At 63.1% G+C, this 55182-nt stretch carries 52 protein-coding genes, 2 tRNA genes and 3 pseudogenes (2 of these 57 running past the window's edge); 34 read left to right on the forward strand and 23 right to left on the reverse strand.

All coding sequences use genetic code 11. The features are described 5' to 3' along the window. Positions 1–890, forward strand: the 3' portion of a protein-coding gene (gene putA / locus NKH63_RS03360) for a bifunctional proline dehydrogenase/L-glutamate gamma-semialdehyde dehydrogenase PutA (RefSeq protein WP_352917636.1). The gene continues 2722 nt to the left of window position 1, outside the view; 890 of the gene's 3612 nt are visible here — the last part of the coding sequence; its start codon lies beyond the left edge, outside the window; it ends in the stop codon at positions 888–890. A gap of 61 nt (positions 891–951) precedes the next feature. Here the strand turns inward: putA and NKH63_RS03365 are convergent, their stop codons facing one another. Genes NKH63_RS03365 through NKH63_RS03375 form a run of 3 tightly spaced genes read right to left on the reverse strand, consistent with a single transcriptional unit; the run spans position 952 to position 4678 of the window. Further along, positions 952–2238 carry an energy transducer TonB family protein gene (locus NKH63_RS03365; protein WP_352484211.1) on the reverse strand — a complete coding sequence of 429 codons (1287 nt, stop codon included), beginning with the start codon at positions 2236–2238 and terminating at the stop codon, positions 952–954. Positions 2239–2285: 47 nt separating this feature from the next. Further along, positions 2286–2720 carry a hypothetical protein gene (locus tag NKH63_RS03370; RefSeq protein WP_031194295.1) on the reverse strand — a complete coding sequence of 145 codons (435 nt, stop codon included), beginning with the start codon at positions 2718–2720 and terminating at the stop codon, positions 2286–2288. 2 nt (positions 2721–2722) lie between these two features. Further along, positions 2723–4678, reverse strand: a complete 1956-nt coding sequence (locus tag NKH63_RS03375) for a TonB-dependent receptor domain-containing protein (RefSeq protein WP_502896290.1) — start codon at positions 4676–4678, stop codon at positions 2723–2725. Between the two features lie 201 nt (positions 4679–4879). On the opposite strand from NKH63_RS03375, the gene hemP reads away from it, so the two are divergent. The 5 genes and pseudogenes from hemP (at position 4880) to NKH63_RS03400 (ending at position 8982) form a co-directional block, all read left to right on the forward strand. Next, positions 4880–5086, forward strand: a complete 207-nt coding sequence (gene hemP / locus NKH63_RS03380) for a hemin uptake protein HemP (protein WP_023720005.1) — start codon at positions 4880–4882, stop codon at positions 5084–5086. A gap of 9 nt (positions 5087–5095) precedes the next feature. After that, a pseudogene (locus tag NKH63_RS03385) lies at positions 5096–6155 on the forward strand (hemin-degrading factor). A 10-nt stretch (positions 6156–6165) separates the two neighbouring features. Next, positions 6166–7074: a heme/hemin ABC transporter substrate-binding protein gene (locus NKH63_RS03390; protein ID WP_352484237.1), complete on the forward strand. Its 909-nt coding sequence runs from the start codon at positions 6166–6168 to the stop codon at positions 7072–7074. Positions 7075–7079: 5 nt separating this feature from the next. Continuing rightward, positions 7080–8183 (forward strand): FecCD family ABC transporter permease, encoded by a 1104-nt coding sequence (locus tag NKH63_RS03395; protein ID WP_352484214.1) that lies wholly within the window; start codon positions 7080–7082, stop codon positions 8181–8183. Between the two features lie 10 nt (positions 8184–8193). Next, positions 8194–8982, forward strand: a complete 789-nt coding sequence (locus tag NKH63_RS03400) for a heme ABC transporter ATP-binding protein (RefSeq protein WP_023720009.1) — start codon at positions 8194–8196, stop codon at positions 8980–8982. 13 nt (positions 8983–8995) lie between these two features. Here NKH63_RS03400 and rirA read toward each other — a convergent pair whose 3' ends face one another. Beyond that, positions 8996–9457, reverse strand: a complete 462-nt coding sequence (gene rirA / locus NKH63_RS03405; RefSeq protein ID WP_023720010.1) for an iron-responsive transcriptional regulator RirA — start codon at positions 9455–9457, stop codon at positions 8996–8998. Between the two features lie 191 nt (positions 9458–9648). On the opposite strand from rirA, the gene NKH63_RS03410 reads away from it, so the two are divergent. From NKH63_RS03410 to NKH63_RS03420, 3 genes are all read left to right on the forward strand, one after another. Continuing rightward, the gene (locus NKH63_RS03410; RefSeq protein WP_352484215.1) at positions 9649–10953 is read left to right on the forward strand and encodes a DUF445 domain-containing protein; all 1305 of its coding nucleotides are present in this window, start codon (positions 9649–9651) and stop codon (positions 10951–10953) included. Between the two features lie 84 nt (positions 10954–11037). Further along, positions 11038–11466, forward strand: a complete 429-nt coding sequence (locus NKH63_RS03415) for a phasin family protein (RefSeq protein WP_023720012.1) — start codon at positions 11038–11040, stop codon at positions 11464–11466. 138 nt (positions 11467–11604) lie between these two features. Next, a complete protein-coding gene (locus NKH63_RS03420; protein ID WP_023720013.1) occupies positions 11605–12102 on the forward strand; it encodes a MaoC family dehydratase in 498 nt (165 codons plus the stop codon). A gap of 245 nt (positions 12103–12347) precedes the next feature. Here the strand turns inward: NKH63_RS03420 and NKH63_RS03425 are convergent, their stop codons facing one another. After that, positions 12348–13751 (reverse strand): aminotransferase-like domain-containing protein, encoded by a 1404-nt coding sequence (locus NKH63_RS03425; RefSeq protein WP_352484216.1) that lies wholly within the window; start codon positions 13749–13751, stop codon positions 12348–12350. A 104-nt stretch (positions 13752–13855) separates the two neighbouring features. On the opposite strand from NKH63_RS03425, the gene NKH63_RS03430 reads away from it, so the two are divergent. Together NKH63_RS03430 and NKH63_RS03435 are read left to right on the forward strand one after the other, a co-directional pair. Continuing rightward, positions 13856–14764 (forward strand): DMT family transporter, encoded by a 909-nt coding sequence (locus tag NKH63_RS03430; RefSeq protein ID WP_352484217.1) that lies wholly within the window; start codon positions 13856–13858, stop codon positions 14762–14764. Next, positions 14754–15802: pseudogene (locus NKH63_RS03435) on the forward strand (alpha/beta fold hydrolase). The gene NKH63_RS03430 and the pseudogene NKH63_RS03435 overlap by 11 nt, the downstream one beginning before the upstream one ends. On the opposite strand, the gene NKH63_RS03440 reads toward NKH63_RS03435, so the two are convergent. Then, positions 15771–17186 (reverse strand): MFS transporter, encoded by a 1416-nt coding sequence (locus NKH63_RS03440; RefSeq protein ID WP_031194301.1) that lies wholly within the window; start codon positions 17184–17186, stop codon positions 15771–15773. The pseudogene NKH63_RS03435 and the gene NKH63_RS03440 overlap by 32 nt on opposite strands. Before the next feature lie 208 nt (positions 17187–17394). Here NKH63_RS03440 and NKH63_RS03445 point away from each other — a divergent pair, with 208 nt between their 5' ends. Beyond that, positions 17395–18288: a LysR family transcriptional regulator gene (locus tag NKH63_RS03445; protein WP_352484219.1), complete on the forward strand. Its 894-nt coding sequence runs from the start codon at positions 17395–17397 to the stop codon at positions 18286–18288. Between the two features lie 20 nt (positions 18289–18308). Here the strand turns inward: NKH63_RS03445 and NKH63_RS03450 are convergent, their stop codons facing one another. The 4 genes from NKH63_RS03450 to NKH63_RS03465 form a co-directional block, all read right to left on the reverse strand. Beyond that, positions 18309–19349: a zinc-dependent alcohol dehydrogenase family protein gene (locus NKH63_RS03450; protein ID WP_023720018.1), complete on the reverse strand. Its 1041-nt coding sequence runs from the start codon at positions 19347–19349 to the stop codon at positions 18309–18311. A 34-nt stretch (positions 19350–19383) separates the two neighbouring features. Further along, positions 19384–20034, reverse strand: coding sequence for a maleylacetoacetate isomerase (gene maiA / locus NKH63_RS03455; protein ID WP_352484220.1), 651 nt, complete (start codon positions 20032–20034; stop codon positions 19384–19386). Between the two features lie 4 nt (positions 20035–20038). After that, positions 20039–20749: a fumarylacetoacetate hydrolase family protein gene (locus NKH63_RS03460; protein WP_023720019.1), complete on the reverse strand. Its 711-nt coding sequence runs from the start codon at positions 20747–20749 to the stop codon at positions 20039–20041. Positions 20750–20942: 193 nt separating this feature from the next. Further along, positions 20943–21929, reverse strand: coding sequence for a methyltransferase (locus NKH63_RS03465; RefSeq protein ID WP_352484221.1), 987 nt, complete (start codon positions 21927–21929; stop codon positions 20943–20945). 479 nt (positions 21930–22408) lie between these two features. On the opposite strand from NKH63_RS03465, the gene NKH63_RS03475 reads away from it, so the two are divergent. Then, entirely contained in the window at positions 22409–23431 is a 1023-nt protein-coding gene (locus tag NKH63_RS03475) for an acyltransferase family protein (RefSeq protein WP_352484222.1), read from the forward strand. 17 nt (positions 23432–23448) lie between these two features. On the opposite strand, the gene NKH63_RS03480 is transcribed toward NKH63_RS03475, so the two are convergent. Both NKH63_RS03480 and NKH63_RS03485 read right to left on the reverse strand, forming a co-directional pair. Beyond that, complete coding sequence (locus tag NKH63_RS03480) at positions 23449–23946, reverse strand: GNAT family N-acetyltransferase (protein ID WP_023720022.1); 498 nt, start codon at positions 23944–23946, stop codon at positions 23449–23451. 23 nt (positions 23947–23969) lie between these two features. Continuing rightward, the gene (locus NKH63_RS03485; protein WP_023720023.1) at positions 23970–24734 is read right to left on the reverse strand and encodes a copper homeostasis protein CutC; all 765 of its coding nucleotides are present in this window, start codon (positions 24732–24734) and stop codon (positions 23970–23972) included. 226 nt (positions 24735–24960) lie between these two features. Between NKH63_RS03485 and NKH63_RS03490 the strand changes: the two genes are divergently transcribed. Both NKH63_RS03490 and NKH63_RS03495 read left to right on the forward strand, forming a co-directional pair. Beyond that, complete coding sequence (locus tag NKH63_RS03490) at positions 24961–25404, forward strand: SRPBCC family protein (RefSeq protein ID WP_023720024.1); 444 nt, start codon at positions 24961–24963, stop codon at positions 25402–25404. A gap of 119 nt (positions 25405–25523) precedes the next feature. Further along, entirely contained in the window at positions 25524–25979 is a 456-nt protein-coding gene (locus NKH63_RS03495) for a carboxymuconolactone decarboxylase family protein (protein WP_023720025.1), read from the forward strand. 27 nt (positions 25980–26006) lie between these two features. Here the strand turns inward: NKH63_RS03495 and NKH63_RS03500 are convergent, their stop codons facing one another. Beyond that, a complete protein-coding gene (locus tag NKH63_RS03500) occupies positions 26007–26915 on the reverse strand; it encodes a LysR family transcriptional regulator (RefSeq protein ID WP_352484223.1) in 909 nt (302 codons plus the stop codon). A gap of 127 nt (positions 26916–27042) precedes the next feature. On the opposite strand from NKH63_RS03500, the gene NKH63_RS03505 reads away from it, so the two are divergent. From NKH63_RS03505 to NKH63_RS03520, 4 genes are all read left to right on the forward strand, one after another. Further along, positions 27043–27546 carry a nuclear transport factor 2 family protein gene (locus NKH63_RS03505; RefSeq protein WP_352484224.1) on the forward strand — a complete coding sequence of 168 codons (504 nt, stop codon included), beginning with the start codon at positions 27043–27045 and terminating at the stop codon, positions 27544–27546. Between the two features lie 59 nt (positions 27547–27605). Beyond that, positions 27606–28589 (forward strand): alpha/beta hydrolase, encoded by a 984-nt coding sequence (locus tag NKH63_RS03510; RefSeq protein WP_023720027.1) that lies wholly within the window; start codon positions 27606–27608, stop codon positions 28587–28589. Further along, entirely contained in the window at positions 28586–29140 is a 555-nt protein-coding gene (locus tag NKH63_RS03515; protein WP_031194303.1) for a nuclear transport factor 2 family protein, read from the forward strand. The genes NKH63_RS03510 and NKH63_RS03515 overlap by 4 nt, the downstream gene beginning before the upstream one ends. 129 nt (positions 29141–29269) lie before the next feature. Next, positions 29270–29716 carry a nuclear transport factor 2 family protein gene (locus tag NKH63_RS03520; protein WP_023720029.1) on the forward strand — a complete coding sequence of 149 codons (447 nt, stop codon included), beginning with the start codon at positions 29270–29272 and terminating at the stop codon, positions 29714–29716. A gap of 55 nt (positions 29717–29771) precedes the next feature. On the opposite strand, the gene NKH63_RS03525 is transcribed toward NKH63_RS03520, so the two are convergent. Then, on the reverse strand, positions 29772–30203 hold the full coding sequence (locus tag NKH63_RS03525; protein WP_023720030.1) for a cupin domain-containing protein: 432 nt from the start codon (positions 30201–30203) through the stop codon (positions 29772–29774). Positions 30204–30273: 70 nt separating this feature from the next. Continuing rightward, positions 30274–31104, reverse strand: a complete 831-nt coding sequence (locus NKH63_RS03530) for an AraC family transcriptional regulator (protein WP_352484227.1) — start codon at positions 31102–31104, stop codon at positions 30274–30276. Between the two features lie 90 nt (positions 31105–31194). Here NKH63_RS03530 and NKH63_RS03535 point away from each other — a divergent pair, with 90 nt between their 5' ends. After that, entirely contained in the window at positions 31195–32382 is a 1188-nt protein-coding gene (locus NKH63_RS03535) for an amidohydrolase (RefSeq protein WP_352484228.1), read from the forward strand. A gap of 113 nt (positions 32383–32495) precedes the next feature. Here NKH63_RS03535 and NKH63_RS03540 read toward each other — a convergent pair whose 3' ends face one another. The 4 genes from NKH63_RS03540 to NKH63_RS03555 all read right to left on the reverse strand — a co-directional run bounded on the left by NKH63_RS03540 (position 32496) and on the right by NKH63_RS03555 (position 36726). After that, positions 32496–34718, reverse strand: a complete 2223-nt coding sequence (locus NKH63_RS03540) for a xanthine dehydrogenase family protein molybdopterin-binding subunit (protein WP_352484229.1) — start codon at positions 34716–34718, stop codon at positions 32496–32498. Further along, complete coding sequence (locus tag NKH63_RS03545; protein ID WP_352484230.1) at positions 34715–35704, reverse strand: FAD binding domain-containing protein; 990 nt, start codon at positions 35702–35704, stop codon at positions 34715–34717. Before NKH63_RS03545 ends, NKH63_RS03540 begins: the two co-directional genes overlap by 4 nt. Next, a complete protein-coding gene (locus NKH63_RS03550; RefSeq protein WP_352484231.1) occupies positions 35701–36186 on the reverse strand; it encodes a (2Fe-2S)-binding protein in 486 nt (161 codons plus the stop codon). The genes NKH63_RS03545 and NKH63_RS03550 overlap by 4 nt, the downstream gene beginning before the upstream one ends. 285 nt (positions 36187–36471) lie before the next feature. Next, on the reverse strand, positions 36472–36726 hold the full coding sequence (locus tag NKH63_RS03555) for a hypothetical protein (RefSeq protein WP_023720036.1): 255 nt from the start codon (positions 36724–36726) through the stop codon (positions 36472–36474). Between the two features lie 370 nt (positions 36727–37096). On the opposite strand from NKH63_RS03555, the gene NKH63_RS03560 reads away from it, so the two are divergent. Continuing rightward, entirely contained in the window at positions 37097–37522 is a 426-nt protein-coding gene (locus NKH63_RS03560; RefSeq protein ID WP_352484232.1) for a hypothetical protein, read from the forward strand. A 598-nt stretch (positions 37523–38120) separates the two neighbouring features. Here NKH63_RS03560 and NKH63_RS03565 read toward each other — a convergent pair. Next, positions 38121–39011 (reverse strand): LysR family transcriptional regulator, encoded by an 891-nt coding sequence (locus NKH63_RS03565; RefSeq protein ID WP_023720038.1) that lies wholly within the window; start codon positions 39009–39011, stop codon positions 38121–38123. 103 nt (positions 39012–39114) lie between these two features. On the opposite strand from NKH63_RS03565, the gene NKH63_RS03570 reads away from it, so the two are divergent. The 5 genes and pseudogenes from NKH63_RS03570 (at position 39115) to NKH63_RS03590 (ending at position 42154) form a co-directional block, all read left to right on the forward strand. Further along, positions 39115–39978, forward strand: coding sequence for an SDR family oxidoreductase (locus NKH63_RS03570; RefSeq protein ID WP_352484233.1), 864 nt, complete (start codon positions 39115–39117; stop codon positions 39976–39978). A 35-nt stretch (positions 39979–40013) separates the two neighbouring features. Further along, positions 40014–40291 (forward strand): annotated as a pseudogene (locus NKH63_RS03575) (AtaL-like protein); the annotation flags it as partial. Positions 40292–41219: 928 nt separating this feature from the next. After that, positions 41220–41351 carry a hypothetical protein gene (locus tag NKH63_RS03580; protein ID WP_280940424.1) on the forward strand — a complete coding sequence of 44 codons (132 nt, stop codon included), beginning with the start codon at positions 41220–41222 and terminating at the stop codon, positions 41349–41351. Positions 41352–41400: 49 nt separating this feature from the next. Continuing rightward, positions 41401–41655: a DUF982 domain-containing protein gene (locus tag NKH63_RS03585; protein WP_023720040.1), complete on the forward strand. Its 255-nt coding sequence runs from the start codon at positions 41401–41403 to the stop codon at positions 41653–41655. A 208-nt stretch (positions 41656–41863) separates the two neighbouring features. Continuing rightward, positions 41864–42154: a DUF982 domain-containing protein gene (locus NKH63_RS03590; protein ID WP_023720041.1), complete on the forward strand. Its 291-nt coding sequence runs from the start codon at positions 41864–41866 to the stop codon at positions 42152–42154. A gap of 1664 nt (positions 42155–43818) precedes the next feature. Here the strand turns inward: NKH63_RS03590 and NKH63_RS03595 are convergent. Together NKH63_RS03595 and NKH63_RS03600 are read right to left on the reverse strand one after the other, a co-directional pair. Further along, on the reverse strand, positions 43819–44460 hold the full coding sequence (locus NKH63_RS03595) for a peroxiredoxin-like family protein (protein WP_352484238.1): 642 nt from the start codon (positions 44458–44460) through the stop codon (positions 43819–43821). 338 nt (positions 44461–44798) lie between these two features. Beyond that, positions 44799–44873 (reverse strand) — tRNA-Asn (locus NKH63_RS03600). A 220-nt stretch (positions 44874–45093) separates the two neighbouring features. Here NKH63_RS03600 and NKH63_RS03605 point away from each other — a divergent pair. Continuing rightward, a complete protein-coding gene (locus NKH63_RS03605; protein WP_023676401.1) occupies positions 45094–45354 on the forward strand; it encodes a hypothetical protein in 261 nt (86 codons plus the stop codon). Between the two features lie 63 nt (positions 45355–45417). On the opposite strand, the gene NKH63_RS03610 is transcribed toward NKH63_RS03605, so the two are convergent. Further along, positions 45418–45618 carry a hypothetical protein gene (locus NKH63_RS03610; RefSeq protein WP_352484234.1) on the reverse strand — a complete coding sequence of 67 codons (201 nt, stop codon included), beginning with the start codon at positions 45616–45618 and terminating at the stop codon, positions 45418–45420. Positions 45619–45833: 215 nt separating this feature from the next. Between NKH63_RS03610 and NKH63_RS03615 the strand changes: the two genes are divergently transcribed. The 7 genes from NKH63_RS03615 to ilvD form a co-directional block, all read left to right on the forward strand. After that, positions 45834–45907: transfer RNA gene (locus tag NKH63_RS03615), tRNA-Cys, on the forward strand. 89 nt (positions 45908–45996) lie between these two features. Beyond that, positions 45997–46665 carry a protein-L-isoaspartate O-methyltransferase family protein gene (locus tag NKH63_RS03620; protein ID WP_352917638.1) on the forward strand — a complete coding sequence of 223 codons (669 nt, stop codon included), beginning with the start codon at positions 45997–45999 and terminating at the stop codon, positions 46663–46665. Positions 46666–46851: 186 nt separating this feature from the next. Next, entirely contained in the window at positions 46852–48243 is a 1392-nt protein-coding gene (locus NKH63_RS03625) for a TolC family outer membrane protein (protein ID WP_352917639.1), read from the forward strand. Between the two features lie 198 nt (positions 48244–48441). Beyond that, positions 48442–49305, forward strand: a complete 864-nt coding sequence (locus tag NKH63_RS03630) for a DUF2497 domain-containing protein (RefSeq protein ID WP_352482113.1) — start codon at positions 48442–48444, stop codon at positions 49303–49305. 436 nt (positions 49306–49741) lie between these two features. Further along, positions 49742–52525, forward strand: a complete 2784-nt coding sequence (locus NKH63_RS03635) for a valine--tRNA ligase (protein ID WP_352482114.1) — start codon at positions 49742–49744, stop codon at positions 52523–52525. 402 nt (positions 52526–52927) lie between these two features. Further along, on the forward strand, positions 52928–54148 hold the full coding sequence (locus NKH63_RS03640) for an OmpP1/FadL family transporter (RefSeq protein WP_352482115.1): 1221 nt from the start codon (positions 52928–52930) through the stop codon (positions 54146–54148). Between the two features lie 278 nt (positions 54149–54426). After that, positions 54427–55182: the beginning of a dihydroxy-acid dehydratase gene (ilvD, locus tag NKH63_RS03645; RefSeq protein ID WP_023720050.1), read on the forward strand. 969 nt of this gene lie beyond the right edge of the window; the window shows 756 of its 1725 coding nt (coding positions 1–756); its start codon is at positions 54427–54429; its stop codon lies off the right edge, out of view.

Here is a 55182-nt window from a genome sequence, read left to right on the forward strand (position 1 = left end):
TGCACGTCGCCACCTTCGATGCCGACGAGATCGATGCGGTGATCGCCGCGATCAACCGCAAGGGCTACGGCCTGACCTTCGGCCTGCACACCCGCATCGAAGGCCGCGCGCAGCATTTCGTCGACGGCATCCATGCTGGCAACATCTACGTCAACCGCAACCAGATCGGCGCCGTCGTCGGGGCGCAGCCCTTCGGCGGCGAGGGGCTTTCCGGCACCGGACCGAAGGCGGGCGGGCCACATTATCTCCGGCGCTTCCGCAAGGGGCCGGAGGCCGGCACCCATCTTGCCGAAGGCCGCAAGGTGACGGCGACCGAGCTCGCCGACAATCTGCCGGACCCGGCCTTTGGCGGCTGGTCGACGCGGCCGGATCGCGTCGCCATCCTGAGGAAACATCTGCGCGGCAAGGGTGCCGCGGCCATCGGTGCCGCCGCCGGCATCGATTTCGGCCAGGTCGACCTGCCCGGGCCGACCGGCGAGGCCAACACGTTGTCGCTGTCGCCGCGCGGGCGCGTGCTGTGCCTCGGTCCCGACGCGGATACCCTGCTTGCGCAGACGATCCAGGCGCTGGCCGCCGGCAATGCCGTGCTCGCCGTCGCACCTGGCGCGCCTGCGGCACTGTCGGCGCTGACCGGCAAGGGCCTGCCGCTGGCGGCGATCGACGGCCGTCCGGACCCGGTCGAAGCGCGCTCGCTGCGGGTCGATGTCGTCGCCTTTTCCGGTACGCCCGAGGCCGCGCGCATCGTGCGCAAGGTCATCGCCGACCGCGCCGGCCCGATCGTACCGCTGGTCAGCGAAGTGTATTATCCGGCCGCCTATGCGCACGAGCGCGCCGTCTGCGTCGACACCACGGCGGCGGGCGGCAATGCCAGCCTGCTGGCCGCGGCATAGGGTTTCGCCAGGGCTCGCTCATCGCGGGCAGGGCGGCGCCGACTCTGCGTGGGGACGGTCGCTACCTGATACCGAGCGGCACCTCGAACTGCCAGGCCGAGCGACCGGCTCCGTCTGGAATCGGGGGAAACGGAGAAGCCCGGCGGACCGCGTCGAGAGCGGCCTTGTCCAGCGCGGCAACGCCTGAACTGCCCGTCAGCCTGGCCGACCGGACGCTGCCGTTCGAACCGACGGTAAAGGCAACCGTGGCTGTGCCCGTGGCGCGCGTGCGTGTCGAATTGAAGGCCCGCACCAGCTTTGATCGGATCTTGCCGGGGTAGTTTGTGACGGCTGCATTGCCGATGCCGGACTTGCCGCCCCTGCTGGCAGTCAGGATCTTGCCGTCCTTCTTGCCGTCGGCCGTGCCGCGCGCGACATCCATTTCGTCACGGCCGCCGGAGCCGGTCTTTTTCTTCTTGGAATCGGCTTTGGCAAGTGCCTTGCCCGCCTTCTTGCGCGAGACCGGCTTTTCAGGCTCGTTTGGTTCGGCTTTCCTGGCCGGCTTGTTCTTTGCGGTTGCCTTCTTCGGCTGCTTGGGCTTCGGCCTTTCCGGCTTCGGTTCTTCCGCCGCGACGACGGTCTCGACCGTCTGAACCGTTTCGGCCGGCGCCGGGTCGGCTGGTGCCGGAGCACTCGTTTCGGCAGGATCGGCCCTTTCGACCGTGCTGACTGGCGGCGGCACGGCATTGTCGTCAGTGGGCACCAGCCTGTCGGTCGCGAGAATGTCGGGCGATGGATCCGGGCGCGCCGGCTCGACAGGCTGGGCAGGCGCGGGCTCGGGGCGATCGGCAAGAGGAGCAGTTTCCGTGACGGCCTCGCTAACCGGCTCGACCACATCTTTTTCCGATGCTTCCGCCACATCGGTGACCGGCTGGAGCGCCTCCTCTGCCGCGGTTGCCTGCGCCTCGACCGTTTCGACGGGCTTGGCGTCGAGCATGGTCACCATCGTTACGTTGGTCACTTCCGGGTCGTCTCCGACATCGCCGGCCGCCTGCTGCGGATCGGCGCCGAGCAGCATTTCGCCTTGCTGGTCGGCACCTTCGATGCTTGGCCTGTCGTCCGGCAGGGTGAGAAAGGCCAGCGCCACCGCTGCGTGAAATGCGCAAGAGCAGGCGATCGCCACCGTCCAGTTGTGGCGCCGCTGCATCTGTCGTGCCTGCCGCAATGGCTCCGCCGGCACCGCAGTCAATTCGCCGTCGGCATCGGCGATGTAACTGTCTTCCGGTCTGTCGCGCGGCGAAACATGCAGCACCCCGCGAGGGATGGCGAAATCGGGATCGTCCGGTTCCGGCGGCAGGAAACCGGCCAATGGCCACGCCAGGGTGTTTCGCGCGAATGCCGGTTCCAGTCCCAAATTCAGACCCCGAAGGCGATGCCGGTCCTGGTCTGCGTCTTCAGCCCGCGCATGCAGGCATTCGGCTCGGCGCCGGCGCATTCCGTGGCGCTGTTGATCAACACGCGGCTGACCTTGCCGCAATCGGTGCCGGCAAGGTCGAAACGCGTCACCTTGGTCTTGCCTGCAGGCAGCTCCTTGAAATCGAGCACGGTCAGCCGGTCGACGACGCCGGCCTCGTTGAACAACGCGATCTCGAACGCCGCCTTGGAAAGACCGGCGCCGAGATTGTTGGTGACGACGAAGGTCAGGCGGCAGCCCTTGTCGGATGGCTGCGCGCCGTTCAGCTCGAGGATCAGCGCCGGCGCTTGCTGCTGTGTCCATGCCGGAGCCGCCGCAAGCGACATAGCCACCGCCGCGGCCAACAGACGAAGGGATGCTGTCACGCCTTGCCTCATCGTCAGCCTCGTTGCCCGGTGACCTGGGAGGAGGGGACGGTGACAAGGTCCGCCCGCTCGCCTTCATAGGAAATCGTGTGGCCATCGGTGAACGACGCCGAAAGCCCGGCAAAGCCCCAGGCTGCGTCATAGACGCCCTCCATCTCGAAGCCGTGGATCTTGGCCTTGGCGAAATTCTGATACTGGAAGCAGATCGGGATGCCCGGACCGAACGGGCAGCCGCTGGTCGGGTCGAACGCCGATAGCGTCACGCCGTCGATGTAATCGTCGACATTGTTGTTGAAATAGGCCGCCTTCAGCCGCAGCGCGTCGTCGGCCTCGATGACGCCGTTGGTGCTGTAGTTGACGCCAAACTCCACGGTCTTGCCGGTTTCGGGCTTGAGATTGGGGTTGGGGAGGAACGGGAAGCTGACGCCTGCTGGATGGTTGCCGCTGATCAGGGTCTCCGACAGCGACGGAGAACGATAGCCTTCCGCGTAGGTACCGTAGAATTGCAGCCCGGAAAGGCTAGCGCTTTCGAAGGGCGAAATGCCCACTGTGATGCGTGGCGACAGCCGGTCGCCAGAGGTTTCGCCGACATCGCTGTCTAGCTTGTAGCTGTCGTAACGCAGCCCGGCGATGACCTCGAGCCAGTCCCAGGTGAGCTTGTCCTGGACGTAGGCGCCGGAGACGTTCCTGTTGCCCGAGGGGGTGTAGAAACTGTCGCCGCCTGCCGTGCCGCCTGTCTCGACATCGTCGCCAACCCAGTCGCCGCCATAGGTCAGCTCATGCGCGATTCCAACGGTCTCGAATCTCGACGTGTTCCAGATGTCGATGCCGGAGGTCCCGATGTCGAACGTCGATTTCGAACCCGCCGGCAAAACCACGGGCAGACCGGTGACCGGATCAAACCGGTTTTGCGCCACAAGGGTCGTCAGATCGAGCTTGGTCTTGTTGTAAGAGGCGTTGATGTGGAGATCGAGCCAGCTCTTGTCTTCGTCGGTGATGTTGTAGCGGGCCGTGAAGGTATTCGCCTTCAGGTCGGCGTCGTTCACCGGCGCGCTGCCGCTGGTCTCGGTCCATCCGTCGTTCGAGCCGATCCAGCCGAGCTTCAGCTCGCTGTTTTCGCTGGGGCGGCGGATGGTCGTCTTGAGGAGGCCGCTCAAGACGTCGAAGCCAGTGCCCGCTACAGTGTCGCCGCCGCCATGCTTGTAGTCGTCATAGTCGCGGTAGACGATGTTGCCGAGCACGTCCCAGTTCTCGTTTATCCGGTAGGCGCCGGTGGCGCTGGTGGTCCAGCCTTCACCGTTGGTTTCGTAACGCCCGGTCGCGGATGCCGCCCAGGTCTCGTCGGGCTTGAGGAAATCCTGAGCATCCTTGGTATCGAAAAAGACGACGCCGCCGATCGCCCCGGAGCCGTAGGTATTGACGACCGGACCGCGGATCACGTCGACGGATTTGATCAATTCGGGATCGATGTAGAAGGTCGATTGCGTGCCGTGATCCGAGCGCTGGAAATTCTGGCGGGCACCGTCGACGATGACGGAGACGCGGCCGAAGTCCTGCAGGCCGCGGATGTTGATGCTGGAGCTGACACGCCTTGCGTCGGCCTGGACGGCGACACCCGGCACACCGAACAGCATGTCGTTGGGCGTCGTCGCCATGCGGCGCTCTAGCTGTTCCTCGTCGACATGGCTGGCTGAAGCAAGCGACTCGATCGCCGTCTCGCCGGTGCGGCTGAGGATCAGGATCTTGTCGAGCAGCGTGGCACCCGCCGGGGCGGGCTTTGCCTGTTCTGGCGGTTGAGACGGGTCAGTCTGCTGCTGGTCGGCTGCCGGTTGGGCAGCCTGCTGGGCGCCGGCCGGTGCGGCGAGCAGCGGGATCGCCGCCGCGCCGGCCAGCAACGCGGCCATTTTGCTTGTCATAGAACAGTGTGCCAGGCCGCTGCCCGCCGGCCGTCCCCAATTCGCCAACCCCATGCTGCAACTCCAAGAATCCATGTTCGATGCTGGCTGGCTTGGGGCTCGCTGGCATTTTTCATCGCGTCCGGCGTCTTAAATGTTGACTCATTTACTCCGGTATTGCACTGCTAGATAACATGACCATTCGAGTCAAGAATTGAATTGGCATTTCACGCAGGCGCCGAGCCAGATGCCCGGCACAGAACAGGGAGCGAACCCATGAACACGCACAATCCCAGCGACTTTCGCTATCGCGTCCGCCGTTCCGACGAAAATTCCGTCCGTTTCGAACGGGTCCAATCGGCCGTGAGAACGCTGTCCAGCAACACGCTGTTCCAGGGCGAGCACGAGATCGGCATCGAACATCACGGTGCGCTGTATCGGCTGAAGATCACCCGGCAGGGCAAGCTCATCCTCAACAAGTAGGTGGTGGAAATGGACCAGCGCGTAAAACCCGCCCCGCACGAGATCCGACGGGCACGGGTAGACAATCCGAAAATGCGCGAGCGCGACCTCGCCGCCCAACTCGGTATTTCGGAGGCCGAACTGGTCGCCGCGCATTGCGGCGACGGGGTCGTGCGGGTCGAGCCGCGTGTCAACGACCTTTTGACTGGTCTCGAAGCTGTCGGTGAGGTGATGGCGCTGACCCGCAACGAAAGCGCGGTGCACGAGAAGATCGGCGTCTACGACAAGGTCGTCACCGGCAATCACAATGCCATGGTGCTCGGCGAAAACATCGACCTGCGCATCTTCCCGAAAGTCTGGGCGCACGGCTTTGCGGTGGAAAAGCGCGACGGCGCCGACATCCGTCGCAGCCTGCAGTTCTTCGACGCCGCAGGCGAGGCGATGCACAAGGTGCATCTCAGACCCGCATCCAACCTCTATGCCTATCAGAAGCTGGTGGCAGGGCTGGAATCTCCGAACCAGGAACCGACGGTGGCGATTTCAGCGGGCGCGGCTGACGACGAGATCGAGACTGCGGACAATTCGGCCAGCGTCGAGGATCTGCGCGACCGCTGGAGCCAACTAACCGACGTGCATCAGTTCTTCGGCATGCTGAAGACACTGAAGCTCAGCCGCCGGCAGGCGGTGCGCTTGGTCGGCCAGGATTATGCCTGGCTGGTCGATAACGATGCGGTGAGCGCCATGTTCAACCACGCCGCCGCTGGCGCCATGCCGATCATGTGCTTTGTCGGCAATCGTCTGCATCCAGATCCATTCCGGCCCCGTCGCCTCGATCAAGCCGATGGGACCATGGCTCAATGTGCTCGACGAGACCTTCCATCTGCACCTGCGGACCGACCACATCGATGAGGTCTGGGCCGTGCGTAAGCCGACCAAGGACGGCCATGTCACGTCGCTCGAAGTCTATGGCACCGACGGCAAGATGATCATCCAGTTCTTCGGTAAGCGGCATGAGGGCGAAAGCGAGCGCGAAGACTGGCGCTTTCTGGCCGAAAACCTGCCGCGTATCCCAAGCCCGACCGCAGCCTGAGGAAACGATGATGGTTCTTTTCTCCAGGCTGGCATCGGTCTCCAGGTCGGCGCTTGGTCCTGCGGCCGCTGTTTTCCTGGCGTTCGCCGTGCTGATGCCGGCTCAGGCCGCCGAAGGCATCGCGACTTTCGCCGACCGCTCGAGGATCGTGGCCATCGGCGGCTCGATCACCGAGATCGTCTACGCGCTCGGCGAACAGGATCGCCTTGTCGCGCGCGATTCGACCAGCCGCTATCCGCAAGCGGCGGCGGAACTGCCTGATGTCGGCTACATGCGCCAGCTGTCGCCGGAGGGTGTGCTGTCGGTCAATCCGTCGGGTATATTGGCCCTGCACGGAAGCGGACCGAAGGAAGCCGTCGACGTGCTGAAGAAATCGAGCATCCCGTTCATCGAGGTGCCCGAGCGCTATGATAATCAAGGCATTCTGGAAAAGATCCACATCGTCGGCAAGGCGCTCGGCGTCGAGGCCAAGGCCGATGCCCTGGCAGCCCAGATCGACGCCAAGCTGAAGGCAGCCGAAAAGCAGACCGCCTCGATCAAGGAGCGCAAGCGCATCCTGTTCGTGCTGTCGATGCAGGGCGGCAAGCTGCTTGCCGCCGGCAGCGACACCGCAGCCGACGGCATCATCAAGCTTGCGGGCGGCATCAACGCCATCGACGGCTTTGCCGGCTACAAGCAATTGTCGGACGAGGCAGTCATCACCGCCAGGCCGGACGTGATCCTGATGATGAACAATGCCGGACCGGCCACCGCGGATGACGAATTGTTTTCGAACCCTGTCGTGGCTTCGACGCCGGCGGGTGCCGCCCGCAAGCTGATCCGCATGGACGGCGGCTATCTGCTCGGCTTCGGCCCGCGCACGGCCGACGCTATCCACGATCTCGCCGTCTCGCTCTATGGCGGCCAGGTCACGGATTGAGCGCGATGGCCGATCATTCGATCGCTGATGCGGCGGGCATCATGGCGACGGCAGCCGAGGGTGACCGTTCGCGGCGCGCCCGCCTCGTCATCGTGCTGCTCTGCGTCGGGCTGGCTATCGCCGTGCTGTTGTCACTGACCTCCGGCGCATCCGATGCCTCGGCCATCGGCGTCATGCACGACTGGCTGTTCGGCGCGTTGCCCGGCGACGCGGCATTGAGCGCCCGCGACCATGTGATCATCCATGACATCCGTCTGCCGCGCGTCATTCTGGGCGTACTGGTCGGCGCATCGCTTGCCGTCTCCGGTGCCGTCATGCAGGGTTTGTTCCGCAATCCGCTGGCCGACCCCGGCCTGATCGGCGTTTCGGCCGGATCGAGCCTCGGTGCGGTCGCCGTCATCGTGCTTGGCTCGACCATGCTGGCGCCGCTGACCTCGGCGCTCGGCACGCTGGCTCTGCCGCTGGCTGCGTTCTGCGGCGGGCTGGCGACGACATTGCTGCTCTATCAGGTCGCGACACGGCAAGGCCGGACCTCGGTCGCCACCATGCTGCTCGCCGGCATCGCGCTGGCGGCGCTTGCCATGGCGCTGACCGGCATCCTGATCTTCATGGCCGACGACCGGCAATTGCGCGACCTGACCTTTTGGCAGCTCGGCTCGCTGGGCGGCGCAACCTGGCAAAAAATCGGCTCCGTCGGGCCGATCATCGTGCTGGCGCTGGCGGCAATGCCGTTCCTGGCGCGCGGCCTCAACGCGCTGGCGCTTGGCGAGGCGACGGCCGGCCATCTCGGCATTCCGGTGCAGCGGCTGAAATACACCGCGATCGTCGGGGTCTCGGCAGCGGTCGGCGCGTCGGTCGCCGTCAGCGGCGGCATCGGTTTTGTCGGCATCGTCGTGCCGCATTTGCTGCGCCTGCTGATCGGCCCCGACAACCGTTACCTGCTGCCGGCATCGGCGCTGCTCGGCGCCGCGCTGCTGCTGTTGGCTGACGCCGTTGCCCGCACCATCGTTGCCCCGGCCGAATTGCCGATTGGGATCGTCACCGCGGTCGCCGGTGCCCCGTTCTTCCTGTGGATCCTGCTGCGCAAGCGCGGCGTCATCGACCTGTGAAAGTTTGCCTATGATCGAAGCGCGCGATGTCTCGGTGGCGATCGGCGGCAAGCGCATTGTCGCCAATGTCGATTTCGAGGCGCGGCCGGGCGAAATCGCGGCCATTGTCGGCCCCAACGGTTCGGGCAAGACGACCTTCCTCAGAGCACTGTCCGGCGATCTTGGCTATTCGGGAGAGGTCACCATCAACGGCCGCAATCTATCGGCGATGAAGCCGGTCGAGGCGGCGACGGTGCGCGCGGTGCTGCCGCAGGCGACGACGCTGTCCTTCCCGTTCACTGTGCGTGAGATCGTCAGGCTGGGCCTGGTCGGCGGGCGCTCCGGCGCGCTGCCCGGCGAGGACCAGCGCCTGCCCGAACGCGCGCTGGCGCGCGTCGACCTCGACGGTTTTGCCGGCCGCTTCTACCAGGAATTGTCCGGCGGCGAGCAGCAGCGCGTGCAGCTTGCCCGCGTACTCTGCCAGGTCTGGGCGCCGGTGCTCGACGGCAAGCCGCGCTATTTGTTCCTCGATGAGCCGGTGTCCAGCCTCGACATCAAACACCAGCTGATCATCATGGACATCGCGCGTGATTTCGCCAGACGGGGCGGCGGCGTGGTCGCCATCCTGCACGACCTCAATTTGACGGCGATGTATGCCGACCGGATTTTCGTCATGCATCGCGGCAGGCTCGCCGCTACAGGTTCGCCGCAACAGGTACTCAGCGATGAGCTGATCGAAAAGGTCTTCGATTGCCGGCTGAAGGTCGGCGTGTTGCCGGCAGGAAACATGCCGTTCGTTTTGCCGCAATCGGCAGCTTAGGCAATCAGAAAAATCAGGCGGCCGGCGCCCGTTGCACCAGCATGTCGATGCCGAGCAGGTGTCGCACATTCGGGCGCGCCGCCACCAGATCGGCGATCGTGTAGCGCGACAGCACGGCGAAGAAGGCGTTGAGCGCTTCGCGCAATGCCGAATTCAAGGCGCAGCTGTCGACCAGCGGGCATTCGGCGGCGTCGTTCTCGAAGCACTCGGCCATGGCAAAGCTTTCCTCCGTCACCCGCACGACATCGAACAGGCTGATCGTTTCGGCCGCGCGACCGAGCCTGACGCCGCCATTCCTGCCGCGCACCGTTTCGATCAAGCCGTTTTCGACCAGTGGCTGCAGGATCTTGAACAGGAAAAGTTCCGATACCGAATAGGCGGCGGCGATCTCGGGGATGCGGCTCAGCCGTTCGGTATTGGCGGCGCAATACATCAGAATGCGCATGGCGTAGTTGGTCTGACGGGTAAGCCGCATTGTGTCCTCACATAGCAGTGGTTGGGGTCAATATGGCCTATAGTTTGGAACAATTCCAGACTGGCGCTGCATAATAGATGAATTCAGGCGTCAAGTTTGCATGCGCGATTGCGCGCACCGGGATCAGCGGCGCGCTTTCTGTGGGAAGCGACATTAGATAAGTTCGCATGATCGATCAGGAGCGGCCCACCATGTCACGACCAGCCCCGGTTCTTGCATCCGTCGCGTTCGCCCGGTTCGACACCGACGCCGATGCCAAGCTTTCGGCGCTCAGGCGCACCAAGTTCGCTGCCACCGCAGCACTTGCGTTTTGCGTGCTGATCTTTGCGGCGGCGAAATCGTTCGAGAGCCGGCATGCGTGGTTGGGCTTTGTTGCCGCTTTCGCCGAGGCGGCGACGATCGGCGGGCTGGCCGACTGGTATGCGGTGGTAGCGCTGTTTCGGCGGCCACTCGGCCTGCCGATCCCGCATACGGCTATCATCCCGGAGAACCAGAACCGAATCGCCGACAATCTCGGCCGCTTCATCGAGGTCAATTTCCTGGCGCCGGAGCCGGTGCGCGAAAAGCTCGCCGAAGTCGATTTTTCCGCGCTGGTCGCGGACTGGCTGGCCGACCCGAACCGCGCCGCCGACCTGTCGCGTTTTGTCGGCCGGCTGGTGCCGCAGACGCTGGCGGCGGTCGAGCAATCCGGACTGCGCCGCTTCGTCACCAGCCGTATGCTGGAGCAGATCGAAAAGGTGCCGCTGGCGCCGCTCGCCGCCGAGTTGCTGTCGGCGCTGACTGACGATCGCCGCCACCAGAAACTATTCGACGAGTTCACCAAGGTGGTCGGCCGCTTCTTGAGCGACGAGCAGGCGCTGGCGACGATGCGCGAGAAGATCCGCGAGGAACTGCCGTCGCTGTTCAACCTGTTTCGCGCCGACGCCTATCTGTTGAAGAAGATCGTTGCGTCGGCCGGCTCGCTGCTCGATGAAGTGCGCGCCGATCCGCACCATCCAATGCGCGCCGAATTCGACCTTTTCGTCGCGACTTTCGTCGAGCGGCTGAGGACATCCAAACAATATGCCAGGCGCGCCGAAAAGCTGAAGCGAGATTTCCTCGCCCGGCCGGAACTCAGCGCTCTGGCCGGCGACATGTGGGAGAGCCTGCGGCTGTTCATCGAGCAGGACGCCAAGGCGCCGAATTCGATGATCCGCGACCATCTCGCCACCATGTTCGTCGAGGTCGGCCGCCATCTTGCCGACGACGCGCAGATCAGGGCCGACATGAACCAGGGGTTCATCGTGGCGCTGGCATCCTTCGTCGAAAGCCAGAAGAGCGGCGTGTCCAAATTCATCGCCGACCAGGTCAAGCGCTGGGACCTCGCGCAACTGACAAGGCTGATCGAGATGAACATCGGCAAGGACCTGCAATATATCCGCTTCAACGGCATGATCATCGGTGGCCTTGCCGGGCTCGTGCTCTACACCGCCGAACGGCTGTTTCTCGTCGGCTGACCTCGTCCGAATGGACCGCTGAGCTTCGCTGCACTATCTTCCGTGCAGTGGCGGCGTTCACGGCAACAGGGGGAGAGTACCAGCATGGCAAAACGACCGGATTCCGAGTCCTTTATCGACATGTTCGGCAAGTTCGGCCGCGACCTGAAGCTGCCGAATGTCGATGTCGAGGCGATCCTCGCCCACCACGCCAAGAACCTGGAAGCGCTGGAGAAGTCGGCCAGGGCGAGTGCCGCCGGAGCGTCGGCGCTGTTGTCCAGGCAACGCGAGATGCTACAGGACACGCTGCGCGAAATCACCGACATGGCACAAAACTACAGGGCGCCCGGCAATCCCCAGGAAATGATGCAGAAGCAGGCGGCGTTCGCCAGGAGATCCTTCGAGACCGCGCTGAAGAATGCCGGCGAGATGGCCGAACTGGCGAGGGCGTCCGGCACCGAATCCATCGAAATCCTGCGCAGCCGCATCAAGGAGGCGATGGAGGAGATCCGCGCCGGCCACGACAAGAAATAAGCTGTTCCCCAGCAGCACGCTTGCCGGCGGCGAAGACTGGCGGTTCGCGGCCGAAGATTATGGGCTGGAATCGCACTGGCGAATTGACAGGGGCGGCCCGTCGTGGTCCGGAACAGGCAAGCGATCGGGAAAGCAGGAATGACGCAGATACGGCCCACGACGCCGCCGACCTTCGAGCAACTCAGGGCGATGGCCGGGCAGGAATTAGGCGTCTCGGACTGGACGCTGGTCGATCAGCACCGCATCGACCAGTTTGCCGAATGCACGGGCGATCATCAATGGATCCATGTCGATCCCGAGCGGGCGAAGCGGCAAAGCCCGTTTCGCACCACGATCGCGCATGGCTATCTGACCCTGTCGATCATCGGCGCGCTGGCGCTTGAGATGGGCATCGTACCCGAAAACACGCAGGCCGCTTTCAACTACGGTTTCGACAAAGTGCGTTTCGTGGCGCCAGTCAGGGTCGGCTCGCGAATCAGGCTGCGCACCACGCTGTTGTCGATGGAAGACAAAGGCCCGGGGCAATATCTGATGAAGGCTTCCAATACGGTCGAGATCGAAGGCGAGCAGAGGCCGGCGCTGACCGCCGAGACGCTCGTCATGCTTTACGCACGCCGCAAGCGGGCCGGCACCTGAGAGACCGTTTGGAAACTCTACTCTGGCGGCCATCTGATCGCGTTTTCTGCGCTTCCGGCCTTCGCCGGCCGAAGCACCGATCAGCGGTCGTGGCAGTTAAGGCTACGGCCGGCGTAGGCCGGTGCTCACGGACCTAAATGTCCGCTGCGCTCCGGTTCTCGAAACCACCACCATATGACTCGCCAGAGCGAATTTCGAAACAGTCTCCGAGGACACGGGCTCAGACAGGCGTGCGGCGGTGCAAATCAGCGCGACATCGCCTGTTCAAGCGCCCTGAAAATCCGGTCGTCTCCGGACTGGGCGACGTTGAAGCGCATGAAACGGCTGGCCGACCGAGACAGGCTGAACGCATTGCCGGGCGCAAGCACGACGTTGGCCGACAAAGCGTGACGGGCGACATCCGCGGCATCTATCCCCTCCGGCAGCCTGCACCACAAAAACATGCCGGCCGGCTGATCTATCCATGGCACGATGCCGATGGCCTTCAGGCGGGCGCTGGTTTCTTCCACGGCGCGCGAGAGCCGCGCGCGCAGCAGATCGACGTGCTTGCGATAGAGGCCGTCCTTCAGCAGCGTCAGCACCAGTTCGGATGCAAGCCGCCCGCTGCCAAAGGACGTGGCGATCTTGAGATCGGTCAATCCTTCCATCCAGTCGCGAGGAGCGGCGATGAAGCCGCAGCGCACCGATGCCGAAAGCGTCTTGGAGAAGCTTCCGATATGGATGACCCGGCTGAGACCGTCGAAGGCCGCCAGCCGGGGCGCGGGCGTATGTTCGAAATCGGCGAAGATATCGTCCTCGATAATCGTCAGCCCCGACTGGTCGGCGAGCTTCAGCAGCCGATGGGCGGCGACGGGCGACAATATCGCGCCGGTCGGATTGTGGAGCGCGGAATTGGTGATGTAGAGGCGCGGCCGGTGCTCGTTCAGCGCTTGCGCGAACAGCTCGATGTCCGGCCCCGAGCGTGTGTAGGGAACGCTGATCACCTTGGCCCGATGGGCGCGCAACAGGGCATGGAAGTTGAAATAGCAGGGATCGTCGACCAACACGGTGTCACCCGGTTCGAGCAGAAACCTACACAGCAGGTCGATCGCCTGGGTGCCCGATTCCGTCAGCATGATCTGGTCCGGGGAGGCTTCGATACCGTGCTCGGCCATGCGCCGCGCCAGCAGATGGCGCAGCGCCGGCAAGCCGAGCGGCGTGCCGTAATCGGTCAGCGCGGCATCGTCGGCGCGGGCCATGGTCCGCAGTGCGCGGCGCAATCCGGCCTCGGGCATCCATGCGGCCGGCAACCAGCCGCAACCGGGTTTGAGCACATTGTCGCCAGCTTCCAGCGATTGGCGCGAGACCCACAGCGGGTCGACAGCACGGTCAAGCCTGGGGCCGATCTCGGCCAGTGACAGCGGAGCCAGCGATCCGGCGGCATAGAAACCCGAGCCCGGCCGCGAGCGGATCATGCCTTCCGCCGCAAGACGCTCATAGGCTTCGACCACGGTGGATTTGGAAACCTGCATGGCCTTGGCGAAAGCCCGGATCGAAGGCAGCCGCATTCCCGGTGTCAGGCTGCGCGCGGCGATCCTGTGCCTGATCGTCGCCATGACGGTTTCGACAAGCGTCCGGCTGCCCTCATCTGTTGTCGTCTGCTCGTCCATCCGTACTGCTCAGCCTACCATGACGGTTTTGTCGAACTGTACCTCATTGTCTCTGGCGGAGCCATACGCCCGGCCCGATAGAGGGCGAAACGAGCGGGGCATCGATGGACAAGGTGGCAAGTGGCTGGGCGGCGAGTGGTTGGGCGGCGAGTAGCTGGGCGGCGAGCGGCTGGGTCAACGGGTTCATAGGCGTGCTGATCTTCAGCGGTTCGCTTCCGGCGACGCGCGTGGCGGTGATGGATTTCGATCCGGTGTTCGTGACGGTCGCCCGTGCGGCTTCGGCGGGCATTCTCGGCCTCGCGCTGCTGCTCGTTTTTCGCCAGAAGCGACCGGAGCGGCAAGATCTGTTCTCGCTGGCGATCGTCGCGCTTGGCGTCGTGGTCGGCTTTCCCCTGCTGACAGCGCTGGCGCTCAAGCACATCAATTCGGCTCACTCGATCATTTTCGTCGGCCTGTTGCCGTTGGCGACCGCGATCTTCGGCGTGGTTCGAGGCGGTGATCGCCCGAAACCGGCGTTCTGGCTGTTCTCGTGTCTCGGCAGCGCCCTTGTTGCCGGTTTTGCAGTGACGCATGGCCTCTCGGTCTCGCCGCTCGGCGACATCTTGATGCTGGCCGCCATCATCGTGTGCGGATTGGGCTATGCCGAAGGAGCGGCGCTGTCGCGCAAGCTCGGCGGCTGGCAGGTGATCTCGTGGGCGCTGGTGCTGTCGCTGCCGGTCATGCTGGCGCTGACGTTCATCACCATGCCGCCGTCGCTCGAAAGTGCCGGCAGGGGCGCGTGGATAGGTTTGGCGTATGTGTCGCTGTTCAGCATGCTGATCGGTTTCGTGTTCTGGTATCGCGGCCTGGCGCAAGGCGGCATCGCCGCGGTCGGGCAGCTGCAACTGCTGCAGCCTTTCTTCGGCCTTGGGCTGGCGGCAGCGCTGCTGCATGAGCAGGTCAGTCCCGCCATGATCGCCGTCACCGCCGCCGTCGTGCTTTGCGTCGTCGGCGCCAAGAGATATGCGAGATAGGTGCGCCGGCGCAGTCTTGAACTCGATACAATCGCGTCCAGTTGATACCAAGAGCTGCCGACCTGGCGGAACGGCGTCTCCGAGGCGCCGAATCGGCCAGCGTGGCGCAAGGCGCGAAGTGGGCCTTGCGCGGCGTGGAGAAAAAGGGGCAATTTTGGTGCCTGGGATCCAGAAGATACGCTTGTCCTCGGGCGGCGAGGTGGCCGTCCGGACGGCTGGTGATGCTTCCGAACCCGCGCTCGTGCTGCTGCACGGCTTTCCTAGCTCGTCGCGGACGTTTCGCGACGTGATCGCGCCGCTCTCCGGCAGCGTCTATGTCGTGGCGCCGGACCTGCCGGGCTTCGGCGCATCCGATCTGCCGCCCGAGCCGTCGTTCGACATGCTGGCCAGCGCGATTGAAGAGCTGCTCTCGCGTCTCAACGTTGGCCGCAGGTTTCTCTATTTGCATGATTTCGGAGCCCGGTAGCGCTTCATCTCGCCATGCGCGCCCCGGAACTCGTCGAAGGCCTTGTCGTCCAGAATGCCAATGCCCACCGCTCCGGCTTTGGTTCGCAATGGGCAGACACATTGGACTTCTGGGCTGAGCCGAATGCGGCGAATGAGCAGGCCGCCACCGCCCATCTCACCCTCGAGGGAACCCGCGACCAGTACGTCGCCGGCCTGCCAGCCGAGATCGCGGCGCAGATCGATCCAGGTGGTTGGATTGAAGACTGGCGGGTCATGTGCCTGCCGGGACGACTTGATCTGCAGAAGGCGCTCATTGCCGACTACGGCCGATATGTCGACCGGTTCGCGGCGGTGGCTGATTATCTGGCGAAGCGTCAACCCCGAGCGATGCTTCTTTGGGGTCGCCACGATGCCTTCTTCGACATTGCAGAGGTTCAATCGTGGCTTATGGATCTTCCCCGGATGGAGGCCCACGTCTTCGACGCAGGCCATTTCCTTCTGGAGACGCATGCGCTCAGGGCTGCTGAACTGATGCTGGAGTTCGTCGCTGGCGGCTCAGCTAAGCGCGCTGGCCGCGGCGACCAGAAATAATCGCAATGATCAAAGCCGCCACCACCAGAGCCGTCGCGACCTGGAAAGTGACCTGCATGCCGCGTGCGGCTGCCGCAGATGCCAATACCTGCCGACCGGTGCCTTCGCCTCCGCCAGCCGATGCGAAGGCAAACACCGCGCCCATCACCGACGCACCGGTGATCAGGCCGAGATTGCGCGACAGATTGAGCAGGCCGGAGACGACGCCGCGCTGGTCGGACGCGACGCCGGTCATCACGGCTGAATTGTTGGCGGTCTGAAACAGGCTGTAGCCGGTGCAGACGATGATGATTGGCACGACATAGCCGGCAATACCGAATTCCGCCTGCGACAGAATGAAGATACCAATGGCGAGATCGAGCAGGCCGACGATCATCATCCGGTGCGCCCCGAAACGATCGACCAGGCGTCCGGCCGGCAGCGCCGCCAAGGCCGTAACCAGAGGGCCGGCCGACAGAACCAGCCCGACCATGGCTGCGTCCAGCCCAAGCGCGCGCGACAGATAGAATGGCGCGACCACCAGCGTCGCCATCATCACGGTGGCGACGACCAGGCTCATGGCGAGGCTTGCGTTCAAGGCGCTATCGCGGAACCTCGCAGGCTGGATCAAAGGGTTCTCGGCGCTTGTCTGCGCAATGACGAACAGCAGGCCACCCACGGCAGCGGCAATCAGCAAGCCGACATTGAGAGAACCAAAACTGCCGCGCCCAAGGGTCATGGCGAGCGCATAGGCGGCTAGCGTCAGCGCGAGCAAAGCCGTGCCGATGCCGTCGAAACCGCGGCGATCCGGTTCCGCTGACTTTTTTCCAGCCGGCAGGACGCGACGGGCGAGCGCGAAGGCCAGCGCCCCCAACGGCAGATTGATGAGGAAGATCGCTCGCCAGCCGAGACCGGCGATCAGCAGTCCGCCAAGCGAGGGGCCAAGCGTGGTGCCGATCGCGGACATGGCGCCGAGCAGGCCCATGGCGCTGCCGGTTTTTTCCCGGGGAACCGTGTCGGCGATAAAGGTCAGCGTCAGAGCCATCATGACGGCCGCGCCGAGCCCCTGTGCCGCCCTTGCGGCAATCAGCAGCCAGAGCGTCGGCGCGAGCCCGCAAAGCACCGATGCGAAGGTGAACAGGCCAATGCCGCCGAGCAATAGCGGGCGGCGGCCGAATATATCGGCGAGTCGCCCGGCGCTGACGATCAAGGTGGTGATGGCGAGCAGATAGGCAAGAACGACCCATTGCACGAGCTGGAACGATGCGCCGAATGCCTGCATCAGCGATGGCAGCCCGACGCTGGCGATGCTGGTGGCGAGCGACGACAGCAGCGTTGAAAGCGACAGGCTGGCCAACGCCCATCGGGCCGAGCGGACGCTCACCGGGGCCGTTTCATTCCCGATCTTTTCAGCCCCGGCCTTTTCAGCCCAGCTCTTTTCAGACCAAGTCTTTTCAGCGGTCGATGCCACGGTGAACTCCTCTGCCGGCAAGCCCCCAAAATCGGAGCTGTCGGAAGCTATTCCTCTGCTTGATGTGGCGGAAGGCGCAGTATTTGCATCTTATTCGTGCATGACACGCCACGTCACCGCTGAGCTGTGTTATGGTCCTTCCATGTCGTCACCCGATCTCAATCTGCTTGTCGCCCTCGATGTGCTGCTGAGCGAGGGCAGCGTCGCCCGTGCTGCCGCGCGGCTGCACCTCAGTCCGTCGGCGATGAGCCGGGCGCTGGCGCGGCTGCGCCAAGCGACAGGCGATCCATTGCTGGTCCGGGCCGGCCGTGGCCTGGTTGCGACACCGCGCGCGCAGGAATTGCGGCAGCAGGCAGGCCGCGTCGTGCAGGAAGCTGAAGCGCTCCTGCGCCCGGCCACCTTGCTCGACCTCTCATGCCTCGACAGCGTTTTTACGCTGCGCGCCAATGAAAGCTTCGTCGAGGAGTTCGCGCCGCGTCTCGTCGCCCGTATCGAAGCGGATGCGTCTGGCGTGCAGCTGCGTTTTGCGCCGAAATCCGACAAGAACGACATGTCGCTGCGCGACGCAGGGATTGATCTCGAAATCGGGGTTGCCGGTGAAACGAGCCCTGAAATGCGTATTCAGGCGCTGTTTCGCGACCGCTTCATCGGTGCGGTGCGAATGGGCCATGAGCTGAGCGAGGGTCCGGTGACGCCGGCCCGCTATGCGGCCGGCCGCCACATCAGCGTTTCGCGGCGTGGTCGCGAAAAAGGCCCGATCGACGAGGCCTTGAAACTGCTGGGTCTCCAGCGGACGATTGTGTGCATGGTTTCCAGCTTCTCGGCCACGCTCGCCATGGCGCGCGCCTCCGATTTGATCGCCAGCGTCCCCGAGCGGCACACGCTAGGCGCGCGCACGGGCATGTTCAGCTTTCCGTTGCCGGTCGACGTTGCCGAGGTCACGATCTCGATGCTCTGGCATCCGCGGCTCGACGCCGATCCGGCGCAACGCTGGTTACGCGCCTGCGTGCGGGAAGTCTGCGCCTTTCTCCGCTAATCCAGAGTCGGGTCGCTGATCTAGAATCGGGTCACCACGCCGATGCCGATGCCTTCGAAGCCGCCCATAGCCATCAATGCGGCCGGCGCTTCCTCGAGGCTGATCTTCTTGCCGACCAGCAGTTCGGGCTTAAGCTTGCCGGTGCGGATCATCTCCATCATCGCCTGATAGCGGAAAGCCTGCATGCCGTGGCTGCCGCGGATCTCGAGCTCGAAGGCGATCACCTTGTCCATCGGTATCTGCGGCCTGGCATGCTCGCCGAGCATCAGGCCGACCTGCACATGGCGGCCGCGCCGGCGCAGGTTCGCGATCGAGTTGAACGACGTCGTCGGATGGCCGAGCGCGTCCATCGACATATGCGCGCCGCCATTGGTGATCTGCTTGACTGCCTTGACCACGTTCGGCGTCTTTGCCGCGTTGATCGTCGCCACCGCGCCGATCGTTTTGGCGAAGTCCAGCTTCTCGTCGGTCAGGTCGATGGCAACGACATTGGCGCCCATGGCGCTGGCGATCATGATCGCCGACAGGCCGACGCCGCCGCAGCCATGCACGGCCACCCATTCGCCGGGCGTCACCCGGCCCTGGTCGACGATGGCGCGGAACGAGGTGACGAAGCGGCAGCCGAGGCTGGCGGCGGTGGCGAATTCCATCTCGTCGGGCAAGCGCACGAGATTGGTGTCGGCGTGGTCGATGGCGACATATTCGGCGAACGAGCCCCAAGCGGTGAAGCCGGGCTGGAACTGGTGCTCGCAGACCTGGTGGTTGCCCGAGGTGCATTCGGAGCAGCGGCCGCAGCCGACGGCGAACGGCACGGTGACGCGCTCGCCGGTCTTCCAGCGGGTCACCTGGCTGCCTGTGGAGACCACGACGCCTGCCAGCTCGTGGCCCGGCACATGCGGCAGGCGGATGCCGTCGTCGTGGCCCATCCAGCCATGCCAATCGCTGCGGCAAAGGCCAGTCGCCTCGACCTTGATGACGACGCCTTCCGGCGAAGGCGTCGGATCCGGCACGGTCTGGATCGTCGGCGCCTCGCCGAATTTTTCGAAGACGACGGCTTTCATCGGCAGTTCCTCATCACTTCATGCAATTTGCGGTCTACTCGGCATCGATCTGGTTCTCCGGCGCCGCCTTCTGGAACGCCGGCAGCGCCATGCAGGCGGCGTTGATGCGCGCGATCGTCGGGTAGGGCGTCATATCGACGCCGAAACGGGCATTGCTGGTGACCTGTGCGACCAGGCAGATATCGGCTAGCCCCGGCGTGTCGCCATGGCAAAAGGTCTTTGTCTCGGGCGAGGAAGCCAGAATCTTTTCAAGCGGCTGGAAACCTTCGTTCACCCAATGCCGGAACCAGTTGGCGACGTCCTGGTCGCCGGCGCCGAACAGCGTGCGCAACGAGGTCAGCACGCGCAGATTGTTCACCGGATGGATGTCGCAGGCGATCATCTGCGCCAGCATCCTGACGCGGGCGCGGCCAGGCGCATCCTTGGGCAGCAATGGCGGCTCGGGCGTGGTCTCGTCGAGATATTCGATGATCGCCAGTGATTGCGTCAGCAGCGTGCCGTCGCCCAGGATCAGAGCCGGCACCAGACCTTGCGGATTGACCGCGAGATAGGCGGGTTCGAGATGCTCGCCGTGGCGCAGATGATGCGGCACGTATTCGTAGGCGAGGCCCTTCATCTCCAGCGCGATCCGCACCCGGTAAGACGTCGAGGAGCGGTAGTAATTGTGAAGGACGATGTCGCTCATCGGATCACGGGCCCGGTTGGCCGATGGTCAGCTCGATTTCGCCGATGCCGTCGACGCCGCCGGTGATCTTTTCGCCCGGCCCGACCGCGCCGACGCCGGCCGGCGTGCCGGTGAAGATCAGGTCGCCGGGCTTAAGTTCTACCGCCTCGCTGCAAATCGAGACGATGTCGGGAACCGGCCAGATCAGTTCGGCGAGGTCGCCGTCCTGCCTGATCTTGCCGTTGACGGCGAGCCAGATACGGCCCTTTTCGGGATGGCCGGATGTTTGTGCCGGAACCAGCGGGCCGCAGGGCGCCGAACGGTCGAAGGCTTTCGACCAGTCCCACGGTCGTGCCGCCTTCTTCGCCTCGTCCTGAAGGTCGCGGCGGGTCAGGTCGACACCGACGCCGTAGCCCCAGACATGGTTCAGCGCCCGCTCGCGCCGGATGCGGAAGCCGGCTCCGCCGATCGCGACGACTAGCTCGATTTCGTGATGCAGGTTTTGGGTCAGCGGCGGGTAGGGGATGATCGTGCCCGAACCGACCGCCGCATCGACCACTGCGTCGCCTGGCTTGGTGAAGAAGAATGGCGGGTCGCGCTCATCATTGCCGAGCTCGCGGGCATGGGCGGCGTAGTTGCGGCCGACGCAGAAGATGCGACGCACCGCAAAACGCTGCGGCGAGCCGGCGACGGCCACCGACGGGGTTGCGGGCAGGGGGAGGGCGAAGTCTGTCATGCACTGTCTCTGCTTCAGTGAATCTGTCGCCGGCACATTCGGCCGATTTGGATCACCGGGCAAGGCATTGCATTTCAGAAGAGCTACGCCCCGCCGCGCGGCGCGGCCTGAATTTAGTCGCTCGTGTCCTCGTCCGTGCCCTGGCGGGCGGGCTCGGAGAGCCTTGCGTCCGAAACCAACCACTCAGCCACGATCAGCCCGTGAGGCGCGCACGAAACAACGTGGAGCCGTCCGTCAGGCGCGACCTGGAGATATCCCGGAATCCAGCCTCGGTCATCCATGCGCGATACTGACCTTCAGTGTACGATTCGCCGTGGCGATAGAGGTTCAAGAAGGTGAGATTCAGAAAGACACCCTCAGGCGGGCCGAGGCGGTCGTCATCGACGACACCCCACCCCGCAATTGCGATCTCGCCTCCGGGTGTGAGGCAACGCGCCGCGTTCAGGATCGAACTGCGCGCCTGGTCCGGCGGAAGGACCTGGACGACGGCCTTCAGGATCGCCAGGTCGTGCCGACCGATCGATGGTGCGACAGTTATGTCCCCCTCTTCGACAACCACGTCGTCGGCACCGTATTCTGACAGGATATCTGGCGCGACCGCTGCCACCGTTGGGAGTTCCATCAGCGTCGCCGCAATCTGCGGCCGCCGCTCGCGAAGTCCGACGAGAATGGTCCCGGAGCCCCCGCCGATGTCGATCACCGAACCGATCGCAGAGAGGTCCATCTCCCGGGCCAGATGTCGGCCGAAAATCACCCCGCCCGGTGCGAGCAGGCGGCTGAAGGCCGCCGCGGCCTCGGGCCCCGCTTCGGAAAAGTCGTGCAGCGCAGCCGGCCGGTTCTGTCGCAGCGACTCTGCGGTCAGCAGGTCGGCTCCCCAGAGCTCGCGCAGGAGCGCATGATCGCCGCCGCGGTAGGTCGGTTTGGACGCGTCGAGGAAGGCCGACGCTTCGGCTCCATTGCGAAATTGACCATCCTTGACTTCGAGGAGACCGATGCTGGCGAGCGCGTAGAGGAGCCGCGACAGACGATCGGGCTCGACTTTGAGCGCGGCCCCAAGGCTGTCGGCAGTCACCGCGCTGCCGCCGAGCCGGGTGAAGATGCCGAGGTCCAGCCCGGCGCGAAGCGCCAAGGCGGGGGGCACCGCTGCGATCAGGTTGTCGATCCGATCAGAATCCACCATGCCACATTCCCTTCCGCGATCCAGAACCGACTTTGAGCTCAACTTGCTGGTTACACCGCATATGTGACACTTCCGTTCGGCATGTCCGTCCACCAGTTTGGTGACAGACCCTCTCTTTATCGAAGGAGAAACACAAGGCCTTCCACCGGCGCCGGCGACAATGGCCTCTTCCGTTCGAAGGAGATCGAGGCGGCGCTCGCCGGAAGCTTCGTGGCCTCGGCACTGGCCGGCGTTAAAGTCGCGGCGGATAATTTGATGAGCGACATGAATGGTCGGCCGACTACCGCGCCAGTCTCGTGGCTGCCGCCAACGCCTGAGACCACCGACCTTCGGTTTTGGGAAAGGGGCCTTAACGGCCCTTTTCTGTCCGTCCCGTACTTCGGGCGTGTCGTTATCTCGCACTTGCACAAAGTTCTGGTGCGCTGCAATATAGCTGGAGGAATGCGGCCTCCAGCCCGCCTTTCGCAGAAGGGACCGGCATGACGGACATCTCCGCGGCGCGTCTTGTCGTGTCCAGGCCTGTCGCCGATAGCTCGGCAAGAACCAGGCTTGCCTATCTCGACGGCTGGCGTGGCCTGTCGATCGCGCTGGTGCTGATCGGCCATTTCTTCCCCGTTCCCGGCATCAATCTCGGCGTCCTGGGCGTCGAATTCTTCTTCGTGCTCAGCGGCCGGCTGATGGCCGAGATCCTGTTCGTCGAACACTATCCGCTGAAGAAATTCTTCAAGCGCCGGTTCTCCCGCATCTACCCGGCACTGATGGTTTTCGTCGTCGCCGCGGTGGTTGCCTTGTCCGGCACATTCATCGCCTTCAAGTGGAAGGCGGCGCTGACGGCGCTGACGTTCACTTACAACTACGCCGGAATTCTCGTCACCCGCGCCGGCGCGCTCGACCATATCTGGTCGCTCTGCGTCGAAGAGCACGCCTATGTCATCCTGGCGCTGATCGGCGTCGTCGTCTCGTGGCAGTCCCGGGTCATCGTGCTGCTCGGCGCATTGTCGGTGCTGGCCATGGCAAACGGCGCCATCTCCTACTGGGTGCTCGGAATAGGCTACGAGTCCACCTATTGGCGCACCGACGTGCACATCGCCTCGATCCTGCTGTCAGCGGTGATATGCCTGCTCAAGGCCGACGACAGGCTGCCGGCGCTGCTCAAGGGCCCACATGTCGCCCTGGCGGCCGCTGTCGTGGCGGTTCTAGTGTTCATGGCTGCCGTGCCAACCCCGATCCACTATCTGGTCGCGGTGCCGCTGTTGGCCCTCGCCGTCAACTCGCTCGACTTCAGCAGTTGGTACCTGACCGGGTTTCTATCCTCCCGGCCGATGACGATGCTGGGGCTGTGGTCGTATTCGCTCTATCTTTGGCAGCAGCCCTTTTATCAATTCGTCGACATACAAGGCAGTTCGCCGTGGCTGATGTTGGCGGCGGCGTTCGCTTGCGCTCTGTGCAGCTACTACATCGTCGAAAAGCCGACCCGCTCCTGGCTGAACCGCAATTGGTAGGGCGAGGCGGCTGCCGTTCAGCCGGCGATCCGTCTTAGATAATACCGCACGGCTTTCTTGCCGCCGTGGATTACCGCATCGCCCACTTCCATGAAGCCGAGTGCCGCGTGGAAGGCGTCCGAAGCCGGATTGGGTGGCTCGGCATTGACCTCGCAAGTGACGATCGCCTGGCCGGCGCGTGACGCCTGCTCGAACAGATCCTCATACAGCCGGCGGGCATGACCCCGGCCGCGCGCATTGGCGCCGACCACGACGCGATCGACATAGACGAAGCGCGGATAGCGCTCGCGAAACCACAGGAAATTCGGGCTGTCGTAGCTTGCGTCCTGGTCGAAGGTCATGATGAAGGCTTCGAGTGCACCGATACGGCGCGCGTAAAACGCTTCGCCAAGCAGGAAGGAAAGGCGCTCAGGTTCGAGCCATGATAATTCCGCAGCGTGCTCGTTGTTGAGCGCGAGGATTGCGGGCTCATCCCGCGGCAAAACCAGCTCGATCGGCAATCGCGTTTCAATCATTTTCTTTCTTCTGTCTTCCAGGATCATGCCCGGGCAGCGGCGATGGTCGCCGCCACCAGTACCTCGTCGGTCACGGTGTTGCGGTATTCGCGGTCGAGGTCGGTGCCGCCCATACCGACTTTCGGGTTGCGATAGCGCATGGCGCTCGGCACGTCCTTGAGCGCGGCGAAGTGCATTTCGCTCACCCCGGTTTTCCTCCGCACCTCGGCAATGTTCTGCGGGTCAAGCCCGCCGCAGCCGAGGATGATGATGCGGTCGCCAGCCTGCCTGACCAGATCGGCGAGCAGGTCCGCGCCCTCCAGCGCCGTGTCGCGCTGGCCGCTGGTCAGCACACGGCCGACCTTGCAGCGGATCAGCGATTCCAGTGCCTCGGTCGGGTCGCGGGTCATGTCGAAGGCGCGGTGGCAGGTGACGTTCAAGCTCCCCGCTGCCTGCGCCAGTTCGCTCATGCGCTGCTCATCGATCGTGCCGTCGGCAGCGAGGCAGCCGATAACGACACCGGCGACGCCAAGCTCGGCAAGCGCTCGGACATCGGCGAGCATCGAACGATATTCGGCCTCGCTATAGAGAAAATCGCCGCCACGCGGCCGCACGATGACGTGGAACGGGATCGTCGCTAATTCAAGCGCCGTGCGCACGGTGCCGAAGCTCGGCGTGATGCCGCCCTCGACCAGGCTGGCACAGAGCTCGACACGGTCGGCACCGGCGGCTTGCGCGGCCAGCAGGCCGTCTATGCCTTCGACGCAGATCTCGATCAGCGGCAGGCGAGGGCGTTCGGTCTCGGTCATGGGCGATCCGTTGATGATTTCAGCTGGCCAGCGGTAGCATCGGGCACGGTGCCTTGAAAGCCGGAAGTGTGGGCTCAATGTGCTTGCGGGCGCGCCTGCCATTCCGCCGCTTGACACATTCATAACTTAAGCGTTATACGTAACTCATAGCTGATGGGTTATTGGTTCTCATGGAGAGCGCGTTGTTGAATAGCCCAGCCAAACCGCAAACAACGGGTCCCAAGTCATGACTGAAGCAACCACAATCGAAACCAAATCCATTGTCGTCGAGCGTCTGATCCCGCATGCGGCTGAAAAGATATGGCGCGCACTGACCGTGCCGCATCTGGTTGCCGAATGGCTGATGGAGAACGACTTTGCGCCTGAGCAAGGCCATCGCTTTACGTTTCGCGCGACGCCGGTGCCTGGCTGGTCCGGCGTGACGAACTGCGAGGTGCTGAAGATCGAGCCGCCACGCCTGCTCGCCTACAGCTGGGGCGACGGCACCGAATCCGACAGCGGTCTGAAGACCGTGGTGACATGGTCGTTGACGCCCGAAGGTAAAGCGACGCGGGTGCGCATGGAGCATTCCGGGTTCCGGTCCGAGGACGAGCGCGGCTACATCGGCATGGGAAGCGGTTGGCCGCGCATTCTCGAGCGGCTTGAGCGGGTGACTGCCTGGCAAAGCTGAATATCCCGGCGCTCGCCTTGCCGCAACGCGGCGGCCGGCGAACTGACAGAACCAAGAAATATCGAGACCCCGGATGTTCGTCGTCCGGGCTTGAGAAAACACGCCCGAAGGAGACCACTATGCAAGCACGATTGAAAAACCCGGTGATGCTCATTCCTGGCGCTCTGCAGGCGCTGCTCGCGCTGGACAAGTCGACGGAAACGGCCGATCTGTCCTATGTGACGCGCAAGCTCGTCCATTTGCGCGCCAGCCAGATCAACGGATGCAGTGTCTGTATCGATATGCATGCACGCGAATTGAAGAAGGCCGGTGAAAAGGATGAGCGCGTCTTCACCGTGTCGGCCTGGCGGGAAACACCTTACTTCACCGACGCCGAGCGCGCCGCGCTGGCGCTGACCGAGGCGGCGACCCGGTTAGCCGACCGGCCAGACCCGGTGCCGGATGCGGTCTGGGATGAAGCCGCCCGGCACTATGACGAAAAGGCGCTTGCCGCACTGGTCGTCCAGATTGCCCTGATCAATGCGTTCAACCGTCTCAACGCAACCACCAGACAGATGGTCGGCGCCTGGGGCTGAACGGGGCCGGGTTCTCGCAAAGCCACATCAGATCCGCAGCTTGTGAGAATTCGCGCGCACGAAGTCGATGAAGGCCCGCAGCTTCGGCGGTACCAGGCGGCGGCTGGGATAATAGAGGTGGAGCGGCTCGTAAGCGGGACAGAAAGGCTCCAGCACCTTGACCAGCGCGCCTGAGGCAAGAAGCGGCGCGGCGAGCCCCTCGACCGCGAAGGCGAGGCCAAGCCCTTGCGCGGCAGCAGTAATGCACAGCGGAAGCGTGTTCACGACCAGACATGCGTCCGGTGTGAAAGCGACTTCGCGTTCATCCACGGTGAACTCCCAGGGCGAGATCGCGCGGGTGCGGGTGAGGGCGAATGCGATGCAGCGATGGGCGGCGAGGTCGGCCGGCCGCTTCGGCGTGCCGTTGCGCGCCAGATAGTCCGGGCTGCCCACCACGACCATCTGCAGGGGCCCGCCCAGGCGCGCGCCGATCATATCTTTCTCGAGAAGCTCGCCGATGCGCAGGCCGGCATCGAACCCCTCGGCGGCGATGTCGACGAAGCTGTCGTCGAAGATCAGATTGAGCCGCACTTCTGGATAAGCATCCATGAACGGCCGCATCAGTGGCTCGATCAGCAGCGGGGCGGCGATCCAGGGCAGGCTGAGGCGCAGCGTGCCGGCAGGACGATCGCGGGTCTCGCGCAGCGCCGCACCAGCCGCCCAGATGTCTTCGGCTGCCGGGCGCACATGGTCGAGGTATTGGGCGCCAGCTTCGGTCAAGCCAACGCTGCGGGTCGTGCGGTTGAGCAGCCGCACCCCCAGGCGCTCCTCAAGTCCTTTGACCGCCTCGCTCAACGAGGCCGGAGCGACGCCGAGCTCGGCGGCGGCGCGGGTGAAGCTCCTGGCCTCCGCAACTTTTACGAAGGCGACTATGCCGCTGAATTGGTCGAGGCGCATTGTAAGGTTTTTCCAAATAGCCCTGTCGAACTCTACTGGTTTTTCCGGTGAACAAAAGGCGTCATGTTGGGCTCGACGAACGGGCCTCGCTGTTGCGAGGGCCCGAACGGGCAAGGAGACAGGACCGATGACCAGGCTCGCTTCACTCGCCGCCGGCGCTCTTCTGGCGGTGTCTGCCGCCCCGGCGAATGCCGGGCCGCTGGAGGACAGCAACATCCAGCTCATCAAGGACTACTACGCAGCTTACGCGACCGGCAATCCTGAGGCCGTGCGGCCCTTCCTCGCGCCCGACATCGTGTGGCGCATTCCCGGTCATCATCCGCTCGCCGGCGACAAGCGCGGGCCGGACGAGGTGGTCGCCTTTTTCCGCGGCCTGGCCGATGGCAAGTTCAAGGCCGAGCCGATCTTCTTCCAGGCGCAGGGCGACCTCGTCGTCGATGTCCATCGCGGCTGGTCGAATGTCGGCTCAGGTCCCGAGATCGGCCAGCTCTATGCGCTGATGTTCCGCATCAAGGGCGGCAAGATCGCCGAGGCACAGAATTTTTTGACCGACATGTATCAGTCGGACGCCTTTTACTGGGCGCATTACCCGCTGAAGCCATTGCCCGGCCGACTGGCTGGCGAGCGCTGAGACGGCGGTCTTTCTTGCAACGCGCCGCGCTTCTCACTCCAAGCCAAAGGAGACTTGCGATGCTTAAAACCCTGACACTTGCTGCAGCAACCGCCGTGGCGCTCGCCGCCTCCAATGCCTTCGCCGCACCGCGCATCGAGCGCGTCGCTTTCGCCTCGAACGGTGAGCAGATCGTCGGCGAGCTCTATCTGCCGGAGGATCTGGACGCGGCGAAACTTCGGCCCGCGCTGGTCGTGACCGGCGCCTGGATGACGGTAAAGGAACAGATGCCGGCCCGCTATGCCCGCGAGATGGCCGACCGCGGTTTCATCGCCTTGACCTTCGATTTTCGCGGCTGGGGCGAAAGCGGCGGCGTGCGCCGCCAGTACGAGGATCCTAACGCCAAGATCGCCGACATCGAAGCGGCGGTCGCCTATCTCGCGACCCGGCCCGAGACCGATCAGGACCGCATCGGCGGGCTCGGCATTTGCGCCAGCTCCGGCTACATGGTCACCGCTGCGGCCGAAAACGTCGCGATCAAGTCGGTCGCCCTCGTTGCGCCCTGGTTGCAGGATGCCGAAGGGGTCGAGCAGACCTATGGCGGCGGGGACGGTGTCGCCAGGCTCGAGGCCGCGAGCGATGCGGCCGAGGCGGAATATCGCCGCACCGGCAAACAGGCATTCCTGCCCGCTGCTAGCTTGACCGACGAGCGCGCGGTCATGTTCAAGGTGCCTTACTACACCGAACCCGATCGCGGCATGCTCCCGGCCTGGCGCAACGAGGCCGATCCCGCCTTCTGGCGCGGCTGGTTGAGGTTCGATGCAATCCAGGCTGCTCCGCGCCTGCACCAGCCTTTTCTGATGGTGCATAGCGAGGCGGCTGCCATTCCGCAGGGCGCGCACAAGTTCTACGCGCGGCTGACCAGTTCCAGGCAGGAGATGTGGCTAGACAATGTCACCCAGTTCGATTTCTACGATCGTGCCGCGCCGGTGAAGGCGGCGAGCGATGCCGTCGCCGCGCACTTCCGCGCAACGCTGGGCGGTGCAGGGGAGGCGGGACAATGAGCCTCGTCACCCGCCGGTATGTCTTGGCCTCCGCGGTTTCAGCCGCGATGATTTCCGCCGTCTCGGCGCCCGCCTCGAGCGCTCCGGGAGATGCGCTGACGGTCGAAGACAGGATCGTGATCGCCGAGGCAGTTGCCGGGATCGGCCTCTATGCCGATCTGCGTGAATGGAACCGGGTCAAATCCTATTTCGCGGCCCGTGTCACGACCGACTATACCAGCCTCTTCGGCGGCGAGGTCACGACCAGCGGCCGCGACTCCCTGATCGCCCAATGGCAAGCGCTGCTGCCGGGCTTCGACGCCACCCAGCACCTCATCACCAACGTCATTGTCGAAGGCGCGGATAAGCATGCGGTTGCACGCAGCCATGTCCGCGCGACCCACTGGATCGGTTCCCGGTTCTGGACGGTCGGCGGCAGCTATCTACACCGGCTGGTGCGGACGTCGGAAGGTTGGCGCGTCAAGGCAATCTCCATCCGCCGCTTGTACGAAGAGGGAGATCGCGCCCTTTTGACCGCCGCTGCCGACCGGGTGAAGGCGGAGGCCAAATGAGTGTTCGGATTTGCGCATGCCCAGTCGCGCGGCGAGGTTGCTCGGAGCAACGGCAACGTGAATATTGATCGAATGTCGGGGCAGGCTTGGCGCATGCGGCATTAGTGCCGCCAACCGCGGAGACAGGACATGACCCTTTCACTGCAGGAGGTTTCCGATCGGCTTGAGATCGAACAGCTGCTTGCTCGCTATTGCTACGCTGTGGACGATCGCGACTGGGAAGCCTATCGGAAAATATTCACGCCCGACGCCGTGCTTGACGACACTGTAACAGGTGGAATCAGGAGCGGTGTGGATGAGCATGTTGCTTATATGAAAGGCGCCCTATCGAAGATATTGATCTCGCAGCACGCCATTTCAACAATCCTTCTTGATCTCCGAGGGGATGAGGCCAGCGCGCGCGTGCATTGTTCATGCCCGATGGTGGTCGACCTCGGCGAAGGCAAAAGGCAGGTCTTCTTCCAAGGGCTCTGGTATCGCGACCGCGTCATACGCACGTCCGAGGGCTGGCGCATAAGTGAACTTGTCGAGGAAGGCTATTGGAATCACAATTTGCCGGAGGGGTTCACGTTCTGACGTCTGTTACGCGCTGTGCTGGATCCGCCACGGACGCTGTTTTCAGACGTGGCAGCTACTGGCGCAACACGGTGTTCTTGGTGCCTTCTTCGACCTGGTCGATGACCAGCAGCTTGACCGGATCGGCGCCGACATTGGTGGCCTGATGCCACTGCCCGATCATCTCGATGATGAAATCACCTGATTTGTAGGTGTTGCTCTTGCCGGTTTCGACGTTGGTGACCTGAAGCGTGCCGGCCTCGACATAGGCATAGCGCGGAAACGGATGCTTGTGGACCGGCAAAGTGGCGCCCGGCGCGATCTGATAGGCCGAGACCAGGACCTGCACGTTCTTCTGCGGCAGCGTGATCGGCTGGCCGGACGCAGTCTCGGTGCGAGAGGCAAGCGGGGTCACGACAACCGGCGTCCCGCTGGCGTCCAGCGCCTGGGCGTTGTTTGCAAACAGTGCAGCCGCGAGCAGCAGCGTCGGCGCCAAGATTATTCGCATGATTCCCCCCGAGCTGCGTCAGCATTGCGCAGCACGCATTGGCGCGCAAGCTTGTCTGTTGAGGAGCGCCTTATCCAGCTCTTCTAAACATGCCCGGCGTCATGCCATGCATGGCCCGGAACGTACGGGAGAGATGGCTCTGGTCGGCGAAACCTGCCGCGATAGCGGCGTCGGCGAGGCCAAATCCCTGTTCGATCAGCGCGCTCGCCCGGCGCAATCGCCGGTCGCGGATATAGGCCACCGGCGTCAGGCCGATCGCCTTGTTGAAGTCGCGGATGACCTGGAACCGGGTCACGCCACCCGCACCGGCAAGCCGCTTGAGGTCGAGCTGCGAGCCGAGCTCGCTTTCGACAAGGTCGCGATAGAGCGAAAACCTCCGCTGCGATCCGGAGCTTTCGACCTCCTCGGCCTGTCCGCTCGAGTCGCCATGCCGAACGATCAGCCGTCGCAGCGCCACGAGCAGGGACGTCTCGGCCGTCATTGTGTCTGGGGATGTCGAGCCCTGGTGTGCGGCCGTCAACGCTGCGGCGAGATTGTTGTCTTCGATAGTCGCGCGCGAAAACACCGGAGCGCCGTGCCAGCCGAGTTCGCGGGCAAGTGCGGTCATCAGCGGCACCGAGGGATAAAACGTCCGGTAGGCCCAGCCTTCGTCCGCCCCGCGTTCGCCGTCATGCCACTCCTCTGGATTGACGACGGCAATGGCGCCTGCCGGGGCGAGAACGCTTTGACGGCCGATGCGAATCCGCTCGCAGCCGGAGGTGATCAGGGCGATCACATAGGTCGGGTGTGTGTGCAAGTCGTAGCGGTGCCGGGTGAAGCGCGCTTCGAACAGGCCAAGGTCGGGGAAGCACGGATGGCGCCAGTATTTCCCGGTCTCCGCCGCTTGGTTTGTCTTTGCCATAGTCAATCCGGTTCAAGACGCTTTTCGTCGGGCCTTCTATGGCAGCAGGATCAAGCCACGCCGCCCATTGCCGGTGTGAGAGGAGGTATCATGTTGCATAATGACCCCATCGCCGCGCTGACACCAGAGGTCATAGGCTGGCGGCACCATATCCATGCCAATCCGGAGCTCGGATTCAATGAATACGAAACGGCGCGTTTCGTTGCAGAGAAACTGCGCTCCTTCGGCCTCGACGAGGTGCATGAAGGGATCGGCGGCACCGGGGTCGTCGGTGTCCTGCGCAGCGGTGGCGGCACACGCGCCATCGGCCTTCGCGCCGAGCTCGACGCGCTTCCGGTGCTGGAGAAAACCGGCTTGCTCTATGCTTCGAGGAGAGAGGGCGTGATGCATGCCTGCGGCCATGACGGCCACACCGCCATGCTGCTCGGCGCTGCCAAATTGCTCAGCGAGTCGCGCACCTTCGACGGCACCGTCACTTTCATCTTCCAGCCGGCCGAGGAAAACGAAGGCGGCAGCATGCGCATGATCGAGGACGGCCTGTTCAGGCGCTTTCCGGTCGAGGCGGTCTATGCGGTACACAACTGGCCGGGCGTCAGGCTGGGGACGATCGCGGCCCGTGCTGGTGCGCAGATGGCGGCCGTCGACAATTTCGAGCTGACTTTCGAGGGTCTTGGCGCGCATGCCGCGATGCCGCAGCTCGGCGATGACCCGATCCTGGCAGCGGGCGCCTTCGTGCAAGCCGTCCAGCGCATCGTCAGCCGCACGGTCGACCCGCAGAGCGCGCTTGTCGTCAGCATCACGCAGATCCATGGCGGCAATGTCGGCAACATCGTGCCGGGCAAGGTCTGGCTGCAAGGCACCTGCCGCTTCTTCGAGCCCGGCCTTTCCAACCACTGCGAGACGCTGATTGGCGAGATCGCACAAGGCATCGCCGCCGCGCATTCGCTCAAGGCAAGGTTCGACTACCGGAAGGGCTATCCGCCACTGATCAACACCGCGGACGCGACGGCCCGCGCCGTCGAGGCGGCGGCATCCGTCGTCGGCCGGGAGAATGTCATGACCGAGTTCAGTCCCAGTCTCGGCTGCGAGGATTTCGCTTTCATGATCCGTGAGGCGAGCGGCTGCTATGCGTGGATCGGTGCCGGCGAGGTCGGCCCGGGCGAAGGCCTGCACGGCGACCGCTACGTCTTCAACGACGAGATCGTGCCGACGGTGATGCGCTACTACGTCAGCCTCGTCGAGCAGACGCTTGCCGGCAAAGTATCTGAGCTGAAATGAAGACGTCGGTCTGGGGGCCGCAGGTATTTCCCAAGTCTCGGCAAGCTTTGCAGAGGAGATAATCGACTACGTCAGAGACCCGCTATCGCAGGGCAATAGCGGGCCTAGTCCTTCTACAGCAGTTTTTCCGGCGTGATCGGCAGCTCCCGGATCCGCTTGCCTGTAGCGTCGAAGACGGCATTGGCAACCGCTGCGGCAACGCCGGTGGCGCCGAGCTCGCCGATGCCCTTGCCGCCAATCGGGCTGGCATGCTCGTCCACCTCGTCGACGAAGTGGATAATGATGTCGCCGGGAATGTCGGCGTTGACCGGAATGGCAACCCCTGAAAGGTTCTTCGACAGGAACCGCCCGAGCACCGGTTCGTGCCTGCTCTGCTCCATCGCCGCCATGCCCCAGCCCCAGATGATGCCGCCCGTCATCTGGCTGCGTGCGGTGCGGGGATTGACGATGCGGCCGGCGCTGTAGCTGCCGACGGCGCGACGAAGCCTGAGCAGGCCGAGCCCCGGATCGACGCCGACCTCCATGTAAATCGCGCCGAAAGTGCGCATGGCGAGGCCTTTGCCATGCTGCGCCGGATCGAACGAGCCGGAGCCGATGATCTCGCCGATGTCGGTATGACTCATCACGTCGGCGATCGTCTGACCGCCGGCAGCGCCTTTGCGGCGAATATGGCCGTCTTGCATCTCGACCTCGTCGGGCGGCAGATTGGCAAGACGGGCAAGCTGCGAACGTGCATCTTCGGCGGCTGCGAGCACCGCCGCGCCCACCCCCATGGTCGACGATGAGCCATAGGTCGGACCCGCCTCCGGCAGCTGTGTATCGCCCATTTCCAACTCGATCCTCTCCATCGGCAGGCCCAGGACATCGGCTGCGATCTGCGGAAAGATGGTGAGTGTTCCGGTCCCTATATCCTGGGTGCCGGTGCGGATGAGCACCGTGCTGTCCCTGTGCAACCTGACCTCGGCTGCAGGCGTCGGGTGGCGGAAACAGCCCATGCTACAGGTCGCCATGCCGTAGCCGATCAGCCAATCGCCATCGCGTTGCGGCTTGCGCGGGCGCTCGCGCCAGCCGAACAGGCGGGCGCCTTCCTCATAGGCCTCGCGCAGCTTCTTCGACGACCAGGGCTGGCCGGTGGCCGGATCCGTGTCCGCATGGTTGATCAGACGCAGGTCGAGCGGATCGATGCCGAGGCGGTGGGCGAGCTCGTCCATCGCGCTTTCGAGGGCCCAGGTGCCGGGACCCTCGACCGGCGCGCGCAGCGCCGTCGGCATGGCGACGTTCGCGCGCTCGACGCGCTGGCTGAGACGCATGGCCGGCGTGGCGTAGAGACCCTTCGAGGCTTCGGTGGCGAACTCGACGAAATCGTCGGTGACGGTGGTCAGGTTGACCACGTCCTGTTGCACGGCGGTCAGCTTGCCCGACTTGTCCGCCGCCAGCACGATCTTCTGTGCCATGCGCGGCTGATAGCCGAGACAGGAATAGGCATTGGCGCGGCTGAGCGCCAGCCTGACCGGGCGCTGCATGATGCGCGCCGCGGCGGCGGCCAGCACCTGATGCGGCCAGATCCAGCCCTTGCCGCCGAAGCCGCCGCCGGTATGGCGGGAAATCACGCGGACCTTCTCGGCCGGGACATTCATGCGGGCCGCAACCACCTGGCGGACACCGTAGACGTGCTGCGTGGCGTCGTGCAGCGTCAGCTCTCCGTCGTTCCACTCGGCGAGCGTCGCCGAGGGCTCCATGGCGTTGTGATGGCGCGACGGCTGCAGGTAGACGGCTTCGACCATGGCGGCTGCGTTGCTAAGCCCGCGGTCGACCTCGCCCTTCGTAAACGTCGGCTCCAGGAACAGAAAGCCGCTCTCCCTCGGCACGACCGCAGCCTTGTCGATTGCGGTCCATTCGGGTGGTGCCGGCAATTCCGGCTCGGCGAACTCGTAGCGCAACGAGACGCGGCGGGCGCCGGCTTCCGCCGCCTCCAGTGTCTCGCCCAGCACAATGGCAAGCGGTTGGCCCTCGTGACGTATCTCGTCGCTCTGCATGGGCATGAAGCTCTGCGCCGCCGGCGGACCTTCGGCTTGCTGCGTCTGCGTATCCGGCTCGGCCCTTGGCGATGCGAACCGGCCGAATTTGGGCATGTCCTCATGCGTGAGCACGCGCACGACGCCTTCCTCGGCGAGCGCGTCGTCGACCATGATCGACGTCACGCGGCCGGCGGGAACGGGCGCGGTCACCAGCACTGCATAGAGCAGGTCGGGGGCAAAGTAGTCGGCCGCATAGCGGGCGCGGCCGGTAACCTTGACGCCGCCGTCAGGGCGGGCAACAGGCTGGGTGATCATCATGACGGCATCCTCGCTGCTCTTTCGATCGCCCGCAAAGCGGCGGTCTTGGCCAGTTCGATCTTGTAGGCGTTCTGCGACAAGGGACGCGCTTCGGCGAAGGATTGCTCGATAGCGGTGCTCAATGCCTCGCGATCGCCGATTTCGGCACCGGCGAGCTGGTCCTCGGCGGCGCTCAGCCGCCACGGCCGCAGCGCGACGGACCCCAGCGCCACGGCAGCCCGACGAATGGTCCGGCCGTCCATCTCCAGCACCGCGGCCGCGGAGACGATGGCATATTCGTAGGATTCGCGCTCGCGCACCTTGAGGTAGGCCGATCGCGGCGCCGGTGCCGGCAGCTCGATTGCCGTGATCAGTTCGCCTTGCTGCAACACATTGTCTGCCTCGGGCCGCGTGTCGGGAAGCAGGTGGAATTCGGCTGCCGGAATGCGCCGGCCGCCGCTGCGGTGCGCGGTGACGATGACTGCATCAAGTGCTGCCAGTGCCACCGCCGGGTCGGATGGCTGGGTGGCGATGCAATCCTCGGTCCAGCCGAATATCGCGTGATTGTCGTTGATGCCATGCAATGCCGAGCAACCGGAGCCGAGCCGACGTTTGTTGCACGGCAACTGCTCTTCGGCACGGAAATAGGCACAGCGCGTCTTCTGCAGCAGATTGCCGCCGATCGTTGCGAGGTTTCTCAGTTGCGGCGACGCCGCGTTGAGGATCGCCTGGCTCAACACCGGATAATCGCGCATGACCAGCGCATGCTGCGCGACGTCGTTGAGATGCGTCAGCGCGCCGATCCTCAAGCCGCCGCCGGGCAGTGCCTCGACCTGATCCAGCCCGTCGAGGCGGGAGATATCGATGATCCGCGCCGGCCCGGCAATCCCAAGGCGCAGCCAGTTGAGCAATTCGGTGCCGCCGGCGAGAAAGGCGCTGTCCGGCGCCGCTCCGGCCGCGATCGTTTCGCCCAGGCTATCGGCGCGCGCATAGACGAATGGGGTCATTGGCTCGCCCTCCCAGCCGCTGCGCGCACCGCCTCGACGATTTGCGGATAGGCCGAGCAGCGGCACAGATTGCCGCTCATCCATTCGCGGATCTCGGCGTCGGAGCCGGTATGTCCCTCCTCGATCAGCGCCGCCGCCGACATCACCTGCCCGGGCGTGCAGAATCCGCACTGGAAACCATCATGATCGATGAACGCCTGCTGCACGGGATGAAGCGCATCGCCGTCCGCCAGGCCCTCGATCGTCGTGACCTCGCGTCCCTCGGCGGACACGGCCAGTATGATGCAGGCATTCACACGCCGTCCGTCGAGATGCACGGTGCAGGTGCCGCACTCGCCGAAATTGCATCCCTTTTTCGTTCCGGTCAGATGAAGCCGCTCGCGCAACAGGTCGAGCAGCGTGACGCGGGGATCGAGATCGGAAAGGCTGTGGTCCTCGCCGTTCACCCGCAACCGCAGTAGGTGCCGATCGTGGAAGTCCATTGGGGGTACCTCGAAGCACATGCCGTCCTAGTCGCAGGGACTCGTCCAGCAATCAGCCGCCCACCTGTCGAGGCGAAATAGGGCGGTCGATTTCGGGGGAAAGGCACTGCCGGTCACGGAAGGCGAAAAACGTTTGGGACCCCGCACGGGATGGGCTGAGAATGCCACGCCGCAAAAAGTGCACCGTCACCGTAGTTCAATACCGGCGCTCGCCTTCGTGGCCGCCTGTGTATCCTGCTGGCCACCTGTGCTGCATTCAAGTTAGCGAAACACGCAATCAACGAGCTAAAAGATTGATATGATGCCAGGGTTAACCGTTTCGTAGCCTAGGCGCGGCTCAAACTTGTCTTTGGGGATTGCGCCGGAGACAGTTCCGGTTGAACGGTAATCCACCTCTGTCTTCTTCTTTTTCTTGATCGTGCCTGACAAATCGGCACAGAGTTGCGTTGTTCCTTTTCTGGCTACCACCTTTTTCTCGTGCGCAACGGCGGCGGTGGATCCGGCAATCACAATTGCCGCGCACACGATGGCCAATCTCATCGAATTTCCTCCCCAAGCGCCGGCCTAAGCCGCGGTAGATCTACCGACACTGGGGCCGAAGCTCAGGTCGGCATCTTGGCCGAAGCGCATTATCGCCGAGCCGATTGGCTCTGGCGCGTTATCAGCCTCTTTCAGGTAAAGCGTCTTCCTTCATTTGAGTGAAATCGAGCGATGGTTTCCCTTCGAACGCAGAATTACGGTGACAGTGCACTTTCGCTATGTTGGCCCGCTGCGGGCCTCAGCTGGATTAACCAGCTTCCTGGGCGGAGCATGGGCCTGCTCAATTGTGTTTTGACTATTTGGCTGCACGGGCGCGTAAAATATCCGGTTCGCCCAGTTGTGGGCGGACTAACTCAGGGAGGATAATGTTATGAAGATGAATCGACGTAATGCTCTCGCCCTTGGTGCCACCTCGTTGTCGACCCCGCTATTGGTTGCATTGCCGACTCCGGCAGCGGCCAAGACCTACGGTCCGACTGATGGCAAAGAGATTTTTCCCGGCGTTCGGCTCGTCGAACTGGGAACACGAGACTCCCATATCAAGGGGTACAAGAAAATCGCGATGGAAGACGTCGTGTATCAGCCAAAGGGATCTAGCCCGCTGGGGGATGTCATGGCCGACGACATGGTCTGCACGGTCACTGAAGGCGAGCTGCAGGTCACGGCCGGGGATATACAGTTCACAGCCAAGGAAGGCGATGTATGGAGCTGCGGTAAGGGTAGCACGAAGGAGGCTGCTACGAACAACGGGACAGTGGTCGCCGTGATGCGGGTGATTAACCTCAAGGCTGAATAAAGCCAAGTTGGCGATCGTGGGCGCAATCCGCGCCCGGGTGGAATCTTGCGGGTTAGCGATCTAACCGGCCAGCGCCATTCCAGTGCCAACGCCGATGGCAGAGGCCCATTAGAAGCTTCCCGGCCAGATCGATGGCCAAGACGCGGATGGCTCCCCAAACGTCTGCACGGGGGGCCTTATCGCGCTGGCAAGATCGTCAAACGTCGTTTCCATTCCTGGAGTCTAGATCGACACCGGGAATCTCTGAATTCCCCTGTTTGTTGTCCGCTAATTCAGCATGTCAAAGCAGCGGCTTCTTGCGCTTCGGCGGCCTGTACTTCTCGACCAGCCTGACCTTATCAATATCGTAAGCATCATTCGAACGAACACTTTTCGTCTACGAGGAGGGAAGGGAATGCGGTCGGTGGCGCTCTCAATACCTACACATAGCCGGCCGTCAGCAGTGGTGACGATGGCACCGTTCGCGGAGCCGGTTGCCGTTAAAAAATGTCGCGTTCGCGGAAGATATTTCGGATAACGCACCCACCTAGAAAGCACGGCAACTGCTTTCCTTGTGCCTCGCATAAGGCCTCAGCTGGGTTAACCAGCTCCCTGCGCGTCATTTGCCGATATAGGCGGCCAGCTCGTCAGGCGTCCCCATGGGAAAGGCCTGTTTCAGATGGTCGAGGAATGCGGAGACGCGGGCGCTCAGCAGCCGCCGAGAGGGATAGAGCGTCCACAGGGCGATGTCGGGTCGATCGAGATCCCCCCAATGTACCAGTGTTCCGTCCGCCAGATCATGGCTCACCAGCGACACAGGTAGGCGCGCCGCGCCGACGCCCGCTCGTACCGCATCCCGGACCATGATGAGTGACGACAGCGCAAGGACCGGCTCGATCGCGATTGTTGACCGGCCAGTGGGCGTCTTCACGTCCCAAGCCCCTCGATCGGCTGTCGAACGCATGACGGCCGGGGTCGCCAGACCGTCCGCCGGCCGGGCGAGGTGAGGACTTGCCACGACCACCAGTCGATCACGCAGAAAGGCTCGCCCAACGAGGCTCTCATCCGGATCCGGATTGACCCGGATCACCAGGTCAAATCCCTCTTCGATCATGTCGACGGCGCGGTCTTCGGTCGTGACCTCGAGCCTTACCTCCGGGTATTTCAGGGCGAAGCCGGCAGCGATCTTCCCCATCGCGGTCTGTGAGAACAGCACTGGGGCGCTGATCCGCAACCTGCCTCGCGGCCTTTCGCCGCCTGAGGCGATCGCGGCCGCTGTCTCTTCGAGCTCGGAAAGCAACCGGCCCGTGCGCTCGAAAAGCGCACGTCCTTCTTCCGTCAGCTTCAACGCGCGGGCGCCACGCTCGAACAGCCGTAGATCCAGACTGGCCTCCAGCTCCGCCACGCGTCGGGACAAGGTTGCCTTCGGGCGCCCGGCAGCGCGGGCGGCCTTACCGAAGCCCCCGTGGCGGGCGACCAGATTGAAATCGGCAAGGGCAAGTAGATCCATATGTTCCACCAATGAGACGGCGTGTCCAAATATAACGCCTACCGACACAAATGTGGATCACTAATTTCTGAGCAGCCATCCGGCTCAACTCAGGAGTAACCCCATGACCATTCTCGTTACCGGCGCGACCGGCAATGTCGGCCGCAACGTAGTCGAACAGCTCGTGAAGCGTGGCGCCCATGTGCGCGCTTTGGTTCGCGATCCCTCCAAGGCCAATTTCGCCGCTGGCGTAGATGTCGTGCAGGGCGACCTGCTCGATGTCGATTCCCTACGCAAGGCCTTCTCCGGCGTCTCCACCCTTTTCCTGCTGAACGCGGTGGTGGCCGACGAATACACCCAGGCGCTGGTAGCGCTGGCCGTTGCCCGCGAGGCCGGCATCGAGCGGATCGTCTACCTGTCGGTGATCCACAGCGACCTCTACGTCAACGTGCCGCATTTTGCGGGCAAGTTCGGCGTCGAGCGGATGATCGAGCAGATGGGGCTCAACGCCACCATCCTGCGGCCCGCCTACTTCATGAACAACGACATCACAATCAAGGACGTGGTGACCGGCTACGGCATCTATCCTATGCCGATAGGAGCCAAGGGCGTGGCCATGATCGACGCGCGGGACATCGGCGAGATCGCCGCGATCGAACTCATCCGCCGCGAGCAGGCCGCCGCGCCGCTCCCGTTCGACCGCATCAACCTGGTCGGCCCCGACACGCTGACCGGCGCGGATGTCGCGGCCATCTGGACGGACGTCCTCGGACGCCAGATCACGTATCCGGGCGACGACACCGCCGGGTTCGAGCAGAACCTGCGGCAGTTCATGCCGAGCTGGATGGCCCTCGACATGCGCCTGATGGCGGAGCGCTTCCTCACGGATGGCATGGTCCCCGATGCCGGCGATGTCGATCGGCTGACCGCGCTGCTGGGCCGGCCGTTGCGCTCCTATCGCGACTATGCGGCCGCAATTGCCGTCTGAGCCCCATCACCGACGTTCTGTCCAGGAGACATATCATGATTTACTCGACCGCTACCGTTCCGGTGAATCCACGAGGCGAGACCAAGCTGACCCGTGCGCAGATATGGCAGGGCCTGGAACTCAAGGCGCGCGACGCCCGCCTGTTCCTGCCCGCAGGCCTCTGCACCCGTTGCGACGTCGTGGAGGAGAGCGCGACCCACTTCGTGCGCGAAGCTATGATCGCCGGTACTGATCTGCGCGAGATCGTGACGCTTGAGCAGGAAGCAAGGTCACCTTCTTCCAGGCGACCGGTCCGCGCGAAGGCGCGGAAATCGCCTTCATAGCTAGTGGTCGGGTCATTCACATCAGTTGCGCCAACGGCAATTGCAACCAGCTGGTGAGCGAGCTGCTTTATAAGCACGGACGAAACGCAAAGCCAGTCCGTCAAAACGCGGGTGTAGATGACGTACTGCTTCACGGCTTTGTCCAGTTCAAGCGTTGTGCCTGACAAGGTGGTGGCCGAAGCATTGTCTAACGTCAACGTTCGTTGTGCTTGACAAGAACCGCAAGATTGAATGGAGGGGCACTGTTTGGTCTGACGGCGAGCCGAGTAGCGACGAGCCTCGCATGGGCCTGGTCCATCCCGCCAAAGTCGAAAGTAGGGTGTTCGTTGCGGGAACGGAAGGTCGACGCTGCGGAAGGGGGCATGGGGGTCTTCGCGCGAGCGGGTTATCCGATCCCCCGCTCAGAAATTTCTACCAAACATTCCTGACGGTTACGGCCCGAGCATTGTACGGTTCTTACATCCTGTTGATGTCGGTCAGGGAGAGAGTACTGTCGTCTCTTCGGCGTGCCCCTCGGGGATGGTCGGATGAGTGTCGTTCAAAGTGTCAGTCCAATTCTACATCAGGCTATTGCTGCACTCCTGAACGGGGCGGCTCGCGGAGACATTGTCTCGATCAAGGCTGCAATAGAACGAGTCCGCGTGACTGCGCCTAATCTGCGGGCATCTGACGAAGAGCTAACTGAGGCTATCCTTGAGGTAGCTTCCGCCACTGGCCTGTTCGTGTGTTTCGACGGCCGGGAGTAGCTCTCAGCCACGCGCCTCACTAATCCGCCTAACGTTCCCCCCCAGCATTCCAGGAATTTTGCTCATTGTGGCCCCGCGAGAGGGGGCGCGCGGTCCTGCTTGATCTTCGTAATTAGCAGGAACAAATCCGCTCGCGGTGCAGTTCGGTCCTTTTAAGCATGCAGGCCCGAACATGGCTGAAATCGATAAAGCCAAACAGAAGGTTATTGCCGAAGTTGTGCGGCGGTGGATCACTTCAGAGGTAATCCGCAATTACCTTCGCAACCTGCTAAATCTGCCTGTAGAAAGGGGAACTGCCGGCTGAGCAAAGGTATTTGCTGGAGGAACTTGATAGGGCCGACAAAGAGTGACGTATGGCCCCCCACTGGTTCAACCCTCCGGTCCCCGTCAAGACACAGCGTACCGGGATCATTCGCAACGTCAACAACGCCGAGACAGCCGGCGAGGAGCTGATGAAGTGGACCAAGCGTGGCCCTTGCTGGGACCTCGCGGTGCGCGTTTGCATGGCCGTGATATTCGACGAGATGGAACCCGAGGAGGCCCGCAAAGCATTCCTGGCTGCCGCGATGGAGGAGGGGACGTTAATTCCCCCAACGACAAATAGCTAAATTGTTTTGCGGTATAAGGTTCTATGTGTCTCTGACCAACACCGCCTTCCAGAAAGGAGCCCGCCGCCGGTGAGGGACAGGCGACGGACCCCCTCAGCGGCTGCATCCACGAAGACTCGACCGCTGCAAGTTCTAACCCCGCGAGGGCCTACATCGTTCCCTACAACCTGGGTTGGTCGGCAGGCTTGTGCCGCTCTAAGTTCCCCTTATGGCAACCCATTGGTTCTCCCCTCCGGTTCCTGTGACGACTGACCGTGCCGGTATGACCCGGAACGTGAACAACGTCGAGGCAGCCGGACAGGAGCTGATGAAGTGGACCAAGCGTGGCCCCAAATGGAACCAAGCGGTGCGCGTCTGCATCGCCTGCATTTCCGACGAGATGGAACCTGAGGAGGCACGAAAGGCATTCTTGGCTGCTGCCGAGGAGGAGGGGTGCTGCGCTCGTCTGATTAGGGCCGAATGTGCCAGTTACCCGAGCCCAGTTCCCAAACATTCCTGATCCCTAATGCAACCATTCCCTGATCTCCGAGTTGCGCGACAGGCGGGGAACCTCGGCCGACATGACAAAGCGCGACAAAGCTGGGCATAAGTCCCTTGCGGACGCCGTTCGGCAGTTGATCGGAACCGAAGACAATCGTCGTCATGTACAGAAGCTGTTTGGGCCAGTCGAAACAGAGCTAACCCCAACCCTAGCTTCATTACTTGAGGCGATTGGTAAGGCCAGAGACGACGAAACTCCCTAGCCGCTCTAAGTTCAGCCTCATGGCAACCCTCGGCATTGGCGCCGACTTGCTGGAGCTTTTCATGAAGGCCCGCGATGCAGGCTGAGCCGGACGAGGAAGATCAGCGCTGACCTACCGTTCCAGGGCGGGCCTCGGGTAAGGCATTTCAGATTTAAAAGGAAGGTCGGTTAATACCCCTCGGCGTCAGGCTTGACAGCGGTCCCATGTCGATTGTGAGTGCCGCCTTCCTCCTCTATGCGCGTGATCTCGCCGGCAAGCTCGATCTGCTGACCTCTCTTGATCTTGGACGTGCTGTCCACGATGCAATGCGGGAAGCCGTAGCTCGGAATCGAGACGCTTGTCCGGTCCTCAGTGACCCGCCTACGTATCGTGGCCGTGATCGCAACCAGTGCCCCGCGCCAGACGCTTGAGTCTGGAGCGGACGGTGCCTAGTCAAGATATTGCTAATATACATTCGGCCTGCAAGCTTCGCCGTTGGCGAGGCGGCCCAGCGGCTTGGTTGCGGGGGGGACGGCAGCTAGAGGCCGCTGGGCCTTGACGACCAGCGAGCTTAAGAGGAGGCCCTGTGCTGGCTGGTCAAAACCTTGCGCTTAGGGCAACGGAAAAGCATCATTCGAACGAACACTTTTCGTCAACGAGGAGGGAAGGGAATGCAATCGGCGGCGCTTACCCATTACATAGCCGGCCGTCAGCAGTGGTGACGACTGACACAGTTCGTGGAGTGGCGAGCGGAATCGTCGCTCAGCAATTACATTCTTCCACGATAGGGAATCCCAGACGCAGTGACCATGGTCTTGGCGTTGTCAAAACCGTGGTGTCAGCCAAAACAATGAAAACGCCGGAGCCTCTACGCCTTTGAAAAATATTGGCTTCCCGGGCCGGACGAAACTGCGAACTATGAGCTGCCGATTCCTCTCAAAACTGCGCCGCAGCCCGCCATCAAGACTCGCAAGCGTGACCGGGAGCGCGCCGTGCGCCTCCGATCAACCGGTGGGCCAAAACCATCTTTGAGGCAACGGGCAGTCGCACTCGCGAAGGAACGAGGCGTTGTGCGCACACACGATCTCACAGACATCGGCGTTCCCCGCTGTTATCTAACCCGGATGTGCGAGGGAGGGGCCGCTAATCAAGGTTCGCTATGGAGTCTACTGAGCAGCAGACGGGGAGGCGGCATAATTACCTTATGCGCGCCTGTTGGAACAACGTGATTGCGGCAAGGAGCGGACGTTGCCCCGCCTATGCGGCTTGCTCACTCTAGCGTCGGGGCGGTCCGCAGACCGTTGAATCGAAAAATCGCTACGAAGCCCACGGGCAGACCTTAGCCTCCCGCGCTGAGCATTTCGACGATTGTTAAATCCAAAGAATCACCACAGGACGGTGGCCGTCGAGCGAGTTTTTAGCAGCCCATTTCCGCAGCCTGTTAATGTGCAACTTGGGAAGCTGCCGACATCAATTCCTCGGGATTCGGCGCTCTGAAGGTGTTGAGGCCATCCTCCAGAACTTCAGTGAAGTTCCAGCGTACGATGCCCGCCCGGTCGATTAGGAACTGACCGACAAGCTGCGCCTGGCTGGAAGCCATCGCCTGCTGATCGACGTCCGTAATCTCATAACCTTCCTTCTTGTTAAGAAATTCATTCATTGCCATGACGTCCATAGGCTCGGGCAACTCGCCCGGGAGATGGAACGGTATCGCCATGACCGTGTCCATCCCGACCTCGCGCAAGCCGAAAGCACGGTGCGAGGCTCGCTCCGGGTCGGATGCGGCGAGAAGATCGGGTGCCGGGTGGTAACGGAAATAGAGCCGCGCCCGCTCGACCGGCGTATTGACCACAGCCAGGCATTCGACGCCTTTCTCACGCAGGGCCGGCTTAAGTTGCGCCATCGCCGCGACATGGCGCCGGCAGAACGGACAGTGCAGGCCTCGGAACAAACCGATCAACAACGGGCTACGGTCTCGAAAATCATCGAGCGCGATCTTGCCTTCGCGTGAGATCGCATTGAGCACAACATTCGGTGCCCGGTCGCCCGGCTGCAGCGGGCGGTCAACACTACTCGTGGACATGGCCAACCTCCTCGCCCTGGGTCAGTCAGGGAAGCAGCACACCTAGCGTTTCGGAGGCGATCAAGTGCTGGGGGCGAAAGCTTCCTGTGCCAAGGCAATAGCTTTCGACCTCAGCCATATTGCCGAGGTCGAGATTACGCGCGTTGCAAGCCCATCATAACACGAAAAAGCATCTGCGTCGCCAGTCCTGCGATCGGCTTGCGAAGAATAGGCGGGGCGGGCGAGGCCGCTATTCTGCGCTTGATTTCATCTGTCCTCGATGCTCTGACACGAGATCGAAGCGTAGGGAAAAATCGCACGCCGGCCTGCAAAATCGCGACTTGGCGTAGAAAAGGCGATGGCTCCCCGGGCCGGATTCGAACCAGCGACCAACCGGTTAACAGCCGGTTGCTCTACCACTGAGCTACCGGGGAACAGAGGCTCTCATGTGAGTGGGGCAGCCTATAGCAAACCCGTTTCGGCTTTGCAAAGAAGCATTTCGCATTTTTTCGGTGCTTTTTGGCGCAGGGCTTTCTGGCAATGGCCGGCGAGCGCCCTCATATGAGCTGTCTCTCGCCTGTCGGGGAACGGAAAAGGCCGTTGCGGCTTTCTCCGGCTGATGGTGCTACTGATGCAAACGGATCGACATTTCACATGACGGCAATGAGCGACGAACAGCCACCGGCCCGGAAAATCTCGGTCTTCGGCCGCCAGTTCACCATGCCGCGCTCGCGCGGCCTCAGGATTGCGATCGGCGTCGTGCTGATCATCGGCGGCATTCTCGGCTTCCTGCCGATCCTTGGGTTCTGGATGGTGCCGATCGGATTGCTGGTGCTCTCCTACGAATTCGCATTGGTGCGTCGTCACCGGCGCCGCTTCGTCGTCTGGTGGGAGCGACGGCGTCGGCCGGATTGAGGTTGCCCCGCTGACAGGCCGACAACAGGCAATTGTTTGAGAGCGGCATGATCCTTCTTGACATCATCGAGACTGGTCGAAGCACCCTTCCAGACGTTCGCAAAGCTCCTTGAGAACGGCGGTAGCCGATGCCAGCCGCGCCCGGTCGCGCGGCGGCAGGCTGTTTGCGCCTTCTATACTGAGGCGGTCGATGGCATAGCGCACAAGCTCTGCAGACTGCGACAATCCGCGCGGTGTGCCGTCTTCCGTAGCTGCTCGACGCATGGCGGAGCCTCCTATCTGCCCAACGTGGCCGCCGGGATCGGGTTCCTCTCGCCGAGAATCGTGCTTAACGATAAGCTAATATGTTATTGCTAGCATGGTATTGCGTTGATAAGCAGTGCCTCGATGTCGGAAGAACCGTTGGGAATGCATGGTGGCCGCTTGACGGCATTTTCGCCGCAACCTATTGGAGCCGGGTGGAACGCCGGGAGCAATGAGGCCTCGTGGCGGAGTGGTTACGCAGAGGACTGCAAATCCTTGCACCCCGGTTCGATTCCGGGCGAGGCCTCCAATGCCCGAGCTCCCGCGCGTCAGCGCCAGGGGGCTTCAGTTCCGGTCGAAACAGCCGCGGCCTTTGCGCGGCAAGCGGATGGTTGGAACATGAGCGCTGATTTTGCCGAACGCCGGGTGAAGATGGTCGACGGCCAGATCCGCACCACCGACGTGACCAGCGCGCCGTTGCTAGAGGCGATGCTTGTCGTGCCGCGCGAGGCCTTTGTCGGCGCCGGCCAGCGCGATCTCGCCTATATCGATGAGGACATCCGTATTGCCGATACGGCCGATGGCCCGCGCTATCTGATGGAACCGTCGCCATTGGCCAAGCTGATGCAGCTGGCCGATATCGGCCCAAGCGCTTCGGCACTCGATGTCGGCTGCGGCACCGGCTATGCGGCGGCGATCCTGTCGCGGCTGGCAAAGTCCGTGGTCGCGCTGGAAAGCGATCCGGCGCTGGCCGAAACCGCCACTTCGACGCTTGCCGCGCTGGGTTGCGGCAATGTCACGGTGGTCCAGGGGCCGCTGCCGCAAGGCCATGCTGCCAAGGCGCCTTACGACGTGATCCTGTTCGGCGGCAGCGGCGGGGAGGTGCCGGCGGCGCTGTTCGACCAACTTGCCGAAGGCGGCCGACTCGTCGCCGTGGAGGGGCAGGGCAATTCGGGCGTAGCCCGGCTTTTTTTTAAGACTGGAGGGGTTGTAACGGGAAGACGCGCATTTAATGCGGCAATTAAGCCACTACCTGGATTTGAACGCATTCCCGCCTTCGAATTCTGAGTGATTTTGCCTTGCAGCGAAGGCGCTGTCATGATCGCTTGCGTTTGAACAATCGTTGCTGATCTGCATAACCGGGTGTTTCTTGGGGGCTTTCAGCGGGGGAACGATAAAAAACGCGGCGCCGGCTGATCAGAGGAGAAGCCAGCGTGGCGCAGTTCCCGTGCAAAACGAATGAGGGAATATAACGTGCCGTCTGTACGCAAGTTGCTTTTTATCGCTGTCCTCGTTTCGGCGACCGCGCTTTCTCCATTGGCCGCCTCGGCCGAAACGATCATCGGGGCCCTTTCAAAGGCCTACCAAAACAATTCCTCGCTCAATTCGACACGCGCCGGCGTCCGCGTCACCGACGAGGGCGTTGCCATCGCCAAGTCCGGCTGGCGCCCGACCATCACCGGTTCCGCGGACATCGACTACACCAGCACCCACGTCAATGGTACCAGTCGAACCTCACGCATAACTACCGGCAACTTTGGCGTCCAGATCAATCAAACCCTGTTCGACGGCTTTCAGACCAGGAACAATGTCGCGGCCGCTGAAGCGCGGGTCAGCGCCTCGGTCGAGAGCCTGCGAAACACCGAAGAAAACACCCTTTTCAACGCGGCAAGTGCCTATATGGACGTCATCCGCGACCGCCAGATCGCGGTGCTGACCGAACAGAACCTGCAATTCCTGACCGAGCAGGCACGTGCGGCGCGTTCGCGCTTCGAGGTCGGCGAAGGCACGCGCACCGACGTCGCGCAAGCCGATGCTTCGCGCGCCTCCGCGGTGGCGCAGTTGAGCGCCGCCCGCGCGACAGCGCTGGCAAGTGCTGCGACTTATCGCCAGATCGTCGGCGACGAGCCGGGCAAGCTCAGGCCGGCTTCGCCGCTGTCGAAGCTGCTGCCGTCGAGTCTCGATGCGGCGATTGCGATCGCATCGGCCGAACATCCGGCCATCCTCGCCACCGAGCACCTGGTCGACGCGGCGGCGTTTTCGGTGAAATCGGCCGAAGGCGCGCTGCTGCCGCAGCTTTCGGCTAGCGCCGGCGTTTCCGGCGACTATCGCAACACGGTTCCGGGCGTCCTTGGGGCATCGCAGGATGGCACAAGGACGTCGGCGAACATCGGCGCGACACTGACCGTGCCGATCTATTCCGGCGGACGCACCTCAGCGACCGTGCGCCAGAACAAGGAATCGCTCAGCCAGGCGCGGATCGAAGTCGACGTGAGTCGCGACCAGGTGCGCCAGGCCGTGACATCGGCATGGACGCAATATACCGCCGCGCAGCAAAGCGTCACGGCCAACAGGCAGGTGGTCGCCGCCGCGCAGCTTGCCTTGAACGGCGTCATCGAGGAGCGCAATGTCGGCCAGCGCACCACGCTCGACGTTCTCAACGCGCAGGCGACTGTCATCACCGCCAAGATCAATCTTGCCAGTGCCGAGCGCGACGTTGTGGTGGCAAGCTATGCCATCCTCTCGGCAGTCGGTCATTTGTCGGCAGACCGCCTTGCGCTCAATGTGACGAAGTACAGGCCGGAAGAGCATTACAACGCCGTCAAGGACAAGTGGATCGGTCTGCGCACGCCGGACGGCCGCTGATCGCCAAGCCGTGTTTTCAGCCCGCGCTCGAACGACGCGCGGGCTTCCACTCCCGACCCTAATCTGTTGAAATCCAAGATGTCGCCAGATTGGGGATTCTCGCAGGGCGTTCCGTCGGTTACGCTGTCGCCATGATTCGAATCCGGCATTGCCGGACAGGAAATCTGAGAACGAGTCACAAGGGCGGCGGATGTGACGATGGCGACGGCAAGCAGCGTACAGCGCGAACCTTCCATGGAAGAGATACTGGCTTCCATCAGAAGGATCATCGAGGACAGCGATACCGGCCGCAAGCAGCCGGGCGACGCGGACGAGCTGCGCCAGGATCTGCAACCGGCGCCGGCAGCCGGACGGGCAGCGGAGGGCGATGCGTTCCGTTCCGAACTGCGCGGCGGACTGGAGATCGCCAAGCCGGCCACGCGGGCCGAGGTGCAGCCATCATCCGCGCCCGTCAATGCGTATACGGAAGTGCGTCCCGGCCCGGCAAAAGCGCCGGTCACTCTGGCTGAGGTGAACACCGCTCCCGAACCGCCCGCAAAGCCGGATCGGCCTGCGACGGCCAAGGCTGCCGAGACGACGGACACCATCATTGCCGATTGGCGGCGCGAGATCGCAGCGGTCGGCGACGCGATGGCCAAGCCGGACCGGGCCGAGCCACCCCGGACGCCGGACGCCGGGCCAAAAGCCGAGGTTTTCGAAGACGAGGCGACTGCTGGACCTGCGCCGGAGCCTTCTGAAAATGGGTCGCAGTCTTCGGAAAGCGGCCTGGAACCTTCGAAAATCGGCCCGGGACCTTCGAAAATGGGATTGGCGAGTTCGGCGGCCAGCGAGGCGCCGTACTCTCGGCCGGCGATCCTTTCGGAACATACGGGGCGGCAGGTTGCCGCCGCCTTCGGCGAGCTTTCAGACGCATTTGCCAGCCGCAGCAAGAAGACCTTCGACGAGATGGCCGAGGAGATGCTGCGGCCGATGCTGCAGGACTGGCTGGACAACAACCTGCCGACGCTGGTCGAGCGGCTGGTGCGCGAGGAAATCGAGCGCGTCGCGCGCGGCGCGCAGTAGCAATTCGGAGAGCCGCCGATGGGCGGCGCTCGACCGGCAAATCGTCGAAGTCGGCGCTGCCCGTCATCCGCCTGCCGGCACCCTCCCCGTATAGTGACGGGCAGAAGGGGCTGACCGCAACCCCGCCGCGTTTTCCGCAACGTTCGTGATTGGCGAAAGCTTCAGTACAGGAGTGCAGGCGTCTTTCTCCCCGTCACTACACGGCGAGAAATGCCCGGTCCACCCTCCGCAGCTTCAGCGCAGCTGCTGCGGAGGACGGGCACGGCAATGAGGGGCAGCGCAAACCTGAAGCGATTGCCTTGCAACGTCACTTCCGCGAGTTGCACCTAACCATCCCGGCGCTATCTATCGGCCATGCCGCCCTTGCGGTTGACTTGGCAACAACCTTCCGATTTACACCGGACCACAAATTCCGGACAGCGCGGACCGTTTTCCCATGCTCGAAAAGACCTACGACGCCAAAGCCGTCGAGCCGAAGATTGCCAGGATTTGGGAAGAGGCCGACGCGTTTCGGGCCGGTGCCGGCGCCGAGGAGGGGGCTGAAGCCTTCACCATCGTCATCCCGCCGCCGAACGTCACCGGCTCGCTGCATATGGGCCATGCGCTCAACAACACGCTGCAGGACATTCTGGTGCGCTTCGAGCGCATGCGCGGCAAGAACGTCTTGTGGCAGCCGGGCATGGATCATGCCGGCATCGCCACGCAGATGGTGGTCGAGCGCCAGCTGATGGAAAAGCAGATCCATCGCCGCGACCTGACGCGCGATGAGTTCATCGACAAGGTGTGGGAGTGGAAGGCCGAGTCCGGTGGCGCCATCCTCAACCAGCTGAAGCGGCTCGGGGCCTCGGCCGACTGGAGCCGCGAGCGCTTCACCATGGACGAGGGCCTGTCGAAGGCAGTGCTCGAAGTGTTCGTGACGCTCTACAAGGAAGGGCTGATCTACAAGGACAAGCGCCTTGTGAACTGGGACCCGAAGCTGTTGACCGCCATCTCGGATCTCGAGGTCGAGCAGCAGGAGGTCAACGGCAACCTCTGGCACTTCCGCTATCCGATCGAAGGCATGACCTTCGATCCGGAAAATCCGAAGACCTTCATCACCGTTGCGACGACCCGCCCCGAGACGATGCTGGGCGATACGGCTGTCGCAGTCCACCCCGACGACGAGCGTTTCCGGCATCTCGTCGGCAAGAACCTCATCCTGCCGATCGTCGGCCGCAAGATCCCGGTGGTGGCGGACGAGTATTCCGATCCCGAAAAAGGCAGCGGTGCGGTCAAGATCACACCGGCGCATGACTTCAACGATTTCGAGGTCGGCAAGCGCCACCGGCTGCCGGCGGTCAACATCCTCACCGTCAATGCGGCGGTGAGCCTCAAGGACAATGAGGACTTTCTGGCCGGACTGGAAGTGACGCCGGAGCGCCAGGCCGTCTGGGACGGCCTCGATGGCCTGGACCGTTTCGATGCGCGCAAGAAGATCGTCGAGCTGATGGAGGCGGGCGGCTTTCTCGAAAAGGTCGAGCCGCATCGCCATGCGGTGCCGCACGGCGACCGCGGCGGCGTGCCGATCGAGCCGTTTCTGACCGACCAGTGGTATGTCAATGCGGCGGAACTGGCCAAGCCGGCGATCGCCTCGGTGCGCGAGAGCCGTACCAATTTCGTGCCCAAAAACTGGGAAAAGACCTATTTCGACTGGATGGAGAACATCCAGCCCTGGTGCATTTCGCGCCAGCTCTGGTGGGGCCACCAGATCCCTGCCTGGTACGGGCCGGACGGGCATGTCTTTGTCGAAAAGACCGAGGAAGAAGCGCTCGGTGCCGCCGTCGAATATTATCTGGCGCTGGAAGGGCCGTGGAAGGCCTGGGTCGAGGACAAACTCGAGAATTTCCAGCCTGGCGAGATCCTGACCCGCGACGAGGACGTGCTCGACACATGGTTCTCGTCGGCGCTGTGGCCGTTCTCGACGCTCGGCTGGCCGGACCAGACGCCGGAGCTGAAGACCTATTACCCGACCGACGTGCTGGTCACCGGTTTCGACATCATCTTCTTCTGGGTCGCCCGCATGATGATGATGGGCCTGCATTTCATGGACCAGGAGCCGTTTCATACCGTTTATGTGCATGCGCTGGTTCGCGACAAGAATGGACAGAAGATGTCGAAGTCGAAAGGCAACGTCATCGATCCGCTCGACCTCATCGACGAATATGGCGCCGATGCGCTGCGCTTCACCTTGACGGTGATGGCAGCGCAAGGGCGCGACGTTAAGCTCGATCCGGCCCGCATTGCCGGCTATCGCAATTTCGGCACCAAGCTGTGGAACGCGACGCGCTTCGCCGAGATGAACGAAGTGGCGCGCGACGACGATTTCTGGCTGCAGGACGCCAAGCTGGCGGTCAACCGCTGGATCCTGACGGAGCTGACGCGAGCCGCGCGCGACATAACCGACGGCATCACCTCGTACCGCTTCAATGAGGCGGCGGGTGCTGCCTACCGGTTCGTCTGGAACCAGTTCTGCGACTGGTACCTGGAACTGCTGAAGCCGGTGTTCATGGGCACCGACGAGGCCGCCAAGGCCGAGAGCAGGGCATGCGTCGCCTTCGTGCTGGACGAGATCTACAAGCTGCTGCATCCGATGATGCCGTTCATGACCGAGGAACTGTGGGCCGAAACCGCCGGCGAAGGCAGGCAACGGCCGTCGCTGCTTTGTCATGCGGCTTGGCCGTCGCCCGACTTCGAGGACGAGGAGGCCGCCGCCGATATCAACTGGCTGGTCGATCTCGTCTCCGGCATCCGCTCGGTGCGTTCGGAAATGAACGTGCCGCCGGCAGCGATCGCGCCCCTGATGGTGATCGGTGCCAATGAAACGACCCACCAAAGGCTTGAGCGCCAGGCATCGGCCATCAAGCGGCTGGCGCGGGTCGGCGACATCTCGCTGGTCGATGCGGCGCCCAAGGGCTCCGCCCAGATCGTCGTCAACGAGGCGACCATCTGCCTGCCGCTCGGCAGCCTGATCGACGTTACAGCCGAGGCAGCGCGCCTGCAGAAGGAACTTGCCAAGGTGACCGAGGAAATTGCGCGGCTTTACAAGAAGCTGTCCAACGAGAAATTCGTCGCCAACGCACCGGACGAGGTGGTGGAGGCCGAGCGCGAAAAACTCGCCGAATATCGCGAGGCGCAAGAGAAGCTTTCGGTGGCATTGACGCGGGTGCGCGATGCCGGCTGATCGAACAAATTGGGCCGGCTGATAGAGCAAATTGGGCCGGCTGATCGAGCAGATTCGCCGGGTCACGAATCTGCTTTCCAGATGGGCTTCCTGCCACGAAAACAGGCATTCCGCAGCGTAAATCTTGAGGCAAACTGAATGTTTTTGCCCCATTGTTGCCATAATGTAACAATGGGTGGCTGCGCACGCGAAATGCCCAGTTTTGTCGTGATTTAGGCGATTTTCCCGATTTTTCTCATTGATTTGTACCGAGCCAGCCATTTTCCCGCCTTGTCGAGAAGGCCGACACCTTGTCGGAAATGCGTTCGGCCAGGGTGTACATGTACGCACGGCGAATTCGTTGTTGCGCCATTAACCTGAATTGGTTCTAGCTTGATGGAATGACATTCGGGGAGGAGATTCATGTGTTATTCGCGTCTGAAAGCGCTGCTGGGCGCAGCGGCCTTTTCGCTGGCTTTGGTCGGGACGGCGCACTCCGGAGGCTTTGACCGGGGCGGCGTCAACATCGACCAGCTGTTCGACGCGGCGCCATATTCGTTCGATGCAGGCGTCACCTATGTTTCGCCCCAACGCACGCTCAAAAATGTGCAGCGTCTGGACGGCTCGGGGCTGTCGACGTCGGCGGTGGATGTTGGTGGCGACTATGCGGTGCCGCATGTCGGCATCAAGGCCAACATCTTTGAGCCCGTAGACTGTCTTGCCACCTATACCAGACCGTATGGTGCGGACGCAAATTTCGGCATGAACAACGCCTATTCGCCGACAGCGGTCAAATACTCCGTCGACACAGACGATTTCGGTCTCACCTGCTCTTACAAGGTGAACGTCGGCAAGGGCGCCATACGATTCATTGGCGGTGTCTCCTACCAGCAGGTCGACGCGTTTCTGTCCCGCCAGACACTGCTCGCCTTCGGCAATACCGGCCTCGGCGTCTTCAAGCTGTCCGACGAGGCATGGGGTTGGCGTGCGGGCGCAGCCTATGAGATCCCCGAGATCGCTCTGCGCGCCAGCCTGATGTACTCTTCCAGCTATAAATATGACGGGCTGTCGGGAACGGTCGACACGACCGGCTTCAGGGGCGCCTTTCCAGCGGATCTGGTTCCTGGCTCTACCGGCGTGTACCCAGTCTCGGCGTCGGCCGAGATACCTCAGGCTCTGGAATTCAAGCTGCAGAGCGGTATAGCTCCTGGCTGGCTGGCCTTTGGTTCCATCCGCTGGCAGGAGTGGAGCAAGCTTGGCGTCATTGCCATCAATGGCGTGCGCAGTCCGGTAACCGGTGCTCCCTCGCCCGTTTCATTCGACCTGCTTTATCGCGACGGCTGGACGATCACGGGCGGTATCGGTCACAAGTTCACCGACCAATTGTCGGGCGTGGTTTCGCTGACCTGGGATCGCGGCACCTCGACGACCTCCGGCTATCAGTCGGATACCTGGGCCGTGGCCAGCGGCGTCTCCTATTCGCCGAACGACCAGGTCGAGGTCAGGCTCGGCGGCTCGATCGGTGTGCTGACGAGCGGGTCATCGACTTTCAGCGGTGTCGGCGACGTGGCAAATGCCGTCACCTATACCTACGGCAACGACCTGCTTCTCGCCGGTTCGGCTTCCGTCAAGATCAAGTTCTAACTACAAATTTTTAAACGACAAAACGGCCGGGCACTGCCCGGTCGTTTCGTTCGGTGCGTCATCCGTCATTCGGCCAGCGCAACAATTGCCCCCATGATGTTCGCTCCGATAATTGTGACGTTTCGGCAACAGTTTCTGAACAACCCTCGCGCCACCCGGCCGCCTGGGAACATTGCCCATTTCCCGCCATAAACCCGGCGCACCTCGAACTTGTCTCGGGACACGCGCCAAAAGGCTAGGCGAAGAGGCAGGCCGCACCGCCCGCGGCGAGGACGAGTATGGACGCCAGAGCGATCTCCAAGGCCAAGCTGCCAAGCCGTCACGTGACCGTTGGTCCCGAGCGGGCGCCGCATCGCTCCTACCTCTATGCGATGGGGCTGTCGGCGGCCGAGATCGCGCAGCCGCTGGTTGGTGTCGCCAGCTGCTGGAACGAGGCCGCACCTTGCAACATCTCACTGATGCGCCAGGCGCAAGTGGTCAAGAAGGGCGTGGCGGCCGCCAAAGGCACGCCGCGCGAATTCTGCACCATCACCGTCACCGACGGCATCGCCATGGGCCACCAGGGCATGAAGTCGTCGCTGGTGTCACGCGAGGTCATCGCCGATTCAGTCGAGCTTACCATGCGCGGCCATTGCTACGATGCGCTGGTCGGCCTGGCCGGTTGCGACAAGTCGCTGCCCGGCATGATGATGGCTATGGTGCGCCTCAACGTGCCGTCCATCTTCATCTATGGCGGCTCGATCCTGCCCGGCAGCTACCGTGGCCGGCAGATCACCGTGCAGGACGTATTCGAGGCGGTCGGCCAGCATTCGGTCGGCACCATCGGCGACGCCGAACTGCTAGAAATCGAGCAAGCCGCGTGTCCGTCGGCCGGCTCCTGCGGCGCCCAGTTCACCGCCAACACCATGGCCACCGTCGCTGAGGCGATCGGCCTGGCGCTGCCCTATTCCTGCGGCGCGCCGGCACCCTACGAGATGCGCGACCGCTTCAATTTCGCTTCCGGCGAAAAGATCATGGAGTTGATCGCAAGGAAC

Source organism: Mesorhizobium sp. M0960, assembly GCF_040319055.1.
Taxonomy (GTDB): domain Bacteria; phylum Pseudomonadota; class Alphaproteobacteria; order Rhizobiales; family Rhizobiaceae; genus Mesorhizobium.

What these genes read in the sequence shown, in the direction of transcription:
- NKH63_RS03370 (WP_031194295.1), bottom strand. Translation starts at nt 2,720, where the DNA reads ATGAGGCAAGGCGTGACAGCATCCCTTCGTCTGTTGGCCGCGGCGGTG.
- NKH63_RS03375 (WP_502896290.1), bottom strand. Translation starts at nt 4,678, where the DNA reads ATGGGGTTGGCGAATTGGGGACGGCCGGCGGGCAGCGGCCTGGCACAC.
- hemP (WP_023720005.1), top strand. Translation starts at nt 4,880, where the DNA reads ATGAACACGCACAATCCCAGCGACTTTCGCTATCGCGTCCGCCGTTCC.
- NKH63_RS03390 (WP_352484237.1), top strand. Translation starts at nt 6,166, where the DNA reads ATGGTTCTTTTCTCCAGGCTGGCATCGGTCTCCAGGTCGGCGCTTGGT.
- NKH63_RS03395 (WP_352484214.1), top strand. Translation starts at nt 7,080, where the DNA reads ATGGCCGATCATTCGATCGCTGATGCGGCGGGCATCATGGCGACGGCA.
- NKH63_RS03400 (WP_023720009.1), top strand. Translation starts at nt 8,194, where the DNA reads ATGATCGAAGCGCGCGATGTCTCGGTGGCGATCGGCGGCAAGCGCATT.
- rirA (WP_023720010.1), bottom strand. Translation starts at nt 9,457, where the DNA reads ATGCGGCTTACCCGTCAGACCAACTACGCCATGCGCATTCTGATGTAT.
- NKH63_RS03410 (WP_352484215.1), top strand. Translation starts at nt 9,649, where the DNA reads ATGTCACGACCAGCCCCGGTTCTTGCATCCGTCGCGTTCGCCCGGTTC.
- NKH63_RS03415 (WP_023720012.1), top strand. Translation starts at nt 11,038, where the DNA reads ATGGCAAAACGACCGGATTCCGAGTCCTTTATCGACATGTTCGGCAAG.
- NKH63_RS03420 (WP_023720013.1), top strand. Translation starts at nt 11,605, where the DNA reads ATGACGCAGATACGGCCCACGACGCCGCCGACCTTCGAGCAACTCAGG.
- NKH63_RS03425 (WP_352484216.1), bottom strand. Translation starts at nt 13,751, where the DNA reads ATGGACGAGCAGACGACAACAGATGAGGGCAGCCGGACGCTTGTCGAA.
- NKH63_RS03430 (WP_352484217.1), top strand. Translation starts at nt 13,856, where the DNA reads ATGGACAAGGTGGCAAGTGGCTGGGCGGCGAGTGGTTGGGCGGCGAGT.
- NKH63_RS03445 (WP_352484219.1), top strand. Translation starts at nt 17,395, where the DNA reads ATGTCGTCACCCGATCTCAATCTGCTTGTCGCCCTCGATGTGCTGCTG.
- NKH63_RS03450 (WP_023720018.1), bottom strand. Translation starts at nt 19,349, where the DNA reads ATGAAAGCCGTCGTCTTCGAAAAATTCGGCGAGGCGCCGACGATCCAG.
- maiA (WP_352484220.1), bottom strand. Translation starts at nt 20,034, where the DNA reads ATGAGCGACATCGTCCTTCACAATTACTACCGCTCCTCGACGTCTTAC.
- NKH63_RS03460 (WP_023720019.1), bottom strand. Translation starts at nt 20,749, where the DNA reads ATGACAGACTTCGCCCTCCCCCTGCCCGCAACCCCGTCGGTGGCCGTC.
- NKH63_RS03465 (WP_352484221.1), bottom strand. Translation starts at nt 21,929, where the DNA reads ATGGTGGATTCTGATCGGATCGACAACCTGATCGCAGCGGTGCCCCCC.
- NKH63_RS03475 (WP_352484222.1), top strand. Translation starts at nt 22,409, where the DNA reads ATGACGGACATCTCCGCGGCGCGTCTTGTCGTGTCCAGGCCTGTCGCC.
- NKH63_RS03480 (WP_023720022.1), bottom strand. Translation starts at nt 23,946, where the DNA reads ATGATTGAAACGCGATTGCCGATCGAGCTGGTTTTGCCGCGGGATGAG.
- NKH63_RS03485 (WP_023720023.1), bottom strand. Translation starts at nt 24,734, where the DNA reads ATGACCGAGACCGAACGCCCTCGCCTGCCGCTGATCGAGATCTGCGTC.
- NKH63_RS03490 (WP_023720024.1), top strand. Translation starts at nt 24,961, where the DNA reads ATGACTGAAGCAACCACAATCGAAACCAAATCCATTGTCGTCGAGCGT.
- NKH63_RS03495 (WP_023720025.1), top strand. Translation starts at nt 25,524, where the DNA reads ATGCAAGCACGATTGAAAAACCCGGTGATGCTCATTCCTGGCGCTCTG.
- NKH63_RS03500 (WP_352484223.1), bottom strand. Translation starts at nt 26,915, where the DNA reads ATGCGCCTCGACCAATTCAGCGGCATAGTCGCCTTCGTAAAAGTTGCG.
- NKH63_RS03505 (WP_352484224.1), top strand. Translation starts at nt 27,043, where the DNA reads ATGACCAGGCTCGCTTCACTCGCCGCCGGCGCTCTTCTGGCGGTGTCT.
- NKH63_RS03510 (WP_023720027.1), top strand. Translation starts at nt 27,606, where the DNA reads ATGCTTAAAACCCTGACACTTGCTGCAGCAACCGCCGTGGCGCTCGCC.
- NKH63_RS03515 (WP_031194303.1), top strand. Translation starts at nt 28,586, where the DNA reads ATGAGCCTCGTCACCCGCCGGTATGTCTTGGCCTCCGCGGTTTCAGCC.
- NKH63_RS03520 (WP_023720029.1), top strand. Translation starts at nt 29,270, where the DNA reads ATGACCCTTTCACTGCAGGAGGTTTCCGATCGGCTTGAGATCGAACAG.
- NKH63_RS03525 (WP_023720030.1), bottom strand. Translation starts at nt 30,203, where the DNA reads ATGCGAATAATCTTGGCGCCGACGCTGCTGCTCGCGGCTGCACTGTTT.
- NKH63_RS03530 (WP_352484227.1), bottom strand. Translation starts at nt 31,104, where the DNA reads ATGGCAAAGACAAACCAAGCGGCGGAGACCGGGAAATACTGGCGCCAT.
- NKH63_RS03535 (WP_352484228.1), top strand. Translation starts at nt 31,195, where the DNA reads ATGTTGCATAATGACCCCATCGCCGCGCTGACACCAGAGGTCATAGGC.
- NKH63_RS03540 (WP_352484229.1), bottom strand. Translation starts at nt 34,718, where the DNA reads ATGATGATCACCCAGCCTGTTGCCCGCCCTGACGGCGGCGTCAAGGTT.
- NKH63_RS03545 (WP_352484230.1), bottom strand. Translation starts at nt 35,704, where the DNA reads ATGACCCCATTCGTCTATGCGCGCGCCGATAGCCTGGGCGAAACGATC.
- NKH63_RS03550 (WP_352484231.1), bottom strand. Translation starts at nt 36,186, where the DNA reads ATGGACTTCCACGATCGGCACCTACTGCGGTTGCGGGTGAACGGCGAG.
- NKH63_RS03555 (WP_023720036.1), bottom strand. Translation starts at nt 36,726, where the DNA reads ATGAGATTGGCCATCGTGTGCGCGGCAATTGTGATTGCCGGATCCACC.
- NKH63_RS03560 (WP_352484232.1), top strand. Translation starts at nt 37,097, where the DNA reads ATGAAGATGAATCGACGTAATGCTCTCGCCCTTGGTGCCACCTCGTTG.
- NKH63_RS03565 (WP_023720038.1), bottom strand. Translation starts at nt 39,011, where the DNA reads ATGGATCTACTTGCCCTTGCCGATTTCAATCTGGTCGCCCGCCACGGG.
- NKH63_RS03570 (WP_352484233.1), top strand. Translation starts at nt 39,115, where the DNA reads ATGACCATTCTCGTTACCGGCGCGACCGGCAATGTCGGCCGCAACGTA.
- NKH63_RS03580 (WP_280940424.1), top strand. Translation starts at nt 41,220, where the DNA reads ATGGCTGAAATCGATAAAGCCAAACAGAAGGTTATTGCCGAAGTTGTG.
- NKH63_RS03585 (WP_023720040.1), top strand. Translation starts at nt 41,401, where the DNA reads ATGGCCCCCCACTGGTTCAACCCTCCGGTCCCCGTCAAGACACAGCGT.
- NKH63_RS03590 (WP_023720041.1), top strand. Translation starts at nt 41,864, where the DNA reads ATGGCAACCCATTGGTTCTCCCCTCCGGTTCCTGTGACGACTGACCGT.
- NKH63_RS03595 (WP_352484238.1), bottom strand. Translation starts at nt 44,460, where the DNA reads ATGTCCACGAGTAGTGTTGACCGCCCGCTGCAGCCGGGCGACCGGGCA.
- NKH63_RS03605 (WP_023676401.1), top strand. Translation starts at nt 45,094, where the DNA reads ATGACGGCAATGAGCGACGAACAGCCACCGGCCCGGAAAATCTCGGTC.
- NKH63_RS03610 (WP_352484234.1), bottom strand. Translation starts at nt 45,618, where the DNA reads ATGCGTCGAGCAGCTACGGAAGACGGCACACCGCGCGGATTGTCGCAG.
- NKH63_RS03620 (WP_352917638.1), top strand. Translation starts at nt 45,997, where the DNA reads ATGAGCGCTGATTTTGCCGAACGCCGGGTGAAGATGGTCGACGGCCAG.
- NKH63_RS03630 (WP_352482113.1), top strand. Translation starts at nt 48,442, where the DNA reads ATGGCGACGGCAAGCAGCGTACAGCGCGAACCTTCCATGGAAGAGATA.
- NKH63_RS03635 (WP_352482114.1), top strand. Translation starts at nt 49,742, where the DNA reads ATGCTCGAAAAGACCTACGACGCCAAAGCCGTCGAGCCGAAGATTGCC.
- NKH63_RS03640 (WP_352482115.1), top strand. Translation starts at nt 52,928, where the DNA reads ATGTGTTATTCGCGTCTGAAAGCGCTGCTGGGCGCAGCGGCCTTTTCG.